Here is a 55,704-nt window from a genome sequence, read left to right as displayed (position 1 = left end):
CGAGCTGCAGGTGTCCGGGAGCGCGGGGGCCGGCGAGGGCTCCGGTTTCGTGCTCAGCGCCGACGGCTACGTGCTCACCAACAACCACGTCGTCGAGGTCGCCGCCAACGGCGGGCAGATCCAGGCGGTGTTCCAGGACGGCAAGAAGGGCACGGCGACCGTCGTCGGCCGCGACCCCACGACGGATATCGCCGTGGTGAAGGTCAGCGGCGTCAGCGGCCTGACCCCGGTCGAACTGGGCCGCTCCGACGACCTGCGGGTCGGGCAGCCGGTGGTCGCCATCGGTTCGCCGTTCGAGCTGGCGGGCACCGTCACCTCGGGCATCGTCAGCTCGCTGAACCGGCCGGTGAGCGCCGGCGGCGGCAGCGGCGACCAGACCACGGTGATGTCGGCGGTGCAGACCGACGCGGCGATCAACCCGGGTAACTCCGGCGGCCCGCTCGCGAACATGGCGGGCCAGGTCATCGGCATCAACTCGGCGATCTACAGCCCGAAGTCCAGCCAGGGCGGCCAGGGAGAGAGCGGCGGCAACGTCGGCATCGGCTTCGCGATCCCGATCGACCAGGCGCGCCGCACGGCCGACGACATCATCAAGACCGGCCAGGCGACGCAGACCTTCATCGGCGCCCGCGTCGCGACCCCGCAGACCGGTGGGGCGCAGCTCGGCGAGATCACCGCGGGCAGCCCGGCTGAGAAGGCCGGCCTGAAGTCCGGTGACGTCGTGACGAAGCTGGACGACCGGCTGATCCCCAACGCCGACGCGCTCGTCGCGGAGATCCGCACCCGTGCGCCGAACGACAAGGTCAAGCTCACCCTCAGCGGTGACAAGGTGGTCGAGGTGACCCTCGGCGGCCAGCCGGTCACGCCGAACTAGAACCTGCTTTCTCGCAGGTCACAGATGCTCGGCCGCAGTGCGCGGCCGAGACCAAACCCCGGCTCGAACCCCCAGCGGGCCGGACCCAGAGGCCACGTGCGACCGGCTGCCAATCCCGGTCGCGCGTGGCCCCTTTTTGTGCGGGGTGGCGGATGTGCCCCGGAGTGTCATGAAAGGGTCTTTCAGGACGAAAAATGTCTTGAAAGACCCTTTCATGACACCTCTCGACCGACCTGCCCTCGGGCGTTGCGGCGGAGCACGCTGGTCAAGACACCGGCCCACACGACGGCGAGGCTCACGAGCAGGCCGGTGACGGTGTCGGCGTCGTGCAGGCCCGGGTTCGCGGCCCCGCCGAACGGCCGCCACAGCAACGGGACCGCGATCAGGGTCAGCACGCCGGTGAGCACCGCGCCCGTCTTGACCGGCGTCTTCCACCGTTCCGGGAGGAACCTGCTCAGCGCGAGCCCGGCGACGCCGACCAGCGGCGCGATCAGCAGGTCGTGCACCAGCGGTCCGCCCACGAGCCAGCCGAGCGTCCCGAAGACGTCCGGGCTCAGTGGGAAGGCGTACTCGGCGAACAGCACCGCGCCCCAGGCGATCGCGCCGAGGCCGGGCAGAATGAGCAGCAGCCGCAACGTTTTCACAGTGTCTCCAAGCGGGTGACCCATTTCGTCTGCAGGACACCGGGCCGGTTCGGCGCGATGATCCGGCACGGGAAACCGTGGTCGGCGTCGAGGATCTCGCCGTTGAGTTCCAGCGCCAGCAGGGTGAGTTCGTCCGAGGTGTGGGTGCCCGGGAGTTCGCTGATCCCATAAGGTCCGGCCTTCTCCAGCGAGAACACGCGGACGGGCGTGCCCGGCGCGCTTCCGGCGTCACGCAACAACTCCGGCAGCGAGACGCCGCTCCATCGCGCGGACTCGCTCCAGCCTTCGACGCAGGCGATCGGCAGTTCGGCCGACGTCCTTGGCAGCGCACGGAGTTCTTCGAGCGAGTACGTCTTCGTGCCGTTCGGTGTCACCACCGAGAGCCGCCAGTTCGGATCCCGCGCGGTCTCCAGGACGCCGGCGGCCGCTGCCGTCCGGTTCACCGGCAGTCCTTGCGGTCCTTTGCCGCTGCGCCAGGAGAGGCCGGAGACGTTGCGCAGTAACGGAACCGTCGCTCCCGCTGTCGCGACGACGGCGACTCCCGCGGCCAGCCAGGTGGTGCGGAGGAAGGCGCGACGTGAGGGTTCGGGCTCCTTGGTGAGCGCACGGCGCACGATCGGGAGTTTCACCGCGATATGCACCAGGATCGAGCCGATCGCCACCCAAGCGACGGCGTAGTGCACCTGCGGGAAGTAGAACGTCCACGGATAGTTCTGCGCGATGTTGAACAGGCCGGTGGCGAGTTCGAAGAACGCGGCCGCGGAAAGCACCAGGATCGACAGGCGTTCGAGCGCGTGCGGCAGCGACCGGATGGCGGGGCGCTCGAACAGCTTCGGGTAGACGCTCCAGAGTTTGGCCAGCAGCAACGGAATCGACGCGATCCCGGAGATCACGTGCGTGCCCTGCGTGACGCGGTACAGCGAGACCGGACGGCTCGGCCAGCCGAACCACGACGGCGGGTGCTGGATGAGATGGCTGAGCAATCCGGTGACGAAGCACAGGGTGAACGTGACGGCCAGGGCGAGGCCGATCCGGGACGTCACCTGTTCGCTGTGCGCGGCGGAGCGGAACCTCATGGTTTCTCCAGACAGGCGAACCAGCGGTGGCCGCGGCGGGTGGACCAGGCGACCCGGAACGCGCTCTGGGCGGCGAGTCCGGCGATGGCTTCGGCGCCGACCCATGCCCAGGTGAACCACGAACCGCCGTCGTCGGGCCGCAACCGCACGCGGTCACGGCGGATACCCCGGCCCGGCGGGTCGAGTTCGACGAGCGCGGTCCCGCCGCCGGTGAGCAGTTCGGACGCGCGCTTCAGCAGACGGAGCGGGTCGCCGCCGATGCCGATGTTCCCGTCGGCGAGCAGGAGGTGCCGCCAGCGTCCTTCGCCCGGCACGCTGTCGAAGACGTCACGCCGCAGCGCGACGGCGCCGCGTGCGTGGGTGAGCCGCACGGCCGTGGCCGAGATGTCGACGCCGAGCGAGGCGACGCCGCGTTCGGTCAGAGCGGCGGTCAGCCGTCCGGGGCCGCAGCCGATGTCGAGCGTCGGCCCGGCGCAGGCGTCGAGGAGGACGTCGTCGCCGTCGCAGGGAATGGCCGTCCAGCGTTCCACCGGCAGATGGACGCGTTCGCCGGTCGCGAGTTCCAGCCAGCAGCGGTGGCCGAGCAGGCCGGGATCGAAGGCGGTCACCGGACGGCCGCGACCGCTTGGGCGAACCGGCTTCGCGGTACTCCTGCCGCGACACGGCGCGCGTCGGCCATGGTGTCCACATCGGACAGTGTCGGTAGCGCGCCGGGTCGAAGCCCGACTTCCTTCAGTGCGCGCAGGGTTTCCTGTCCGGTGTTCGCGCACGACATCGGAACACCGGCGAGGGCCTTGGCGTGCAGGGGATCTGCGAGACCCAGAGCCCACCAGCCACCGTCTTCCGCCAGCCCGAGCACGGAATCCTCGCTGTACAGCGCTTTCGCCGCGGCGGCGAGTGATTCCGGGGTGACCTGCGGGGTGTCCATCCCGATCTGCAGCACCGGTGTATCCGGGTGGCGAGCGGCGGTGTCGGCGTGCACGTTCACCAGGCGGACGTCGAAACCGTTGCCGCGCTGAGGGATCACGTCCGTCTTTTCCAGTGCCGCGGCGATTTCCTCGGATCGGACGGCGGCGTCGAGGTCTCCGGTGAAGGCGACGACGACCTGCGCGTCCGGGGTCAGCAGGGCGGCGTCGAGCGTGTCGAGCAGTGAGGCGGCCGCGATCCCGGCGGCTTGGTCCGGGGTCGCGGGCGGGCAGAGCCGGGTCTTCGCGAAACCCGGCACGGGCGCCTTGGCGACGATCAGCAGGCAGAAGATCATCGGCTCAGCACCCGCCCGAAATCCCTTGCGGCACGGAGGGTTCCGCGCAACGAACCGGAGACCTTCGACTTCGTGCCCTTGGCGCGTTCGCCGTAGCGGACGTCGAACTCGGCGATCCGCCAGCCGGCGCGCCCTGCCTTGATCAGCAGTTCGAGCGGATACCCGAAGGCGCGATCGGCGACGCCGAGGTCGAGCAGCGCCTGCCGCCGGACCGCGCGCAGCGGCGCGATGTCGTGGACCGGCGAACCCTGCCGCCGCAAGAGCGCCGAGACCAGCATGTTGCCCGCGCGGGCGTGCCACGGCCAGACGCCGGGCCCGGTCGGCACCCGGCGGCCGACGGCCAGATCCGCCCCGGCGAGACCGCCGACCAGTATCGGCAGTTCGGCGAGGTCGAGGGAGCCGTCGGCGTCGGCGAAACAGACGACGTCCGCCGTCGCCGCCTCCAGCCCGGTGTGCACCGCGGCGCCGTAGCCGCGCCGGGGCTCGTGGACGACCTTCGCCCCGAGCGCGGCCGCCACCTCGGCGGAGCCGTCGCGGGAACCGTTGTCGACCACGATCGCGCGGTAGCGTTCGGGCAGGGCCGCCAGTACCTGTGGCAGGGCACCGGCCTCGTCGAGGCAGGGAAGCACGACGTCAACCTGGTCATCGTTCACGAACAGCACGTTAAGTCCGGGATGGACGGACGAGAACCCTTGCCGTGCTTACCGAATCATGACGTCGTCGAAGATCTTACGAGGTCGTGACGGACCTCGCTCCCGCTCCGCCGGGCGTCGTGAACCCGGTTATGGTGCCCGGCTTCACGGTTTCGCGATCCGCCTCGCCACGAACGCCCCGGCGATCGCGACCAGGGCGGCCCCGGCGATCCACGGCCACACCGGCATGGAGTCGCCCGCCGCCGGAGGGGCGGCCATCGTGTCGGTCCGCACCACCGGATCGGCGGCGGCCTTCCCGGCCCCGGCGATGGTCAGCGTGAACGGGACCGAACCCGACACGGGATGGCCGTCCGCGGACACCACGCGGTACTTCACCGTGTAGACGCCCGCTGCTCCCAATGCGCGCAGTGGCGCGGACAACTTCTCCCCGGCGACCACCGGCACACCGCCTTCCCACTGTGACGAGCCGTCCGGCCCGAGCACGGTCAATTCGCTGAAACTGTGATCGAGCGGCTCGTTGAACATCAAAGAGACAACGGAAGGCGCGGAGGCGATCGAGGAGTCTTTCGCCGGATCGCTCGAGACGAGCACGCTGTGCGCCATCGCGGGCTGGACGCCGGCGAGTGTCGTGAACAGCACGAGCGCGGCCACGAAGGCCCCCTGCAGAGATGGCCGGATAAGCGACATGGTTCGTCCTCACGATGTCTTTTGAATGGCCGGGAATGGGCCCCATGGTCGGTGACGGAATGACCGGACGCGTTGCGGTGGAGGGGGATCGCGCAACAACCGTGTTAACGAAAACTCACCGGCCCGCGCGACGAACCCCGCGAAACGGACACGCTGCCGCCGATCGTCACCCGAACGGCCGCGCCGGGCGGGCATTCGGACGCGGAATTCACCGCCGTCCGGAGACATGAGGCCGGGTTCCTTTACCTGGGCTTCATGTGGCGATCATGCCGGGTAACGCGGCACCTGGTTTTCTTCTGGCCCATCGAGCCCTTCCCCTTTCCGCTCAATTCCCTCGTTTCCTTATGGAAGGACGCATTCGTGGCCTTGCGAGGTATCGCCCCGCGCCGGGATCAGCTGATCGCGGCGAGCCTCACCGGCGCCGTCGTGATCGTGGTCGGGTACGCGTCGGGTCTCGGGCTGAAACCCGGGACGGCGGCGGAAAACCCGCCGGTGCTCGCCCAGCCCGCGCCGTCCGGAACCACGCCCTTGCCGGGCGGGGAGCCACCGGCGCCCGCCCCGATCCCTTCCCTGCCCGCGGTTCCGGTCACCGACATCCCCGCCCCGGTGGTTCCGCCCGTGCCTGGCGGCGGTATCGAGGTCCCACCTTCGGTGCCGCCGCCGGAACCCGTGCCGTCACCTCCGCACCCCGATCCGGATCCGCCGCCGACCACGCCGCCATTGCCGCCGCCCGACGCCGAGCTTCCGGCGTGTCAACCCGGTGTGGCGCAACAGGTTCTGGACGTCGTCGCCGGGCTCCCGCTGATCAGTGAGATCACCGACGGCCTCGGCGCGACTCTTCTCGGGTACTGCCGCGCGACCGATGGCACGGTAGTCCTCGAAACAGTCCCCCTTCCCGTGGCGGTCCGGTGAGCCATGGTCAAGACCTGGTATGTACTCGCGCGCTGTGTGGACTACTTCGGCATGACCCTGTTCGCGGGCGGCCTGTTCTTCTTCGCGTTCCTCTGGCCGTCCGGCGCCGAACAGAGCCGGGCACGCAAGGTCGTCGGCATCGGCTGGCTGCTCGGTCTCGTCGGCACGGTGGCGGGACTCGGTCTGCAGGGCGCCTGGGCGGCGCAACGTCCGGCCGCCGACCTCTTCGACTGGGATCTGCTCAGCCAGGTGCTCGACTCGCAGTTCGGCCGCGTCTGGTTCGCGAAGGCGTCGCTGTGGCTGCTGGCCGGGGTCGTCCTCGCGGATCTGTTGCAACGCGGGAGGATCGCAGCGAAATCGGCTGCTTGGCGGGTCGGCGCGGGCGTGGTGACTTTGGGTCTTCTGCGCACCACAGGCTTGACCGGGCACGCTGTCGAGAGCAGCAGGCCGTTGCTCACCCAGGTCGCGGATCTCGTGCATCTGGCCGGGATCTGCGCCTGGATCGGCGGACTCGCCGTCCTGCTGTTCGGTGTGCTGTCCCGGCGTGATCCGAGCGAACTCGCCGCCGTAGTGCCGCGCTATTCCCGCCTGGCGATGGTCTCCGTGCTCGCGGTGATCGCGGCGGGCGTCGTGCTGGCGTGGCAGACGGTCGGCGGCTGGGCTCGACTGTCCACAACGGACTACGGACAACTGCTGGTGATCAAGCTGCTCGTCCTCGCTGTCGTCCTCATCATCGCGCAGGGCAGTAAAAGCTGGGTGGCGCGACGGCTGGACTTCGCCGTCGTCCTGCGCGGCGACGCCGCCACCGTCCGCCCCTTCGTCTATTCCGTCGCCGCCGAGACCGCGCTCGTCATCGTGGTCCTCCTCGCGGCGAGCCTCCTCGTCACGGCCAGCCCCGGCCGGTGAACGTCCCGATGAAAGGAGTGTCCTTTATGGATAACCCAGAGCCCATGAAGCCCGTTGCCGAGGCACCGCCGGTGGTGCCCGCGCGGCGGAACTGGCCGGTGGCTGTGGCGATCCTCGCCCTGGGTATCGCGCTGTTCAGCCTCGCCACCCTGCGGGGCGGGCAGCAGGCGGACACCGGCCAGACCGCCGACGTCGACCTGGCCGCGCTGTCGAAGCAGGGGCCGCTGGCGGTTCCGTTGTACCAAGGGCTTTCCCAGGAACAGGCGGCGGCGCCGGCGGCCGCCAAGACCGTCGAAATCATGGGCTACAAGTACAGTCCCGCGACCCTTTCCGTCGCCGTCGGCGACACGGTGACGTGGACCAACCACGACACCGCGCCGCATAACGTCGTCATCACCGACGGCCCGGAGAAGTTCACGTCGCCGACGTTGCAGCAGGGGCAGACCTTCAGCCACACCTTCACCAAGGCGGGGGATTACTCCTACTACTGCTCGGTGCACCCGGACATGAAGGCTTCGGTCAAGGTGGACGGCACTTCGCCGACGACTCCGACCACACCGACGAGCGCTCCGCCGACCTCGACCAGCAGCACACCGCCGCCGTCGCACACGATGCCGCCGACCACTCCCGGCGGGGGATCGTGTGTGCCCAAGGGAATGCTGCAGCCGATCGTCGACCACGTGAAGGCGGCGCACCTGCAGACCTCGCCGGGGCAGCAGGTGCAGGACATCCTCAACCTCGACCAGTACATCAAGACGCATACCGTGTGGCTGGAAACCGTTCTCGCGCCGGTGCTGGACGGGTCGGCCGACAAGGTCGTCGCCGACACGCTCGCGCCGATCATCGCGCACGTCAAGGCCGCGCATCTGGAGACCTCACTCGGCCAGCAGGTGACCGATCTGCTGAGCCTCGACCAGTACATCAAGACGCATACGGTGTGGCTCGAAACCGTGCTCACGCCGTTGCTGAACCAAGCGAGCTGCTAGGTCGTGGGGCCCGGCAGGCCGGGCCCCACGCCAGTATCCCCGTTCCCCAGCACGGAGACGAGCGATGTCCGACACCGAACTCCTGCCCGCGCCGGTCCAGGCCGGCTACACGCTGCGCCCGGACCGCTGTGTCCTCGAACCGTCGATCAGGTTCCTGCGTTTTCCCTTGGTACGCGGCAGGTTCGCCGCGACCGCGGGCTATCTGGACGTCTCGGAGGAGCCGGGGCTCATCGTCGAGGTGGATGTCCCCTCGCTGCGCACCTATCCGTGGCCGGTGAAGTACTCGATCCTGAAGCGCAGCGAAACGCGCGCGCTCACGTTCACCGCCGACGAAATCATCCTCGACGAAAGGCGGATACAGATCGAAGGACGGATCGGGAGCCGCGGACTCATGCTCGCCGGAGACCTGCGTCATGCCGACGAAGAACGGATCGTCCTCTGGGCCAAGGGAATCCTGCCCCGGCCACGGCGCGCGCGGTGGTTCGTCCGCCGCGTCCACGTCGAGATCGCCATCGAGTTCGCCCGATGAAACGAGTCACGGGTCTCGCCCTGGCGGCGATTTTCCTGATCCTGCAAGCCATCTATCTGACACCGCCGGCGAAGGCAGCCACACAGCAGGTGATGATGCAGAACTACGCCTACGGTCCCGCCACGGTGACCGTGCGGGTCGGGGACACCGTCACCTGGATGCAGCACGATCAGGCGCCCCACGACGTCGTCACGACGAGTGCTCCTGCCGCGTTCCGCAGTCCGAAGCTTTCGGCCGGGCAGAGCTGGAGCCACACGTTCACCAAGCCGGGCACGTATTCCTACTACTGCACGGTGCATCCGGACATGCGCGCGTCGGTCACCGTGCTTCCTGCGGAAACGCCCGCGAAACAGTCGGCGCCCGCACCGCCGAAACAGACCACGGCGCGCCCTGCGACATCAGCGGTCGCGAGTCCGACGGCAAGTTCGCAGCCGGCGAGCAGTGCGCCCCCGGCCACAACGGCCTCCACCCCGGCTCCTGCGAGCGAGACCGCGGCGCCTCCTCCTGTCACCCAGCAGGCGGCGGCTTCCGAACCGTCGCTCGACCCGATGCTGCTGGTCGCCGGGCTCGTCACGGCGGTGGCGGTGTTGTGCCTGCTGCTGGTGGGCTCGCGACGACCCGGGTGATCGCAAGTCTTACCGAGTTCTGACGGACCGCTTTCCGGCGCCGGTGGACAGCGGAAACGTGGTTATGGTGCCGGTGATGACCACTGCCCGGCTCACCGAGCCTCCGAAAACCGCGCCCGCGCCGACGGGTCGCCGCGCCGACCTGATCGCCGTCGCGCTGGCGATGGCCCTGGTCGCCGCGGCGATCGCCGTCGGGCTCTACTACAACCGGCCCGGTTCCGGCGTGGTGATCTACGCCTTCGCGCCGCCTCTGTTCGGGCTGTGGCTGGCGCACGTCGGACCCGGCTCGATCGCCGCTGTCGTGGTGGCGATCCTCGTCGTGACCAGGGGACCGGTGCTCGCGGCGCGGCTGCGCTGGCGCCCGCTGCTCGCGCTCGGCTACGTGACCGCGCTGGCGTGGACGTTCTCACTGGCGATGATCGACGGCTGGGCCCGCGGTTTCACCGGCAGGCTCGCCACGGAGCACGAATACCTGCATGAAGTACCGGGGATCACCGACATCCCCAGGATGCTGAGCGAGTTCTCCTCGCGCATCCTGGACTTCCAGCCGAACTCGTGGACGACGCACGTCTCCGGGCATCCGCCGGGCGCCACGCTGCTGTTCGTCTGGCTCGATCGCCTCGGGCTGGGCGGCGGTGCCTGGGCGTCGACGTTCGTCGTCCTGGCCGGCTGCCTGGTCGTCGTCGCCGTCCCGGTGACACTTTCCGCGCTGGGCAGGCAGGACGCCGCCCGGACGGTCCTGCCGTTCGCCGTCCTGACGCCGGGCGCGATCTGGATCGGGGTCTCGGCGGACGGCCTGTTCGCCGGGGTGACGGCGACCGGGATCGCGCTCCTGGCGCTCGCCACGCGGCGGCGGATCCTCGCGCTCCCGGCCGGACTGCTGCTCGGCTTCGGGCTCTTCCTCTCTTACGGACTCGTGCTGCTGGGGCTGATCGCGCTGGCCGTCGTCGTGCTGACGCGGCAGTGGCGGATCCTGCTTTTCGCGCTTCTCGGGGTGGCGGCGGTCGTCGCGGCGTTCGCGGTGACCGGGTTCTGGTGGCTCGACGGGTATCACCTGGTGGTCGAGCGCTACTACCAGGGGATCGCCACGCTGCGCCCGTACTCCTATTGGGTATGGGCGGATATCGCGGCGGTGCTGATCGCGATCGGCCCGGCCGTGGTCGCCGGAACGCGACGGACGGGGTCGGCGTTCCTCGCCGAACCGAAACGGTCGTTCCGCGACCCGGTCACCCTGATCGTGCTCGCCGCGGTGCTGACGATCGCGTTCGCCGACCTGTCCGGCCTGTCGAAGGCGGAGGTCGAGCGCATCTGGCTACCGTTCGCGGTCTGGACGCTGCCCGCCATGGCGCTGCTGCCGTCGCCGGGACGGCGCTGGTGGCTCGCCGCGCAGGCGGCCACGGCGCTGGTGGTGAACCATCTGGTGCTGACGAGCTGGTGAGAGCGTGAGGTGTGGCATGACCGAGCAGGGCCGGGTCCTCGTGGTCGACGACGACGAGACCGTCCGTGACGTCGTCCGGCGGTATCTGGAGGTGGCGGGGTTCGACGTCGACGTCGCCGGGGACGGCACCGAAGGGCTGCGGCTGTTCTCGACGACCGCGCCGGACCTCGTGGTGCTCGACGTGATGATGCCGGGGCTCAACGGGCTCGAGGTCTGCCGCCGGCTGCGGCAGGTCAGCCAGGTCCCGGTCGTCATGCTGACCGCGCTCGGCGAGGAGGAGAACCGGATCGCCGGACTCCAGCTCGGCGCCGACGACTACGTCACGAAACCCTTCAGCCCCAAGGAACTCGCCCTGCGCGTGGCGTCGGTGCTGCGCCGGGCGAGGATGCCGCGGCCGGAACCGGCCGCGCTCGAACTCTCCGACGGGGGACTCCGGCTGCAGATGAACGCCCGGCAGGGCACTCTCGACGGCGTCGAACTTCCCTTGACCAGCAGGGAATTCGACCTGCTCGCGTTCTTCCTCGCCCATCCGGGCACGGCGTTCTCGCGCAACGACCTGCTGGAGAAGGTCTGGGGCTGGGACTTCGGTGACCAGTCCACCGTGACCGTCCACGTGAGACGGTTGCGGGAGAAGATCGAGAGGGAACCGGCCAAACCCGTCCGCGTCGCCACCGTCTGGGGCGTCGGCTACCGGTACGACCCGGTGCGGCCGTGATCGGCTCCGGTGAGTCGCTCGGCGAGATGCTGGCGCACGCCTGGCACATCCTGCCGTTCGCGCTGATGTTCGCCCTGCCGGTCGTGCTGCTCGGCGGCCTGGCGTTGTACGTGCTCAGGCGCGGTTCGCTGGCCAGCACGATGACGATCCTGGTGCTGATCCCGGCGCTCGCGACGCTGATCGCGGTGCTCGGGATCAGCGGGTTCATGTTCACCCCCGCGCTGACCACGATGACGCTCGTCTGTCTGCTGGTCGCGCTGGTGACCGTGCCGGCGGCGCTCGTTCTCGGCCGCGCGATCGCGCGTCGCAGCGTGTGGGAGCGGGAAGCACGGGAGCGGGAGCGCGCGGCGGAGGCGTCGCGGCGCGAACTGGTCGCGTGGATCAGCCACGACCTGCGCAGCCCGCTGGCCGGGATCCAGGCGATGGCCGAGGCGGTCGCGGACGGCGTCGTCGCCGATTCCGGCGAGGTCGCGGACTACGCCCGGCGGATCAGCGGTGAGACCACGCGGCTGTCCGGCATGGTCGGCGACCTCTTCGAGCTGTCGCGGATCACCGCGGGCGCGCTGGAACTGACCATGGCGTCCGTTCCGCTGCGCGACGTCGTGAGCGACGCCGTCGCCGCGCAAGCCCCGCTCGCCGAGCAGAAACGTGTGCGGATGGTCGAGAACGCCGACTCGCTCCCGGTCGTCTCCGGGAGCGACCCCGAGCTGGCGCGGATCGTGCGCAACCTGGTGTCCAACGCCGTCCGGCATACGCCGCCGGACGGGACGGTCGCGGTCCAGATCGGCATCGAAGGCGGCGAAGCGCTCCTGGCCGTCTCCGACGGCTGTGGCGGGATCCCCGACGAAGAGATCGGGCGGGTCTTCGACGTCGCGTTCCGCGGGACGCAGGCGCGGACACCCGAACGCGGCGGACTGGCGAGCGGCGGCGGACTCGGGCTGGCGATCGCGAAGGGGCTCGTCGAGGCCCATCGCGGCCGGATCGGTGTCCGCAACCACGGTCCCGGCTGCCGGTTCGAAGTCCGCCTGCCACTCGCCATGCCCTGACCCTGCTCCTGTACTTGGCGCGTTTCGTCCTCTAGTTGCGGTCCTTGCACGTGCAACTACCGCAACTAGAGGACGAAACGCGGGGGGATCAGAGGCGCAGGAAGCCCAGATCGGGGAAATGCGCGGGGGCGATGACGGCGCCGGTCTCCTCGGCTTCGGCGAGGAAACGCCGCCGGGTCGCCAGCGCGAGGTCCGGGTCGATATCGCCGAGGAAGCTGATCGCGGAGTCCGTCAGCTGGGCGGGCGTATGCAGGACGTCGCCGAGCAGGAGCAGACGCTCGTCGTCGGCGATGATGTCGAGGACGTAGTGGCCCGGCGTGTGCCCGGGTGCGTGCCGCGCCACGATCCCGGGCGCGATCGGGACGTCGTCGCCGCTGATGGCCTCGGTCAGGCCAGCGCCGCGGGCGGTCTCCATGCCGACGCGGCCCCATTCGCCCGTCCCGGCCGGCTCGATCAGCGCCTCCCAGTCGAGCTGCCCGAAGACGACCTGCGCGCCCGGGAAGGTCAGCTCGCCTTCGGGGGCGATCCAGCCGATGTGGTCGTTGTGGAGGTGGGTGAGGAAGACCGTGTCGATCTCGCCGACCGGGCAGCCGGCCTTGTCCAGCGCGGCCGCGAGGTCCCCGCCCGTGCCCATCGGCGGCGTGGGGTCGCCCTTGGCCGGCGTCATCCCCTTGGGGAACGCGAACTCGCGCGGGCCGAGCCCGGTGTCGACGAGGATCGTGCGGCCGTTGCCGCGGATCAGGTACGCGCCGGTCGGGACGTGCACCGTGCCGTCTTCGTCGAGGACGTCCGGGTGGGCTTCGGGGTCGAGACCGGGGAAGAACGCGAGCGGCAGCCTGATCAGGCCGTCGCCGAGCGCTTCGATCTCGATGTCTCCGACGGTGATGCCCACAAAACCCCCAAGTTCGCTCCGCTGATTCCGCGAACCACAACCACCTTGGGGCACCGTCTGTTCCCGGTTTCAGAGACCGACCGGTTCCCGCAGTTCAGCGGTGGCGAACCCGGCGATGCCTTCGGCGAAACCGGTCTTCGCGGTGAACCCGAGCAGCCGTTCGGCGCGGGCGGGATCGGCGACGACGTGCCGGACGTCCGCGGGCCTCGCGCCGCCGACGATGCGCGGCGCCGGTCCGTCGCAGGCCTTGGCGAGTTCCTCCGCGAGGTCGCCGACGGTGTGCGGGTGCCCGGAGCAGATGTTGAGTGGCACGAGGTCGGCTTCGGGACCTTCGGTGCGAAGCGCCAGGACGTTCGCCCTCGCGACGTCGTGCACGTGGACGAAGTCGCGCTGCTGCCCGCCGTCCTCCAGCACCGTCGGCGCCTCACCGCGCAACAGGGACGAGCGGAACAGCGACGCGACCCCGGCGTACGGGGTGTTCTGCGGCATCCGGGGGCCGTAGACGTTGTGATAGCGCAGGGCCCAGACCGTGCCGCCGGTCTGGCGGGCCCACGCGGCCGCCAGATGCTCCTGAGCGAGCTTGGTGGCGGCGTAGGTGCTTCGAGGCTGAAGTGGTGCGTCTTCGGGGACGAGCCGCCAGCCGAGCCCGGCGCCGCAGACCGCGCACGCGGGTTCGAACCGGCCGGCGTCCACATCGGACCGCTTCCGTGGCGACGGCGCGACGATCCCGTGTTCAGGGCACTCGTAGCGACCTTCGCCGTAGACGACCATCGACGAGGCGAGCACCAGCTTCCGCACCTCGGCCCGGTGCATCGCGGCAAGCAGGACGGCGGTGCCGTAGTCGTTGTTCAGCGCGTACGACGGCGCGTCCGACGGGTCGATCCCGTGTCCGACGACGGCCGCCTGGTGGCAGACCGCGTCGACGCCGTCCAGCAGCTCGGCGACCAGCTCCGTATCGGTGACGTCGCCCCGCAGGAACCGGTGGCGGCCGGTGTAGCCGGGCGGGTGCGGCGAACCGTGGGCGGTGCGCAGCAGGTTGTCGAGGACGACGACCTCGTCGGCCTCGTCGGACAGCAGATCGGCGATGTGGGAGCCGATGAACCCGGCCCCGCCGGTTACCAGTGTTCGCACGTTTCCGACGCTAAAGGCGATCTTCGCCGCCGGCCCCGGATCGGCCGCTCACGTCAGGGAATCGTCACAACTCGTGCCGCGCGACACCGTGCGGCGAAGATCGGCCGAAACCGGATACGGTGTGCGTATGGAACGGAGCGCACAACGGCTGGGCCGCGCACTGGTGGTCATCGTGGACGACCGTGTCGCCCACGGCGAACACGACGACAACACGGGACCGCTGGTCACGGAGCTGCTCGAAGAAGCGGGATTCATCGTCGACGGTGTCGTGGTGGTCGAGGCCGAGACGGCCGCGATCCGCAACGCGCTCAACACCGCCGTGATCGGTGGCGCCGACCTCGTGATCACCACCGGCGGCACCGGGGTGTCCCCGCGCGATCGCACACCCGACGCGACGGCCGGCGTGCTCGACCGCCCGATCCCGGGCATCGGCGAAGCCCTGCGCGCGTCCGGTCTGGCCGCCGGCGCGGTGGACGCGGGGATCTCCCGCGGGCTCGTCGGCGTCTCCGGCAGCACTCTGGTCGTCAACCTCGCGGGTTCGCGCGCGGCCGTCCGCGACGGCATGGCGACCCTGTCGTCGCTCGTGCCGTACGTGATAGACCAACTCTCCGGGCTCGAAGAGTCCTGAGACCGACTTCATGTCAGCTGAAGAGCAGGACAAGCGCCCGTCGGCGGCGGCGAAACGCCGGGTCGACGAGATCTTCGGCGACGTTCTCCCGGACACGACTTCAGACGAGCGGGAGCCGGGGCAGCGCACCCCGGAACCCGACTCGTGGTACCTGGAGAACCGGCCGCCTCACCACGACCGGTGAGCTGATCAGCCCTGACGGTTCTGCTGCGCGCGCAGCAGGTCGCGGATCTCGGTGAGCAGTTCGACGTCGGTCGGCTCGGTCGGGCCGGCCTCTTCGCCGCGCTTGCGCCGCTCCTGGATGTGCTTGACCGGCAGCACGATCGCGAAGTAGACGACGCCCGCGACGATCACGAAGTTGATCGCCGCGTTGATCACGCCACCGAAGTCGAGGAACGTGGCGTCGTTCGCGCTGAGGACGTTGAACCCCAGCCCCTTGGCGGCGTCCGAGCCGCCGATCGCGCTGATCAGCGGCTTGATCAGGCCGTTCGTGAAGGCCGTGACGATCGTCGTGAACGCCGCACCGATGACGACCGCGACCGCGAGGTCGACGACGTTCCCGCGCATCAGGAAGTCTTTGAAACCTTTGAGCACGTTGCTCTCCTCTTTGGGGACGGTTCGCCGACCGTCCCAGTGTCGCTGTACCGGGGGACGCAGGCGCCCGCCGCCGCAGGGGCAGGCGCGAGCTAGCGGAGGGTAACCGTTACCGGACGTTCCAGCGAAGTGGCCGCCACCCGTGTCGCGACTTCGGACGGCAGGGAAAGCAGCACCAAAGGTCCCTTGCTCCCGGTTCGGCCGCCCCTCGGCCCGGTGTCCTGCTCGGTGCCCTGTCCGCCGACCGCCGCCACGACGGCCATGCTGGCCAGCACGGACGCCTCCCGCCCGGCTTCGGCCGCCGCGACGACGTCGACCCGATGCCCGGGCCGCAGCAGCTCGGCGACCCCGGCGTCGGCGAGCCTCACCGGCACAGTTGAACTTTCTGGATCACCCGATCCGGGGATGGCCGCTCCCACCAGCCGGACATCGGTCAGTGCCTCACCCGCCCGGGCGGCCCCGACGAGCAACCGTCCCTCGACCGAGCCGGTCTGGGAGGTGGCGCCGTGCGGCCGGACGTCGTCCGGGACGTCGACGAGCTTGAGGTCTCCGGCGCGGAGCAGCGTCCCGGCCGGGAGATCACGGGCGGAGACGACGGTGGCGGTGCCGGGCGCTCCGCGGGCGGAGGCGGGCAGGAAGAGCGCGATACAGCCGCTGAGCAGGAGGGCCAGGGCGAGCCAGCGGCGGAGCAGCCGCGCCGGCCTGCCGTGGAGTCTTCGCAGGACGGGCAGATCGTGGAGCACGGGATTCCCCCTCGTCGATCGGGTCGGTTCCCTCGACGCTAGGGGCGGGCGCGGAGCCCATGGAAGAACAAAATCCCCCGGCTGTGGATAACCGGGGGGTTGTGGACAACTCGGACGGTCAGGAAGCGGTCGCGGCCGTTTTCGTCGTACCCGTGGAGGAGGATGTCGAGCTCGATTCGCTCTTCTTCTCGCTCTTCGCTTCGGGCTTCGACTCCGTCTTGGCCGAGGTCGCGGTGGTGCTGGTGGTCTTCGCGTCACGCGAATCGTTGCGGTAGAAACCGCTGCCCTTGAAGACCACGCCGACCGAGCTGAAGACCTTGCGAAGCGGCCCTGAGCACTGCGGGCAGACGGTCAAGCTCGCGTCGGAGAACGACTGCACGGCCTCGAAACCGTGTTCGCATTCCTTGCAGGCGTATTGGTAGGTGGGCACTGCAGCTCCTTCGTGCATTGGCACTCAGCCGACATGAGTGCTAACGCCACACGGTACCGGCGCATTCCGGAGCAGGTCAAACAAGGTTTCCCAAGCTCACACGACGCGCTGGTCACACGTGCCACGATGGCGTTGCGTACCTGCGGCGGAAGGTGGGTCACCATGCCGGAGCGAAACGAAGATCCGTTCGACGGCCGTGAGCCAACCAGTCACGAGCGTATGACGGGCCTGCCCTGGGACGCGTCGTACCACGAAGGCCCTGCACCGTGGGACTTCGGCGGCCCCCAGCCGGCGGTCGTCAGGGCGGCGGGGAAGTTTCTCGGACGGGTGCTCGACGCGGGCTGCGGCTCCGGCGAGAACGCGCTTCATCTCGCTTCGCTGGGTCTCGACGTCCTGGGTGTCGACGTCGCCGAGACCGCGCTGAAGAGCGCAAGGCAGAAGGCCCTCGAACGCGGGCTCGGGGCCGAGTTCGCCACGGCCGACGCGCTCCACCTGGAGCGCCTGGGGGCGAAGTTCGAGACGGTGCTCGACTGCGGCCTCTTCCACAGTTTCGACACCGCAGAGCGCCTGAAGTACGTCGAGAGTCTGAAGGCGGTCACCGGCGGAACGCTCTATCTCCTCTGCTTCGGCGACGAAGGCGAGAACCCTGGGCCACACCCCGTCAGCCGCGAAGCGCTCCAGAGCGCCTTCGCTGGAGGCTGGCGCATCAAAGCCATCGACAACGAGCGCGTCCGGACGCGGTTCCACGACGAGAACGGCGCTCCGGCCTGGTTCGCGACGATCGAAAGAGAGCCGACTGGTGAGTGATTTCCGAGATCTGGTGGCGGACGCGGCGGCCCGCGTGGCCGACTACCGCGAGCGGGTGGACTCGCTGCCGGTCTTCCCCCAGGACACCGACATCCGCGGAGCGCTCGGCGACCTGCCCGAGAAGCCCACCCCGGCGGCCGACGTGATCCGGCGGCTGGCCGGCGCCGTCGAGCCCGCGCTGGTGGCCACCACCGGGCCGAGGTATTTCGGGTTCGTCACCGGCGGCGCGCTCGACGCGGCGACGGCCGCCGACATCCTGACGACCGGCTGGGACCAGAGCGCCTTCAACCACACCACCGCGCCCGCCGCGGCCGTGGTGGAGGACGTGGCAGGGGAGTGGCTGAAGGACGTCCTCGGCCTGCCGTCCACGGCTTCCTTCGGGTTCGTGACCGGCGGACAGGGCGCGAACACGGTCGGGCTCGCCGCGGCCCGCCACCACATGCTGGCGAAGGCCGGATGGGACGTCGAGCGCCGCGGCCTGAACGGGGCGCCCGCGCTCAGAGTGGTCGCGAGCGAAGAGCGCCACGCCACCATCGACCGGTCCCTGCGCTTGCTCGGCTTGGGCACCGACGCCGTCGAACCCGTGCGTGCCGACGCGCAAGGTGCCATCGACGTCGCCGACCTCGAACGGGTTCTCGACGGCCCCGCAATCGTTTGCCTCCAGGCCGGGAACGTGAACAGTGGTGCCTTCGACAACTTCGCGGCCGCGATCGCCCTCGCCCACGAGCACGGCGCGTGGGTGCACGTCGATGGCGCGTTCGGGCTCTGGGCGGCCGCCAACCCCGCAAGTAGTCCTCTGGTCGCGGGGGTGGAGACGGCCGATTCGTGGGCGGCCGACGGGCACAAGTGGCTCAACGTCCCGTACGACAGCGGTTACGCCTTCTGCGCCCACCCCGAGTCCCACGCCGCCGCGATGTCCTTCACCGCCGCCTATCTGACCGGCCATGGCGACGGCGACCTGCGGGCGCCGAGCGACTTCGTGCCGGAGTCCTCCCGGCGAGCGCGGGGTTTCGCGACGTGGGCGGCGCTCAGCCAGCTGGGGCGCACCGGAATCGCCGAGCTGATCGAACGATGCTGTGCGCTGGCCCGGAGGTTCGCCGATCAGCTCGGCGAAGTCGAGGGCATCACCGTCGTGAACGACGTCGTGCTGAATCAGGTCCTCGTCGGCTTCGGTGATGAAACGGACCGCGTCGTCGAGGCCGTGCAGCGTTCCGGTGAGTGCTGGATGGGCGCGACCACCTGGCACGGCCAACGGCTCATGCGTATCTCGGTGTCCGGCTGGAACACGACCGAGGCGGACGTCGACCGCAGTGTCGCCGCCATTTCGGCATCATGGAAGGCGGTCCGGGAGCGCCGCCGCGGTTAAGGTCCGGATCATGCCCGAGAAGACAGCGCAGGAGATCGACGTGACCTTCACGGCCGAGGTCATTCCCGATGCCAACAGTGGCTGGCCCTGCGTGAACATGCCGGACTCGGCCGAATTCTTCGGCACCGGCAAGGCGGTCAAGGTCGCCGGCACCGTGGACGGTCTCGACTACGAGGCGAGCATGCTCCCGATCGGCGGCGGGGTGCACATGCTGCCGCTGCGCAAGCCGTTCCGGAAGATCATCCGGAAGGAGATCGGTGACGAGGTCACCGTGCACCTGACGAAACGGATCTCCTGACCGCGCCCTGCTTCCTGCGCCCTCAATGCCGCCGCAAACAAAGAGACGCCACCGCTTCGCCGGGCTGGGATCGTGGGAACAGGTTCATGCGAGGACCGGTGTCCCTCCCGCTGCCGGCCACCTCTGCGACCGTCCACGAAGGGAAAGCCATGACGACCACTGAAGCCGCCAAGGTCACCGACGAGGACAAGGGGGCCATCGCGGCGCTCACCCAAAAGGTCATCGCCGCCTGGGCCGACCACGACGCCGACGCCTTCGCCGACCTCTTCACCGAGGACGCCACGATGATCCTCGCCGGCAGCTTCGCCGAAAGCCGTGAGGCGATCCGAAGCTTCCTCAAGGAGGCTTACGCCACCAGCTACAAGGGCACTCGGGTGACCGGGACGCCGATCAACCTGCGTTTCCTGTCCGCCGACTCGGCGGTGCTGCTGACCCAGGGTGGTGTGCTGTTCAAGGGCGAATCCGAGGTCGCCGACCACAACGCGATCCGCGCCTCGTGGACCGTGGTCCGGCAGGCCGACGGGTGGCGGCTCGCCGCCTACCAGAACACCCCCCGCGACAAGTAAGTCCCACGAATCAGTCCGTGAAGGCCTCCTTGAGGGACTCAGAGTCCCTCAAGGAGGCCTTCACGGACTTCAGTTCGCTGCCTGGGTGAGACGATCGAGGGTTCGGGCGTCGCTGAGCAACGGGGCGTCGAACTCCCTCGATCCCGCGTTCACCGCGTCGACGACACGGGACAGGAATACCCGCATGCTGTCGGCAGGGCGCAGGGTTCGGGTGCCGCGCTCGCCGCGGGAATCGGTCCGGAGTTCGGCCGCCATTTCCGGCGGGGCCGAGAAGGGGCGCTCGAATTCGATGGCGACCTCTCGCCCCAACAGCAGCAGAGAGTTGCGATAGTTCGTCGTGAACCCGAATTGCCCGACGATCGTCATCCCGCCCGGATAGCCCGCCAGCACACTGTAGGACGTTTCCAGGCCGTCGGCGGTGCGATCGCCCACGAGTACGTCGACCCGCTCAGGCTCCGTACCCCACAGGACTCTGCCCAGTGACGCCATATACGGGCCGGTGTCGAGAAGGGCGCCTCCACCCTTCCGGCGGTCGTGCCGGAAATCGTCCGCCGGCACGGGCGGGGTGAACACCGCCACGACCTTGGTGATCTCCGTGCCGAGCTCCGCGACCAGCGCCCTGGCTTCCGAAAACATCGGGTGGAACGAATAGCACGTGGCTTCCGCGATCACCCGAGAGGAGGACTGAGCCAGGGACACCATTTCTTCGGCCGCGGCGAGGGTCGGGAAGGCCGGCTTGTCCACGATCACGTGATGCCCTCGCTCGAGGGCATACCGAACGGCGCTCTCATGCTCGCTGTTCGCCAGCGAAACATAAACCAGGCAAGGGTTCTCGGTTCGCAGGGCGGTACGCCAGTCGGTATATCCCCGGCCCGGTTTCGTGAGTTCTCCGACAGCCTCGACGCCGGCATGCGCGCTCGCGATGCTTATCGCCTTGATCTCGTCCATGGCCGACGCGGCGGGCAGCACCCGGCGTTCGGCGAAGCGCGACAGGCCGATCAGGAGCAGTTCCATGGCTCTCCGGGACTGGGCGGAGGAACGGGATCAGAGGAGACAGGCCATGAGGCTTCGCGCCTCGACATTGACGTAATAGCCGGAATGCGTGAGCCGGTTGAGCATGCCGAGTGTCATCCACCGATAGTTTTCCGGCGCGTCGACGGGATGGCCTTCGGGAAGTTCGATCACCAGATGTTTCGTATCCGCGCGGTGGAACCTGCCGCCGTCCTCCGATTGCACGGAATCCAGCCGGATCTGGGAAACGGGCGAGGTGAGATACTCCGCGAGCGGCGGAAGGTCTTGTGGTCCTCGCTGGTAGCCCGGCGCTAGCTGGATCGTCGCGGCGAGTTCGAGGCGGTCCGTCAGACCGGGCTGAACCATCGCCTGGACCAGAAAACGCAGCACGCCCTCGCGTCGCTGGCAGAGGAACGCCACCAGGTTGCCGGGGACCGGTTCGAGCATCGGCTGCGACCAGGTGCCGACCTCCCGGCTCGTCGCTTCCACGGAAAGCCCGATTATCCGGAAATAGCGGCCGTCGCGATGCCTGATGCTCTGCCCGTCGGAGATCCATTCGTCCATTTCCGGCAGGTCGATCCGCCGGGCGTCCAGCGTGAAGATCTCCTTCTGGTCGATGAGCCAGGTCATCTCCGTGGAGAGGTCGGTGTCCGAGCATCCCGCGCTGTGCGACGCGATGACCTGAGCGTGGAATTCCTCGCCCAGGTCGGCGTTGATCCGCGGGGCACCGGCCGCCGCATAGGAGACGCAGGCCAGCACGGTGCGGGCGTTCATGTTCACGTTCCCGTGCGCGAGCTGAGGCCGCAGCTGTCCCAGGGTGAGCCAGGCGAAGTCGTCCCCTGTCGGGACTTCCTCGTCCGGCGGGACCTCCACGATCATGTTCCGGTTCCGTTTGTGGAGATACCAGGACGCGTGCTCGGAAAGCAGCCGGTCCACGAGGATGCGGCCTCGGCCGGGTTTCAGGAAGTACTCGAGGTACGGCGTGGACCGTCCCCCGTGGACCCGCTGGTAGTTGCTCTGGGTGGCCTGCACGGTCGCCGCGTACTGGACCAGGCTGGTATTGCCCGGCTCCATTTTCACCTGCATCAGGAAATGGAGCACCCCGTTGATCCGTTTGACCAGAATCCCCAATATCCCGATATCGGGTTGCACGATGATCGGCTGGCACCAGTGTTCAGATGGCCCGAAGTTGGTCCGGACGGAAAGTCCCTCGATGGTGAAGAAGCGCCCTGAAGAATGGATCAGCCGGTCGCCGCCCCGCCAGTCGGTCAAACTCTCCAGCGGGACCTCCTCCACGCGGTAGAAAGAGGATTCGTACCGCTCTTTGAGGAAGATGTCGGGATCGGGCGTCTCCGGGCTGATCCTCACCAGGGCCGATGCCAGGAAGTCGTCGTCGCGGCTTGCCGAAGTGGACATTCAGTTCCCTCCTCCGGTCGGGCAGGGCGAACGAAACCGGGTCAGCCCACGGACGGCAGCGGGAAGACGAGCTTTCCGCCACCCGCGAGGAATTCCTGCTCCCGCTCGAAGAAACCGCCGCGGTGGACCCACGGCAGGATCAGCAGCTGGTCGGGGCGGAGTGCCTTGGCGTCCTCCTCGGAGACGATCGGGATGCCGGACCCGGGCGTGACGGCCCCGTGCTTCTCCGCGCTGACCTCGCCGATGCAGGGCAGGTCTTCGGTGGTGATCCCGCAGTACTGAAGGAGCACGTTGCCCTTGGTCGACGCGCCGTATCCGACGGTCAGCTTGCCGGCCGCCCGCGACTCGTCGAGGAATGCGCGCACCTGGTCGCGGTGGTCACTGACCCGGCGGGCGAACGTCTCGTACGGGGCGTCGGTGTCCAGCTGGAGCTCGGCTTCACGCCCGCGGATGACCTTGATCGCGGCGGTGTCGACCTTGTGCTTGGACGGGTCCTTCACCAGCGTGACGCACAGGCTGCCGCCGTTGACGTCGGTGATCTCGGCCGTCGTCACGGTGAGCCCGACGCGTTCGGCCATCCACTCGATCTGGGCCAGGCGGTAGTACTCGAGGTGCTCGTGGCAAATGGCGTCGTAGGCGGGGATCTCGAGCAGCGGGAGCGCGTAGCTCATCTCGATCATCCAGACACCGTCGTCGGCGAGGATGTCGCGGACGTCGGCCATGAACCCGACCGGATCCGGCAGGTCGTAGAACATCGCGATCGACGTGACGATCTTGGCCTTGCGGTCGCCGTACTGTTCGGTGAAGGCCGCTTTCGTGAAGAAGTCGGAGATCAAGGAAATGTCGTCGGGGTAGTACTCGCGCCACTTCTCACCGGTGGGGTCGATGCCCACCCGGGTGGGGCCGCCGGCGGGATATCCCCGCAGCAGGGTCGCGTCGTTGCTGCCGATGTCGAGGACCAGGTCCGAACTCTTCAGGTCGACGAGGCCGGTGAGCACGTCGACCTTCCGGCGCAGATGGTTGACCATGAACGGGCGGACACTCGAGCGGTAGCCGTAGTGTTCCCCGTACATGAGCGAGAGGTCGCCGGTGTGCTTCATCTGCAGAAGGCCGCAACCGCTCGGGTCGCACCGCACGAGTTCCAAGGGCGCGACAGGAACGACTTCACCGGGCCGGGGGAAGATGCCGGTCAGTGCCTGGTTTCCCAGATCGAGCACCGGCAACAGAGTGCGGTTACCGCAGATCCGGCACTCCGTGCACTCGATGATGGCCATGTCGTCGGTGATGGTCACAGTGTCTCCCACATGGTTGCCGGATCCTGAACTAAGTATGGGCTCTTCGCGGTCGCGTACATCTCTTCGATTGCGTGACAGGCGTCAGAGCCACAACGCCGCTTCCGCTTCTTTGCACTTCTCGTATCGCGGGAGCAATCCCCGCCGTTCGGCCTCGTCGAGAGTCATCGCCGCCTGGTCCCGCTCGGACAATATCGGCTCGATGTCCTGGGGCAGCGGAAGATCGAGGGCGGGGTCCAGCACGGAAATCGCCAGCTCGTTCTCCGGCACGTACTCTCCGGAGATCATGTAGGACATCACGGTGTCGTCCCGATAAGAAACGAAAGCATGTCCGACGCCCACCGGGAAATAGACCGAACGGAAATGCCGAGAGTCGACCTCGACGGCATCCCATGCGCCGAACGTCGGCGAGCCGACGCGAATGTCCACCACGATGTCGAGGGCCGCACCCTGTGCGCAGTACACGTACTTGGCGCACCCCGGTGGGGTCACGGTGAAATGGACACCCCTGACCACGCCACGGCGAGACCTGCTGTGATTGGTCTGCGCCACGGTGAACAGCCGGCGACCGGTCGCCCGCACGAAGGACGTCTCCTGAAAAGGGGAAACGAAGAGCCCTCGATCGTCTTGAGAGACCTTCGGCGTGAATTCAAGAGCACCTTCGACGGAAAGCTCGCGCACCTGCACCGTATCTCCAGATCTGTCACAAAGGCGGCTGACCGACTTCTTCGAGCGTGCTTTCGCGTAAAGCCGAGGCGAGCCGGGTCAGCGCGGTGACGACGTCCGCCGGGCGGCGCTGCGCGAAGATCTCGTCCGCCACCCGGGTGGCGGCCTCGGCGTGGCGAGGCGTCGCGAGCAACCGTCCACAATGGTCACCGACCGCCGTCGGGGTCAGCGCCGCCAGTGGCAGGCAGATCCCGGCCCCGGCCCGGACCACCGCCGCCCCGTTGTCGAACTGGTCGTCGAACGCCGGCAGCACGACCTGGGGCAGACCGGCCCCCAGCGCGGACAGCGTCGTGCCCTGCCCGCCGTGGTGGACCGCCAAGTCGCACGCCCGCAGCACCTCCGACAGGGGCAGCCTGCCCACGTGGCGGACCGCGTCGGGTAACCGGGGCCAGCCCGCCGCGACCTTCTCGTCCACGGCGACCACGATCTCCACGTCGAGCCGGGCCAGGGATTCCAGCACGGGCCCGACGAGTTCGAAAGCGTCGTCCACGAAAAGCTGGGGCAACACGGTGCCGAAGGTGACGCAGACCCTCGGCCGCGCCGCCGCGCGCAACGCCCAGGCCGGTACTCGCGCATCGCCGTTGTAATCGACGTTGCGCATGCTCCAGTGGCCCGCTGAATAAGGCGTGCGCAGGCTCGGTGGCCACGGGTTGAGCACACCCGAGGCCACCGGCAACGTACCCAGCGCGTCGACCGCGGCGGCCCGGTATTCGGCGAGTTCGGCGACCGCCCAATGCAGTTCCACGAACGGGATTCCGCGCTCGGCGGCGGCGAAAGGGCCGGCGAGTTCGGCCCGCTCGCTCACCACCAGGTCCGGCCGCCACGAATCCACCACCGCCGCCATCCCGGGCATGGCCTGGGAAGCGACACTGGCGAACCCCTGACCGTGGGCGTACCGCCGCTCGGCCAGTTCGTGTCCCCTGGCCTGAGCGAACACCGCGTCCAGCCCGTCGGCCGCGGCGCCACACGCCACGACCGGCAGACCCGACCGCGCCGCTGTCGGGACGAAGCTCTCGGCCGTGGCGACCAGCACCTCGTGACCGGCGAGCCGGCACGCCCACGCCAGGGGAACCAACGGGAAAAAGTGCCCCGACAACGGAATGGTCGTGAACAGGACCCGCATTACCTTCGCACCCCGACGCCGCACGACTCCACGGAAACCTCCCGAACTGAAACCAACCGGGTCAATTCGAGTCTATGGTCCGCGAAAGGCGTCCCATACTCCTCGATTGCCCGCAGGAGTGCATTTCAGAAGGCGCCGTGGAATCGTGAAATCGGCCGGCTTCGATCAGATGTAATGGGTGTTGGGCTCAAGGCCGCACAGGATCCGGCCGTAGAGCTCGAGGTTGGTGTTCGGGTGCATGATCGCGTGCAGGTTCACCGTCTGGATGTCCCGCTCGATCCGCTGGATCGGCACGCTGTTGTAGACCGACGAACCACCGCTCGCCGTGTTGAGGATGTCCACGGCTTCCTTGGCGCGCAGGCAGACCGCACCCATGTCGAGGCGGACACGCGCCCGCTCTTCGAGCGTCCACTCCGCACCGGACGCGCCCTTGGTGTCGACCAGATCCGCCGCCCGGTAGGCGTGGAACTCGGCTTCGTCGATCTTCGTGGTCGCCTCGGCGACCTGCAGATGCGTGATCGGCGCTTCCTTCTGCGACTCGTAGGAGGTGTAGGTGATCTTGCGGTCGGGCAGACGCTCGAAGAACGCGTCCTTCGCGGCCTTCGCCAGCCCCAGCGCCACGGCGGTGACCGTCGTGCACGCGGTCGGCATGAACAAGGACCGGTACAGCTGGGAATCCGCGTTCAGCACCGAGCGGTGCTGACCCTGCAGCACCGGGCCCATGGGCAGAATCCGGGACTCCGGAACGAAAACGTCCTGGGCGATCGTGGTGACACTGCCCGTTCCGCGCAGGCCCGACGTGTGCCAGTCGTCGACGATCTGCAGTTCCGACAAGGGAATCGCCACCATGATCGGCTCGAAACCGCCGTCCGGCGTCGCCCGCACGGCGGCGTTGGTGTTCCACTGGCTCTGCTGCGAACCGGTGTTGAACGACCACTTGCCGTTGAGGACGATGCCGCCGTCGACGGGCACCCCGACCGCGGTGGGGCTGAGGATGCCGCTGACCCGGACATCCGGGTCGGCGAAGACCTCGTCCTGGACCTCGTCCGGGAACAGCCCGACCATCCACGAGCTGATCGACCACACCGCGACGGTCCACGCGGCGGACCCGTCACCCCGGGCGAGCTCCGAGATCACGTCGACGACGGTGTTCATGTCCGACTCGTACCCGCCGTAACGGTGCGGCACGCGCATCTTGAGAATGCCGTTGTCCAGCAGTGCACTGACCGTGTCTTCGGGCAGGCGGCGGTTTTCTTCGGCCGTCAGCGCGTTCTTCTTGAGCAATGGGACAAGCTCGGAAGCGCGGGCGGCGAGCGCTGCCCTCGACGGTGCTGACATCGTGTCCTCCTCGGCAGATAATGCGACTGTTACGACATTCGCAGCACCCACCTGGCGCGGCATCTTCCCTCTTGCCGGATGGCGCGACCCGGCACGAGGGGAGATCAGCCGGCCCGGAGATGCCGCCGTGGCCTGCCCGCGGGCCGCCTGCCCATCAACACCGCCAGACCGTCCAGTGCCCGCGAAAGCTCCTGGAGATCGTCGGCCATCAAGGCCTGCGGCCCGTCACACAACGCCTGTTCGGGATGCGGGTGCACGTCCACGAGCACGCCGTCCGCCCCCACCGCGATGGCGGCCCTGCTCAGCGGCAGTACCAGGTCGCGGCGGCCGCCGGAATGCGAGGGATCGATCATCACCGGCAGATGCGAAAGGTGCTGGACCACGGGCACCGCGGAAACGTCGAGTGTGTTGCGAGTGGCGGTTTCGAAAGTCCGGATACCGCGTTCGCACAACACGATGTCGAGGCATCCGCGCTGCGCGATGTATTCCGCCGCCATCAGCCATTCCTCGATGGTGGCGTTCATTCCGCGCTTGAGCAGCACCGGTTTCCCGGCCCGGCCCACCGCCTGCAGAAGTCCGAAGTTCTGCATGTTCCGGGTCCCGATCTGCAACATGTCGGCGTACTCGGCGACCATTTCGACGTCATGGGGCGCCACCACCTCGGTCACCACCGGCAGCCCGGTCTCGGCGCGGACGTCCGCCAGAATCTTCAGCCCTCGCTCACCGAGCCCCTGGAACGCGTAAGGCGAACTCCTGGGCTTGAACGCGCCACCACGGAGCAGTGTCGCTCCGGCGGCCTTCGCCATCCACGCGGATTCCAGGGTCTGCTCCGGTGTCTCCACCGCACACGGCCCCGCGACCAGGGTCGTCGTGTCCGGCCCGATCGAAACCCCGCCGACCTCGACCGTGGAACGGCCTTCCGGCCGGTGCTCGCGGCTGACCAGCTTGTACTTCGCGGAAATCCTGGTCACCTGGACGATTCCGGGGCGCCCGCTGAGGTTCAGCAGCTCGAACCGTTCGACGTCGCCGATCAGCCCGATGATCGTCCTGCTCACCCCGCGGCTGACGAAAGCGCTGCCACCGACGGATTCCACCTCTTCAACGATCGCCTCGATCTCCTCGGCTGTGACGTCCGGGGTCAGCACGATCACCATCGTCGGGGTCTCCTCATGGTCGCCGGGTACGGGCGGCTGAACTCCCGCCTGGCCAATCGTGACGTGGCACCCGGCCCCCGACGTCCTCAAAGCTGCCGCACGCGCCGCGACAGCTTTGAGGACTTCCCTTCGCCTGCCCGGAATTCAGACAGGCTCGGTGGTCTTGGCCGTGACGGGCGGATCCTTGGCGAGGAGCCGATCCGGAAGACGACGCAAGAGCGCGGCACCCAACCCGGCCGCGGCGGCGACGACCGCCATGACGAGAAAGGCGGAAGTGCCGAGCTGAGAGTAGGCAAGGGCCCCCAACAACGGCCCGATGATGAAACCGATGTCGGAAACCAGCCCGAAGGCACCGAACGCCCGTCCGAGCTGATGCCGCGGCACGAGGTTCACTCCCTGCCGTGCCACCAGGTACAGCACCGGCTGAGCCGACATGAACAACAGCAGCCCGGCACTCATCGCCACCACACCGTCGAACAAGCCGACCGCGGTGAGACCGACCGCCTGGGTTCCGAAGGCGAAAGCGGAGATCACCAGCAACGGCCGGGACTCCACGAACCGGGCGCAGGTCATGGCTACGATCATGAACACGGCCAGCCCTGCCGTGTAGATCACCGACGTGTAGGCGACCCCATTGCCGGTGACCTTGTCGAGGTGCAGGGGAACCACCGGTTCCAGTGCCCCGAACAGCGCGTTGTTGACCAGATCGACCACGGCGAAAACGGCGACGAGGAGAACCAGCAGGCGAACGGCGCCAGGCCGCTTCCCCTCGACGGCTTCGGCCGGCGGCGCGGCGGCGACGGGGTCGATACGCAAGCCGAGCAGCAGCACCCCGCCGAGAGCGGTCACCGCGGCGCCGGCCAGGAACACCCCGGTGAAGCCGAGCAACGGGTGCAGCAGACCGACCACGGCGGGACCGAGCACCATGCCCGCCGTGCAGAAGCCGCCGAGCCAGCCCATCACCCGGGCCGTGCCGTAACGGGAACTGTCTCCCAGCGAGCTGGCCAGGTGGTAGAGCACCGGCATCGTGAGGCCCTCGGCCACACCCCAGGCGAGCCGCCAGGCCAGCACCTGCCAGCCCGCGGTGGCGAAGCCCAGGCCGAACACGGTCACCGCGGTCATCATCATGCCGATGAAACCGATCAGCTGAGGGCGCACCGTGCGGTCGACCAGGATCCCGCCGATCGGCTGCGTCAGCGCCTTCGCCAGGGCGAAACCGCTGAACGCCGCAGCCACCTCGAGCGCGGACATCTGGAACCGGCCGGTCAGCTCGGGCACCAGCGGAACCAGCATCGTGTACGCGACGTTCATCATCGCCGCGGACAGCAGCAGGGCCGCGATCCCGGTCCGTTTGCTGGAAGTCACGGCCGTTGCTCCAGCCCTTCGTAGCCGGCCTCGATGAGCAGGCCGTCGTGCACGGCGGTCAGCCTCGGACGGTAGATCTCGACGTCGCCCGGTTCGGCCGCGTACCACAGGCCCCACAGGTGGACGCCGTCGAAACCGTGCTGCTTCTTGAACCTGTCGTTGCCCCGGCCGAACTCGATGATGTCCCAGCCGCGTTCCACGCCCTGGGCGAGGATTTCGTACAGCATGAACGGGTACGGGCTGACCTCGCTGTACACGGCGGGGTCGGTGCCGGCCGCCCACACGTAATGACGGCGGTCGTGCTCGAGCGCGATGTACGCCCCGATCGTCCAGCCGTCCCATTCGGCCCGGATCACGCTCGCGAACGGCGTGGCGAGAACCGCCTCCATGGTGGCGCGGTCGTACAGCGCCGGCCAGCCGTGCTTGACGGCCGAGCCGTTGGCCAGTTCGAGCACCCGGTCGAGCTGCGCCATGGCGGCAGGGCCGGTCTCCTCGATGAGCTTGACGCCCTTCTCAGTGGCGCGGCGCCAGCGCCGGCGCCAGTCGGTCCGCTTCCTCGTCTGCACCCTGCCCATGACCGGATCCGGTCCGCTGCCCGGAATCTTGTAGTAGGCGGTGTCCAGCCGGGTGAAGACGTCGGGCGGACGGACCGCGGCCCACTGGCGGGCCGGCTCGGGGGGCAGGTTGTACACCATCACCCCGGCCGCACCCAGCTCCCGCGCCTGCTCCCGGGCCTCGTCGATCAGGGTGGCCACGGCGGGCCCATCGTCGGCCAGGTATGCCGGGCCGAAGACGGAGTAGACGGAGCCGATCGTGAGTACCGGCCGGTCGAACACCACTCCGCTGCCGGTGTCGGCCTCGAGGCCCTGCCAGAACGGCGAGTGCTCCAGCAGGTAGCGCGGTGCCCGGCCGGGGTCGATGACGCGTCGTCGCTCGATGGTCGTCCGCGTCCACGCGTCCAGCCACTCGTCGGTGTCGAACACCGTCGAGGGGTAGGACTGTGCCTCAAAAAACGGGGTGGCCGTCATCGAAACTCCTCCGTACCGCGAACATTCCTTCTTGCGACGGTAGGCCCGGATCGCGCTGACGGGCGAGGGTTGGCCATGAGGACCGCATTCTCGGAGAAGTCGTGCCTGCTCGCACGATTGAGGAAGCCGGGCACCTGGAGGATTGCGACGATGGAGCCCATGACGCGCTCTATCGCCTGGCTGGACGGCGCCATCGAAGCTGTCGACCAGTGTGCGCTGCCGCACGAGTATCGGCTCCTGCGACTGTACACAGTGGACGAAGTGATCGAAGCCATTCAGCGCCTGGCCATTCGCGGCGCGCCGGCCATCGGTGTCGCCGGCGCACTCGCGGTGGCACTTTCGGCGAGGGCGCACACCCGCGACGGCGTCTGTGACGAGGTCGCCGTGCGCGCCGACGCGCGGCGGATCGCCGACGCCCGGCCGACCGCGGTGAACCTGAGCTGGGCGGTGCGCCGGGTGGTCGACAAGCTCGGCGGCGGCGCGGACGCCGTGCTCGCCGAGGCAAGCGAAATCCTCACCGAGGACGAGCAGCGCAACCGCGCCGCCGCCGATGAGGCCGCCGCCCTCGTGCGGCGGCTGTGCGGTCCGAAACCGTTGCGACTGCTGACCCACTGCAACACCGGCCGGCTGGCCACGGTCGCCTGGGGCACCGCGCTGGGCGCCATCCGGGTGCTGGCCGAGACCGGGCACGTGGCCGAGGTGCTGTTCGGCGAAACCCGGCCGCTGCTGCAGGGCGCGCGGCTCACCGCGTGGGAACTGGCCGAGGCCGGCATTCCGCACCGGATGCTGGTCGACTCGGCCGGGCCGGCCGCACTGGCCGCGGGCATGGTGGACTGCGTCCTGGTCGGCGCCGACCGGGTGTGCGCCAACGGAGACGTGGCCAACAAGATCGGCACGTACTCGCTCGCGGTGGCCGCGGCCCGGGCGGGCGTGCCGTTCATCGTCGTCGCGCCGGAGTCCACTTTGGACACCACGCTGGCGAGCGGCGCGGACATCGTCATCGAGGAACGGGCCGCCGGCGAGGTCACCGCGTTCGGCGGCATCGAGGTCGCCCCGGCGGGCACCAAGGTGTTCAACCCCGCGTTCGACGTCACCCCGGCCGAGCTGGTGACCGCCGTGGTCACCGAGTCCGGGTTGTTCCGTCCTCTTAGGACATCCAGGGAGAGGGCCTCATGACCGAGTCCATCGACGCCGCGGGCGCCGCGCTGGCCGAGACCGCCGCCGCGCTCTACGCCCGCGGTTGGCTGGAGGGCACGGCGGGCAACCTTTCGGTCCGGCTGCCCGGCGGCGACACCGCGTTGATCACCGCGAGCGGGCTCGGCAAGGGTTCGCTCACCGCCGCCGACGTGGTCGAGGTCCGCATCGAGGACGCGCGCCCCGTCCACGACGGCGCACCCCGTCCGTCAGCCGAGACCAGCATCCACACGGCGCTGTACCGGTCGTCGGCCGGCTCCCACGCCGTCGTGCACGCACATCCGCCCTACGCCACCGCGACCGCGATCCTGGCGGCGCGGCGCGGCGCGGGCACCGTGACGTTCACCGACCTGGAGATCATCAAGGGGCTCGGCCTGGCCGATCCGTCCAAAGTGGTCGTTCCGGTGTTCGACAACCACGCGCACGTGCCCCGTATCGCCGACGACGTCGCCGGACGGATCGCCTCGGACGCGCCGCCCGTCATGTTGATCGGCAACCACGGGGCGACCACGTGGGGGCCGACCCTGGACATCGCACGCAATCGCATGGAGTGCCTCGAGGCGCTGTGCCAGCTGACGTTGCTGGTCGACAGGCTCTGACACGCCGCCCCGAGGAGAGGAGAACACGATGACGTTGCTCCAGGTCATGCCGGCCGACGACGGCGCGAACGTGCTGTTGCGCACCGAGGACATCACCGAGATCGCCGCCGAACTCGCCCCGTACGGCATCCGGCTCGAGCGGTGGGCGACCGTCCCGCTGGACGGTGACGCCGGGCAGGACGAGGTGCTCGCCGCCTACGCCTCCGAAGTCGAGCGCCTCAAGGCGGAAGGCCCGTACCCGCTCGTCGACGTCGCCCGGATGGTGCCGAACGACACCGATCCGGAGTGGCCGGCCAAGGCCGAGGCCGCGAGGGCGAAGTTCCTCGACGAGCACACCCACGACGAGGACGAGATCCGGTTCTTCGTGGAGGGCGGCGGCTGCTTCTATCTGCGCTTCGGCGACAAGGTCTACGCCGTGGTCTGCACGGCGGGCGACCTGATGTCCGTGCCTGCCGGAACGACGCACTGGTTCGACATGGGCACCCGGCCGTATTTCTGCGCCATCCGGTTCTTCCAGGAGGAGGACGGCTGGGTGGCCGGTTTCACCGGTTCCGAGATCGCGTCCCGGATTCCGACGCTCGACGAACTGCTCGCCCCGGTAGCCGGCTGATGAGCGGTTCGGTCGTCCTCGACATCGAGGGCACGGTCAGTCCGCTGTCGGCCGTGCACGATGTGCTGTTCCCCTATGCCCGCGAACGGATCGAGGGTTGGGTGCGGCAGGGCCGCCCCGGCACGCAGGCCGTGGTCGACGGCGTTCGCGGCCTGCTCGGCGGACGGCCCGGCCTCGACGAGGTGGTGCGTGCCCTGATCGCTTGGCACGACGAAAACGCGAAGCACAGCCCGCTCAAGACCTTGCACGGGCTGATCTGGGAGCAGGGCTTCCTGGCCGGTGAGCTGTCCGGTGTGGTGTACCCGGACGTGCCACCGGCGCTGGACGGCTGGCGTCGGCTCGGGGCGCGGTGCTGGATTTATTCGTCCGGTTCCGTGCTCGCACAAAGACTCTGGTTCTCCCGCACCGATCAGGGGGGTCTGCTCGGCCACCTGGCGGGTCACTTCGACACGGTGACCGGCGGCCCCAAACGGGAGCCCGCCTCCTATCACCGGATCGCGCGCGAGATCGGCACGCCCGCCGCCGACATCCTGTTCCTGTCCGACAGCCCGGCCGAGCTGGACGCCGCCCGGACGGCGGGCTGGCGGGCCGTGGGAGTACGCCGGCCGGGCTGCGAGAACGAATTCGGCACGCACCCGGTGGTCACCGACTTCACCGACTTCAGTGGGATAAGGGAGGTGGCCTGAGTGAGTGACGACGTGCTCGTCCCCAGGTTCGCGGCGTTCCGCAGCACGATCTTCGCCGAGATGACCGCGCTGGCGAACCGTACCGGCGCGATCAACCTCGGTCAGGGCTTTCCGGACAGCGAGGGGCCGGCCGAACTGCTGTCCGCCGCCGCCGTCGCGGTGCTCTCCGGACGCAACCAGTACCCGCCGCTGCCGGGGGTGCCGGAGCTGCGGACCGCCATCGCCGAGCAGCGGTGGTCCGACTACGGCACACCGTACGATCCCGACACCGAGATCCTCGTGACCGCGGGCGCGACCGAGGCGATCGCCGCCGCGATCGCCGCGCTGGTCCCGGCCGGAGACGAAGTCCTGGTGTTCGAGCCGTATTACGACTCCTACGGCGCCGCGATCACCCTGGCCGGCGCCCGGCGGCGAACCGTCCGGCTACGCCCGGAGAACGACCGGTTCACCTTCGACCCCGAAGAACTGGCCGCGGCGGTGACGCCGCGCACGCGCGCGGTGCTGGTGAACACCCCGCACAACCCGACCGGCACCGTGCTGACGCCTGCCGAGCTCGCCCACATCGCCGAGCTCTGCCGGCGGCACGACCTGATCGCCATCACCGACGAGGTCTACGAACACCTGACCTACGACGGGATCCGGCACGTTCCGCTGGCCTCGCTGCCGGGGATGGCCGAACGGACCCTCACGATCTCCTCCGCCGGCAAGACGTTCAACGTCACCGGCTGGAAGGTCGGGTGGGTGTGCGGGCCCCAGCGGATGGTCGCCGCGGTGCGGACGGTCAAGCAGTACCTGACCTTCGCCGGTGGCACCCCGTTCCAGTACGCGGTCGCCGCGGTGTTGCCCGACCGACGGCGGTGGCTGGACGACCTGCGCGCACGCCTGTCCGCCGCGCGCGACACGCTGCGGGACACGCTCACCTCGGCCGGCTGGCGGTGTTTCTCCTGTGAGGGCACGTACTTCCTGCAGGCGGACGCCAGGTCGGTCGGCTACCGCGACGGCATCGCGCTGTGTCAGGACCTGGCCATCGAGGCCGGGGTGGTCGCCATTCCCAGCTCGGCGTTCCACGCCGACCCGGCGGCCGGACAGGAACTGATTCGCTTCGCGTTCTGCAAGAGTCCCGCGGTGATCGCCACCGCGGCCAAGAGGTTGGCCGGGTTCGCCGACACTCAGCATGAGGAAGGAATGGCCCCATGGTGGCTAGCGCGCCGGTCGGCGTGATCGGGGGCAGCGGACTGTATTCGCTGCTGGAAGAAGCCGAGCAGGTCAGTGTCGAGACTCCCTACGGGGAGCCGTCCGACCTGCTGGTGCGCGGCACTGTCGGTGGCCGCGAGGTGATCTTCCTGCCTCGGCACGGCCAGGGCCACCGGCATCCGGCCCACGTCATCAACTATCGCGCCAACCTGTGGGCCTTGCGGTCGCTCGGCGTGCGCCAGGTACTCGCCCCGTGCGCGGTCGGCTCGCTCCGCGCGGATTACGGGCCTGGCACGTTCGTCGTGCCGGATCAGGTGGTCGACCGCACCAGCGGGCGGATCGCCACCTTCTTCGACACCGGCGCCGTGCACGTCGGCTTCGCGGACCCGTACTGCCCGGACGGGCGCGCGGCCGTGCTGAAGACCGCGGCCGATCTCGATCAGTCCATTGTGGATGGTGGGACGATGGTCGTGATCAACGGCCCCCGGTTCTCCACCCGCGCCGAATCCCAGTACTACGCCCGGCAGGACTGGTCGCTGATCAACATGACCGGCCTTCCGGAGGCGGCACTGGCTCGTGAACTGGCCATGTGCTACACCTCGGTCGCTCTCGTCACGGACCTCGACGCCGGCCTCGACGAGGACAGCGCGGTGGCGCAGGACGAGGTCTTCCGCGTGTTCTCCTCGAACATCGAGCGGCTGCGTGAGCTTGTTCTGCGCACGGTCGCCGGGCTCGGTGACCAACGGGATTGCCGTTGTGTCCACGCGCACGACGGGCTCACGATTCCTATTTCTTTGCCGGGAGCCTGAAAAGGAGCGGCGACTGCAGAAGGGGTCGAGGACGACGTGTCCTCGGCCCCTTCTGAATTTCACGGCGCGGCAGGCCGGTACCGCACGTTGACCTCCGACGTGGGCTCGCAATCGCCGACCCGGTCGAGGCGGATCGGTGCGCCGCCGGGGTTGTCGTACAGCCGGATGCCCTCGCCGAGCAGGATCGGCGTGATGTGCAGGTCGATTTCGTCGATCAGCCCGAGTTCGAGAAGCTGACGGCCGACGGTGGGTGACATGACTTCGAGGTTCTTGCCCCCGGCGCCCTCCAGCCCGATCCGGACCGCCTCGGCCAGATCGCAGTTCAGGAACGTGACTCCGTCGGCGGGCGTGGCGTCCTCGGGATGGTGTGTGAGTACGAAGATCGGTCCTTCCCAGGCATCGCTGTACGGGCGGCCGCCACCGGACGCGTCCCAGCCGTCCCTGCCGCCCAGCACGGCGCCTGTCGTTCTTTCGTACTCTTCCTCCAGGCCCGGACGGCCGGTGAACCCCGACATCCAGTCCATTCGATGGTTCGGCCCCGCCACGAAGCCGTCCAGCGACATCGTGAAATGAAAGAGCACTTTCCCGCCGGCGGTTTGCGGCTCAGTGTCGAACATGCGTTGCGTCGCCTCCTGGATTTGCTTGCGAGTCGCGGTCACCATACCCGTACGGTCAGTTACCGGCCATGCTCAATGATGCGATGATTCCGGCTCTGGGCAGGACACGCGTGATTGGATGGCGATCACGCGTGATTGGACGCGGAACACACGTCGGATCCGTCAATCACGCGAGATCGCTGCCCAATCACGCGAGATCGTTCTTTCGCGGTCGCATGAATGGGACGGCGACCTGTTTCCTGCTCTTAGTCGCATAGTCGACTGCCCCGGTATCCGGTGAATTCTTGACATCGTGAACGGGTGGAGAATCAATCTCGGATACGCCCTGGAACCGGGCGGCTACCGGGAGTCGGCGCTGCCCGCGCGTTCGCCGTACCGCCAAGAGACTGATCCGCCGACGCCCGCACGGATCGATGCGGATCTCGGTGTCCGCGCCCGCCGGTCCAGGAGCCTCTCAGCGCCGCGTGACGTCCCGGTTTCCGTGCTACCGGCCGGGATGCGGCGGGTCGTGACAGTCCCGAAAGGACCGCCGATAAGCGCAAGCGACAATAAGCCCCACCGCGGCCGAACGTTTAACGTGAGTGCTGTGAGGTGCGGCAATTCGGCGGCGCCGATACCCAATGGGAATCTACCTTGGGGGTCACTTTGGAGACCAGCGTGTCGTATTCGCGTTCGTTGCTCGGCTGTCTCGCCGACTTCGCCCGTACCCGGCCGGAGTCGCCGGCTCTGGTGATGGGAACGGAGCGGATGACCTATGCCGAACTCTGTTCCATGGCCATGTCCGCCTACCGCGGCATCGAGGCCCTGCACCTGCCCGAGACGAGCCGGGTCGCGTTGCACGCGACCAAGTCGCCGCGCACGGTGGCGCTGATCGTCGCCTGCCTGCTCGCCCGAAGGCCGTTCATGCTGCCCTCCACCGAGTTGGGCGCTTCCGCGTTGGACACCTTGCTCGAGCGGGCCGGTTGTACCCACGTGCTGGCCGCCGACACCGCTGAGGGCGTCGGCGGGCGCGAGGTGCACAAGATCGACATGACCGCCGGTCCGTTCGGGATGGAGGACCTGCGGGCCAAGGAGCTGGCCCCGAACGCGGTCTCCTTTATTTTCACCACATCCGGTTCGACCGGGCTGCCCAAGGTGGTGCCGCTGACCTTCGAAGCGGTGGATCGCTTCACCGACTGGGCGATCTCCCAGTTCGGCATCAAGCCGGGCACGGTCGTGCTGAACTACGCGCCGTTCAACTTCGACCTGTGCCTGCTCGACATCCGGTCCACGCTCAAGGCGGGTGGCACCGCGGTCCTGGTGGAGCCGGATCGTGCCACCAACGGTCGGCACCTGGCCGACCTGTTGCGTACGCACTCGGTGGAAGTCGTGCAGGCCGTGCCGATGCTGTTCCGGCTTCTGTCGGACACCCACGACGGTGAGCCGTTCACCTCCGTCAAACACGTGATCACGACCGGGGACAAGGTTCCCGTCAGGTTGCTGCCGGAGCTTGCCCGGCTGTTCCCGAACGCCCGCTTCTACAACGTCTACGGCTCGACCGAGACCAACGACAGCTTCATCCACGAGTTCACCGAGATGCTGGACGGCGACCGCGAGCTGCCGATCGGCCGGCCCCTGCCCGGTACCGACGCACTGGTGCTCGGCCCGGACGGCGCCGTGCTGGACGGCCCGGCCACCGGGGAGCTGCTGGTTTCGACACCGTTCCAGACACACGGGTATGCCGTGGCGGACGGCAGCGGTACCGACAAGTTCGTTCAGCTCGGCCCGGACGGCCGGCAGTACTTCCGTTCCGGCGACATGGTCCGGCGAGACGATGACGGCGTGTTCACCTTGGTGGGCCGCAACGACTCGCAGGTGAAGGTGCGCGGGACACGGGTGAACCTCGAGGAGATCGAGCAGGTTCTGCTGGCGCACGAACAGATCATCGGGGCGGCCGTCGTCACCGTGCCCGACGACGTGGCCGGGCTGGTCATCCACGCGGTGGTGCGAAGGGACAGTCCGGAGCGGAAGCTCGGTGTGCTCACCCTTCGCGCGTACTGCCGCGATCACCTGCCCCGGGCCGCCCTGCCGACCACGATCCAGGTCGTGGACGAACCGCTGCCGACGACGTCGACCGGCAAGACCGACCGGAAAGCCGTCATCCGAAACCTGCTGAAGGGGAATTGACATGACCGATCTGGACACGATCAAGCAGTACATCCTGGACGAGTTCCTGCCGGGGGTCAGCCCGGACGAACTCGACGCCGACTACCACCTGGTGGCCAACGGCGTGATCGACAGCCTCGGCCTGCTGCGGGTGGTCAGCTGGATCGGGACGACCTTCGGCATTCCGATGGAGGACGTCGAGATCGTCGAGCAGGACTTCACCACCATCGCATCGATCGACAACTTCGTCGGACGGCACACCATCGCCATCGCAGACGCGGCTTAAAGGAGAAGGAACATGATTGTTCGCAAGCTGTCCGATGTCGAAGACGTCGAATGGGGCAACGGGCTGAGCCGGCGGTTCCTGACGCTGCGGGACGGAATGGGTTACACCATCACCGACACCATCGTCCGCGCCGGCACCACTTCCGCGCTGGAGTACCGCGAGCATCTCGAGGCTTGCTACTGCATCGCCGGCAGCGGAACGGTCATCGACTCCGCGGGCGATGAGCACCCCATCGTGACCGGCACGCTGTACGCGCTGGACAAGCACGACCCGCATCAGCTGATCGCCTCGCCGCACGAGGACCTCCGGCTCGTCTGCGTCTTCACCCCCGCCCTCATCGGCGACGAGGTGCACGACCTGACTTCCGAGTACTCCCAATACTGAGCCGGAGCGCGTGACATGCATCAGTGGACGGACAAGCAACGGGAGTTGCGCGAGGGCTACACCGAAGCGTTCCAGGCATGGGGTGCCGAACACCTGGAGCGCGATCGGACCGGCGAGTTCCCGGGCGAGCTGTGGCCCGAGATCGGCGCGTCGGGCCTGTTCGGTCTCCCGTTCGATCCGGAGCACGGCGGTGGCGGGTATGACCTGTCCACCACCATGTACGTGCTCGAAGGACTGGGATACCACTGCCGCGATGGTGGGCTGAACTTCTCCACTACGACGCAGATCGTCAGCTCGGGTGTGCCGATCCAGCGGTTCGGCAGCCCCGAGGTACGCGCGCGCTTCCTGCCGAGGATCTGCGACGGCTCGGTGATCGCCGCCCACGCGATCACCGAGCCCGCCGGCGGCTCCGATGCGGCGGCGATGCAGACGACGGCCACCCGGCGTGGTGACGACTTCGTGCTGAACGGCAGGAAGTTCTTCATCACCAACGGCCCGGTGGCCGATCTGGTCATGGTGTACGCCAGGACGTCGCCGGGCACCGGCCCTCTCGGCATCAGTGTTTTCGCGGTCGAGCGCGGCACGCCCGGGTTCGAGTCCGGCCCCTCGGTCGACAAGATGGGCCTGCGCACCTCGCCGCTGGGCAACCTCACCTTCACCGACTGCGTCGTCCCCGCGGCGAACATGGTCGGCCGGGAGGGTAAAGGCTTCCTCCTGCTCGACTACGTGATGAAGTGGGAAGTCCTGTGCTGGTTCGCGGTCACCCTCGGTGCCATGCGGCACCGGATGGAGCGGTGTATCGACTACGCGAAGAAGCGCAACCAGTTCGGTGCGCCCATCGCGTCCTGCCAGCTGATCGCGGCCAAGATCGTGGAAATGAAGATCGGGCTGGAAACCACCCGCAACTGGTTCTACGACACCGCGGCACGGTTGGCCGCCGGTGAGGACGTGATGGTCGACGTGGCGATGGCCAAGGTGATCGCCAGTGAGGCCAACGTCCAGTCGGCCACCAACGCGGTGCAGATCCACGGCGGCCGCGGTTACCTCGCCGAGTTCGGGATCGAGAAGGAACTCCGGGACGCCACCGGCGGAACGATCTTCTCGGGCACGTCAGAGGTTCAGCGGGACAAGGTCGCCAGAATGCTGGGAGTCCGCTAATTCCCGGCCATATCGGAAAAGGTGGAGAAATGGCGAACGAGCCGGATTTACTAGCGGTGACCGAGTTCCTCGACCACGACCAACCGGCCGTGTGGGAATTCGCTCAGCGTGCGCTCATCGGGGTGGGGGACGATCCGACCGATCGGGCGATCGCGCTGTACTACGCGGTCCGCGACCGGATCCACTACGAGGTCTACGACGCGGACCTGAGCCGGACCGGGCTGCGGGCGAGCGCGATCATCGGCAGGGGCCGGGGTTTCTGCGTGCACAAGTCCATTGTGTACGCCGCGGTGTGCCGGGCGGCCGGGGTGCCCAGCCGGATCGTGCTCACCGACGTGCGGAACCATCTGGCGTCGGAGCGGTTGCGTGAGCTCGTCGGGGGCGACGTCTTCCGGTTCCACGCGCTGAACTCGGTGTACCTGGAGGGATCCTGGGTCCGGGCGACCCCGGTGTTCAACAAGATGCTGTGCCGGCTGTACGGCATCACCCCGCTGGAGTTCGACGGGCGCAGCGACAGCATGTCGCACCCGTACGACACCAACGGCCGCCGGTACATGGAATTCCTGCACGAGTACGGCGAGTTCGACGACTTCCCGTACGAACTCGTGGTCGAGGGAATCCGGGCGGCGCACCCGCTGCTGTTCCAGGGCAAGTACCAGACGTCGGCCGGCTCGCTGGTCGACGAGGCCACCGCCACGGCGTACCCCCAGGCGGGGTGAGGCGCGGCATGGTGGACTGGGATGTCGGCGCGAGCGAACCGACGGGCTCCGTGGCGGCACCGCGTTTCGGCGACGGCGTGTCGCTCGACCAGGTGCTGCCCGAACAGGTCTCCGACCTGAGTGAGCAGTTCGACGGATGCCTTCGGGAGCTCAGTGCCGCGCGGCACCAGCTCGAGGAGTACGCGACCTACTGCGAGCGCAACGATCTGCCGGTGGACGACCCGGTGCTCGCGCAGCTGGTGGCCGCGACGCACCAGGTCGGCATGCGGATGGTCCGGCAGCAGCGGACCCTCCTCGCCGCGTCCACCCCGGAAGCGGCGGACCTGCTGGGCGCGAGCGAGGGGATCCTGCGCTTCGGCCTGGCCACCCTTTCCTACGTGCGCAACTGTCTGGAGTGGACGGCCAAGTCCTACGGGCAGTCGAAGCAGGTGCAGTTCTTCGGCACCCAGTCCGAGTCATGGCCGACGATGCACTACGACCGCAATGGTTCGCACGCGTCGGTGACCAGGGTCGAGCACCAGTTGCTGGGGGTGCTCGGCCTGCCTCCGGAGGAGTACGGGATCGGGGTCACGGCGTCGGGTATGGCGGCGTTCACCTGGATCGAGGCGTTCTTGCTGCGGGACCGGTTGCGTTCGGGTGACACGATCTTGCTAGCGCCGTACATCTACTTCGAGACGTCGCAGCAGTTGAACGCCTTGCCCGAGATACAGGCCGTGCGGGCGAGCGGCTATCTGGTGGAGGAGATCGTCGCGGATGTCGTGCGGCTTCGCCCGAAGGTCGTTTTCGTCGACCCGCTGGCGAACAATGTGCGGCAGCGGATGCTCGATCTGCCGGAGCTGTTCCGGCGGCTGCGTGAGGTGGTGACCGAACGCTGCACGGTGGTCGTGGACGGCACGATGATCGGCGCCTCACTGCAAACGGAACTCTTCGCCTCCGACGACCAGCTGGAGATCCTCTACTACGAGAGCTGCACCAAGTATCTCCAGCTGGGCTTGGACTTCGCGCTCGCCGGCATGGTGGTCTACCCGGCCGAGCTGACCGAGCGGATGGACATGTTGCGCCGCAACACCGGTGTGGTGCTGGCCCGGCACAACGCCGAACTGTTCCCCCGGTACGAGGTTTCGTTGCACGAACGCAGAATGCGGCGGATCTGGGCCAACGCCGAACAGCTGGCCACGTTGCTGCACAACGATCCGCGGATCGCGGCCGTCGGCGAGGTGCACCATCCCGCGCTGCCACACCACCCGGACGTGGGGCTCGCGCGCACAATGCCCTACGGCAGCGGCATCGTGACGTTCCTGTACCACGACCGCCCCCGCAACGACTGGGACAACCTCGACGCCGTGGTCGACCAGATCCTGGTGCGGGCAAAGACAAGCGGCACCCAGGTCACCAAGGGCGTCAGCTTCGGCTATTCGGTCCCGAGGGTGTGGGCCCAGACCGTCAGCACCACCGTGGCGGAACGCAAATACGTACCGATCACCGACGACGAGCCGCTGTTCCTGCGCCTCTATGTGGGGGACCGGATGCATCAGTTGGACGGGCTCGCCGATGCGATCGCCGAAGCCATCGCAGGATGACGGGAGTGGGCATGAGCGACCCCATTGACGGGTTGGACGGCGGGGTGCTCCGGCCGGGCGACCCCGGCTACGACGACGCGCGCGCCGCCTGGAACGGGATGGTCGACCACCGGCCACGCATGATCATCGGCTGCGCGAGCGTCGGTGACGTGGCGGCCGCGGTGCGGATCGCGCGGGATGCCGGACTGGAGATCGGCGTGCGGTGCGGCGGACATGCCGCGTTCGGGCCCGCCGTGCCGGAAAACGGTCTGCTGATCGATCTCCGGCCGCTCCACGGTGTCCTGGTCGACCCGGCGCGTCGTACCGCCAAGGTCAAGGGCGGCACACTGCTCGGCGCGCTGGACCGCGCGTCGCTGCCGCACGGCCTGGCCACCACGGGCGGGAGCGTCTCGCACACCGGCGTCGGCGGGTTCACGCTCGGGGGCGGCATGGGCTGGCTGGGCCGACAGTTCGGGCTGGCCTGCGACAACGTGCTGTCGTTCGAGGTGGTGACCGCGACGGGGCAGGTGGTACGGGCTAGCCGGACCGAGCACCCGGACCTGTACTGGGCGCTGCGCGGCGGTGGCGGGAACTTCGGCGTGGTCACCGAGTTCGAGTTCCGGCTGCGCGAGATCGATCCGCGGGCGCTGGTGGCGGAGCTGACCTTCCCCCTCGACGACGGCCTGCAGGTGCTGCGCGGCTGGCGGGACCTGAACGTCATGGCGCCGCGCCAGGCCACCTTCACCGCGGGGGTCTCCGACACGGAGGTCACCGTCGGATACGTCTGGGTCGGCGAGCCCGACCAGGGCAAGGGCCTGCTGCCGGAGCTACGAGGGCTCGGCCGGCCGGCGCGCGAGCGGGTGTTCGAAGCGACTTATCACGAGCTGCAGACCATGGACGACGAAGCGGATCGGCACGGACTCCGCCAGTATTCCAAGGACCACCTCCTGTCGGCGCTCCCGGACGCGGCGATCGAAGCGTTCCTGTCCAAAGGGGCGGCGAACGGGAGCGGGGCGGGACTGCCGGGTGGCTGGCTGGAGGCCTACGGCGGGGCGATCGCCGAGGTGCCGGACGAGGAGACCGCGTTCGGCCACCGGCAGACGCTCTTCGAGTTCGGTGTTCGTTCCTCGTGGACGGATCCTGCCGAGGACGCCGACCGGATCGCGGTGACCAAGCAGGTGGCCGCGGCGATCGAACCGTTCGCCGACGGCGTGTACGTCAACATGCTCAGCGATGACGGGGCGGACGGCGTTCGCCGCGCCTACCCGCCGGCGAAACTGGCCCGGCTGGCCGAGGTGAAGCGGGCCTACGACCCGGACAACGTGTTCCACCTGAACCAGAACATCGAACCGGCGCCCTGAGTACCGCCGTTCCGATGAGCGGTCGTTCTCGAATACGGCACTCCGGAAGGTGCCACCGGTGAGGCCGGTGCCAGACGATGGCAGGACACCGGGAGGGGACAGTCATGCGAAGTGTGGACTTGGCGCCCAAGTTCGCCAGGGACCGGTGGCGGCGCTCGGTCGTCGGCCGTTTTCCCGGCCTGGGCAAGCTCACCCTGGGCAGCCTGTTCTCCGAGACGGCTGACGAGTTCGCGTCGATCGCGATCATCTGGATCGTGTTGACCACCACGGGTTCCCCGGCCGAAGCCGGGCTCGCGGTGCTGTTCCGGCGCGCCCCGGAGATCGTCACCGGCCCGATCCTCGGGGCCTGGTTCGATCGCTGGTCACCGGTGCGGCTGACCGTGATCGGTTACCTGATCCGGGGTGGCTCCATCGGCGGGATCGCGTTGATGGCACTGTCCGGTTCGTTCAACATCTGGGTCGTGTTCGCGCTCTGCGCGATCATGGGAATCACCAATCCGCTGGCCAAGGTCGGCACCCGGGTGATCACGCCGATGCTCATCCCGAAGCGCGAGCTGCAAGTCGCCAACGGCGTGCTGACCGTCGGGGACCAGTTCCCGTATCTGGTCGGCCCGGTGCTCGGCGGGATGATGGCCGGCTTCCTGGGAATATGGTCGCTGTTCATTCCCGCGGCCCTGTGCCTGATCGCGACGGTGCTGGTGGCCGGGGTCAAGGTGCGTCCGGAGCTCAGGCCGGCGTCCGCGGCGGATCGCCCACGCAAGGCCAAGAACGGCTTCGTCGCCGGGTTCGGTCCGCTGATCACCATCCCGGTGGTACGGGCGATGATGATCTTGACGATCGTCTATTTCATCTTCTACGGCCCGCTTTTGCTGGCTGTCCCGGTCTTCGCCCAGGAGAACCTGCAAGGCGGCGGAGCCACGTACGGGCTGATGTGGTCGGCGATGGGCGTCGGCGCGCTGGCGGGACTGGCGATCATCCCGCGGCTGGCCCGGTTCCGTCCGGCCGTGGTCAACTCGATCGGCAGCATCCTGTGGGGACTCATCCTGCTGCCGCTGGTGCTCGTGCACGACCTGCCGATCGCTCTGGTGATCATGTTCATCGGCGGCTTCGTCTGGGCACCGTATGCCTCGACCGAGATCAGCGTCATCCAGGACGCGGTCCGGTCGGAGCAGCACGGGGCGGTGTTCGGCGCCCGCCGCTCGGTCATCGTCGCCTCCTCGCCGACCGGCGCGGCGCTCGGCGGCCTGATGCTCGAGCATTTCAGCGCGTCGACGGTGATCGGGTTGTCCGCGCTGGCCTGCGTCGTCGGCGGTGCGATCTGCCTTGCCCTGCCGGCGGTACGCAAGACCCAGCCCGTGCACGAATCCGAACCGGAACCGGAGCTGGTTCCGGCGCCGAAGTCGGCGTCGGCGTCGGAAGCGGCGTAGCGGCCGGATTTCCTTGACTTTCAGCGACTTTCAGCGACTTTGACCGGGGGACGGAGAGACCAGCCATGGCGGAATCCAGGCGAATCTTGCTCATAGGTGGTAACTCGAGGCACTTTCACGCCGCGAAGGCGCTGGATCTGGAAGTGGTGTACTGCCAGTTTCCCGCCGATTTCAACCCTGAGTACGGCTCCCTCATCGAGGGCGCCCTGCTCGCGGACTACACCGACTGGGACACCTTCCGGCCGCTCGTCAAGGCGGCGTACGAGGCGTGGGGATTCTCCACGGTCGTCTCGCTGACCGAGCCCGGGCTCGACCCGGCAGGCCGGGTGAACGACCTGTTGGGCCTCGGCGGCACCTCCTACGAGGTGAGCCACCGGTTCACGAACAAGTACACGATGCGACGCTGGCTCGCCGAGGTCGCGGCCCCGGACGTGCCGATCGTCGCATCGGCGGTGGTGGCCGGCCGGGAAAGCATGGCGGAGTTCGGCGCCGAGCACGGCTACCCGTTCATCGTCAAACCCTCCGCCGGCACCGCGAGTTTCGGGGTGTACCAGGTCACCGACGAGTCGACGATCGACACCGTCCTGGCGGAGATCGGGGAGCGGCGCGCGGACACCAGTCATCCGCTGACCCAGGTCTACGACCTCGATCAGTACCTCATGGAGGAGTACCTCGACGGTCCGGTCTACAGCGCGGAGGCGTTCTCCTTCGAGGGGCGGCACATCGTGCTCGCGAACACCGAGGCGGTCACTCTGGAAGGGACAGTGGTGCACGCCGGGCACGCCGTCCCCGCGCGGCTCGCCCCGGAGCACGAAGACGCCGTCTCGACCGCGATTCCCGCCTTTCTCGACGCGATGGGATACCGCGACGGCCCGAGCCACACCGAGTTCAAGCTGACCGAGCGCGGGCCGGTCGTCATCGAGTCCCAGAACCGCATCGGCGGCGCCCTGATCAACGAGATGGTCCATGCGGTGTACGGCATCGACATGCACGAACTGACCATGGGCCGGCCCCATCGCCTCGTCGAGGAAATCACCGTCCGCCCGGCCGCGAAGGGCGCCGCGGCGAGCTGGCTCGTGGTCGCCGAACCGGGCGAGATCGTCGAGATCGGCGGAGTCGACGGCGCGCTCGCCGACCCGGACACGCTGGGGATCGACCTCGGCGGGGCCAAACCGGGGGACGTCGTCCGGTCGCTGGACGGCTCGTGGGACGGGCTCGGTCACGTCGCCGTCCGCGACGCCGACACCGGCAGCGCGATCGACGCCAGCCTCGCCAAGGTCGCCGACATCAAGGTCCACACCAGACCTGCCGCCGACCCGCGCGACTGAACACAGAACGAAAACCGGCCGGGCCCGCGATCGCGGGCCCGGCCGGTTTTCGTTGTACGAGTCGGATCAGGGAACGCCGACGATGCCTGTGCAGTAGTCCTCGATGTAGGCGCGCTTGGCGGCTTCGTCACGGGGCGAGCGGAGGAAGCGAGCCCAGGCGCGGCGCTCGTGCGAGGTCGCGTCCAGTTCGACGACGCTCTGCGTGGCACGGAACGCGCCCGGCTTGACCGGGTAGCGCTTGAAACCGTCGGTGTCGCGGAAGAAGATGCCCGTCCACAGCTCGTCCTTGCGCCACAGACCCACGATCAGGTAGTAGCCGCCGTCGACGTGCAACATCGCGTAACCCAGGTCTTGCTTGAACTCCAGCTCTCCAGAGGCGGCCCCGGCCCGCAGGTACTCCCGGGCCTCCTCGCTGATCTCGGGGGTGGCCGCTTCGTCCGCCGCGCGGACGTCGTACCACTTCAGATGCGCGCCCGGCAGCCGCAGATCCTCGCCCGGATGGATCTCCTTCTCCTGGTGCACCCAGTCCGCCGGGATGTCCGCCAGCTCGTTCAGTTCGGTTATCGCCTTGGTCATGGGTTTACCCACCTCACCTGTCTTGTTCTCCTAGATAAAGTCCGTCGAATTCGAGCTCGCGCAGCCGCTTGTAGTCCGTTTCGACCTGCTCCGGGTCGCCGGATTCGAGGTAGACGTAGCCGACCGACGTGGCGAGATCCACGGTCCGGGTCACCGGCCGGCCGGGTGGGGTGGTGAACACCAGGTCCAGGAACGACGCCAGCTCCCGCACCGGGTCGAACTCGGCAGGGCCGGGCATGACGCCCTCGCCCGGGCTGATGAGGGTCACGTAGCGCAGCGCGGATCGCGGACGGTAGCTGGGCAGCCGGCCCTCGACGACATCCCGGGGCCGCGCGATCGCCGCCGCCAGGCACTCGACCTGGTTGGTGCCGATGCACCGGGACACCACGTCCGGCTTGTGGGAGCCGCCCATCCGGGCCCCGCTCTCGACCAGCACCGGGCCGGCCGCGGTGAGCATCACCTCGGTATGCGCGGCGCCGTTGCGGATCTCGAGCGCGTCCAGCACGGCCAGGGTGTAGCCGACCAGGTCGGTCACGTGCGGGTCGGTCAACGGCACCGGTTGCTCGTAGTCGTACATCCAGCGGCCGCCGTCGATCGTCCGCTTGTGGTAGCGCCACACCTCGACCACGGCATGCACGCCGTCCCGGCTGACGGTGTTGACGAAGAACTCGTCCCCGTCCAGGTACTCCTGGACGAGCACGGTCTCGTTCCGCTCGCCATAGCGGGTCGTGCTCGCCATGACCGCGGCGTGGCCCTCGCGCACCTCGTCCACCGAGTGGCAGATCCGGACGTTGTCGGTGCCGGCGCTGGTCAACGGTTTGAGCACGACGGGCCACCGGCCATGCCGCTCCACCCATTCGACGACCTGCTCGGCATGGGGCGCGGCGAACGACGCCGCACTCGCCAGGCCGGCCGCCCGCACCGCCCGCACCATCTCGTACTTGTCCCGGCGGGCCGCCGGAAGGCTCATCCCGTTGCCGGGCGTGCCCAACGCCGCGGAGAGCTGATCGGCGAGCAGCACCCCGGACTCGACCCCGGCGACCACGAACTCGACGCCCAGCTCGCGCAGGGCCGCCGCGGTCGCGGCCAGGTCACCGCGATACTCGACGTCCGCCGCGCCCGTGTCGGACAGGTAGACGTCGGGGCTGTCCGAGCGGACGTGCACGGTCTCCGCTCCGAGCCGGGCGAGCGCGGCCGGCAGATATTGCGCTATGCCGTCCGCGTCGACGATCGCGACCTTCACGAAGCGGCACCCGGCTGGCGTGGGATCGACGCCGCGGCGCGGTCGAGCTGCTCCTCACTGACCGCCTCGTCCTCGAGGTTGCCGGCGAAGTACTTCTCGTAGGCGACGAGGTCGAAGTGCCCGTGGCCGGACAGTCCGAAGAGGATGGTGCGGGAGCGGCCTTCGGCGCGGCAGCGGAGCGCCTCGTCGATCGCGCCGCGGATCGCGTGGGTCGACTCGGGCGCCGGAAGGATGCCCTCCGTGCGGTTGAACTGCACGCCCGCCTCGAAGCAGCTGGTCTGCCCGACGGCGATGGGTTCGATCAGCTTGTCCTCGACCGCCCGGCTGACCATCGGCCCCATGCCGTGGGCGCGCAGACCGCCGGCGTGCACGGGCGGCGGCATGAATTCGTGGCCCAGGGTGTGCATCCGGAACAACGGTCCGAGCCGTCCGGTGTCGGCGTAGTCGTAAGCGATGCTGCCGCGGGTCAAGGTCGGGCAGGCGGCCGGTTCCACCGCGAGCACCCGGACCTTGGGCCCGCCGCGCAACTGCGCTCCGAGGAACGGGAAGGTCAACCCGGCGAGGTTGCTGCCCCCACCCGCACAGCCGACGATGACGTCCGGATAGTCGTCGGCGAGCGCCATCTGCAGCAGCGCTTCTTGGCCGATGACCGTCTGGTGCAACAGAACGTGGTTCGCGGAGCTGCCGAGCACGTAGCCCAGCGACGGGTCGGCGGCGGCCGTCTCCAGCGCCTCCGACGTCGCGATGCCGAGACTGCCGGGGGAGTCGGGGTCGGCCGCCAGGATCGCCCGGCCCACCGCGGTCTCCGGGCTGGGGCTGGGCACGCACACCGTGCCATAGGACTCCATCAGCGCACGCCGGTACGGCTTCTGCTGGAAGCTCACCTTGACCATGAAGACCTTCGCGGTCAGGCCGAAAAGCGCGGCCGACAGCGCGGTCGCGCTACCCCACTGGCCCGCGCCGGTCTCGGTGATCAGCCCGGTCTTGCCGGCTTCCTTGTTGTAGAACGCCTGCGGAATTCCGGTGTTCGGCTTGTGGCTCCCGCTGGGAGCGACACCCTCGTACTTGTAGTAAATGCGCGCCGGAGTGTCCAGGGCGCGTTCGAGCCGGCGAGCCCGATACAGCGGGCTCGGTCGCCACTGCGCGTAGAGCTGGCGCACCGGCTCCGGGATCTCGATGTCGCGCTCGGTGCTGAGTTCCTGATCGGCGATCGGCTCCGGCATGGTCGCGGCCATCTCGTCCCGGGTCAGCGGTTTACCGGTGACCGAGCTGAGGGTGGGCGCGAGCGGCAGACCCGGCAGGTCGGCGGCAAGGTTGTACCAGCTGCGCGGAATCTGGGACTCGTCGAGCAGGAACTTGGTTTTCTCCATCGCGAAACCTCTCGTTTTGGCGATGTCCAGCCCCCACCCGGCCGATCGGACAGCCGGTCGCGCGAGCGGCACCGCATCCCCCAGTACGCAGCCGAATCCGGTGGCTTCCGTCTGTTCAACAGGGTCATCCCCAGCGGGGCTATCGTCGCAATCACCCCTGAGCCGACTCCACTCTCAGCGTGCTGACTCATCAGGCCGCCGGTGCGGCGTACCGATCAGAAATCGAGAAGCGCCGGGCGCCGTCCTCACCTAGCGTGACTCTCATGGACATCAGCATTCACGCGAGCTTCCTTCCCCAGGACGACCCCGAGGCCGCGCTGGCCTTCTACCGCGACACCCTGGGCTTCGAACTGCGCAACGACGTCGGCTATCAGGGCCTGCGCTGGCTCACCGTCGGCCCGCCCGGACAACCCTCGGTGTCGATCGTGCTGCACCCGCCCGCCGTCGACCCCGGGATCACCGAGGACGAACGCCGCGTCATCGGCGAGATGATGGCCAAGGGCACCTACGCGGGCATCCTCTTGTCCTCCGATGACCTCGACGGCCTCTTCAAGCAGCTCGCGGACGCCGGCGCGGACGTCATCCAGGAGCCGACCGACCAGCCGTACGGCCTTCGCGACGGCGCCGTCCGTGACCCCGCCGGCAACCTGATCCGTATCCAGCAGCGGGTCTGACGGCTACCGGGTGCGGGCGCGGACGTGGATGCGTTCGCCTTGTCTGCCGAAGAGGCTGAGCACTTCGACCCGCTCGCGGCCGGTGGCGCCGAACCAGTGCGGCGTCCGGCACTCGAACTCGGCGGCCTCACCGGGACCCAGCACGACGTCCTGGTCTCCGAGCACGAGCCGGAGCCTGCCCCGGAGGACGTAGAGCCATTCGTAGCCGGCGTGCGTCCGTAGCCGGGGTTCGTCGTCTCCGGCCGGAATGGTCATCTTGTAGGCACGCGGCTCGGTCTGCTGCTGGGTGAGCGGGATCAGGACCCGGCCGTCCACCCGGGCCGAGGTCTGTGGCACGCGGGGGTCCAGCACTCTCGGCGCGGACACGATCTCGTCCACGCGCAGGCCCAGCGCGGCGATGACCGGCAACAGCAGTTCGAGGCTCGGCTTGCGCTGCCCGGATTCCAGCCGGGACAGGGTGCTGGTGGAGATCCCGGTGGTGCGGCTCAGTTCCGCCAGCGTGGTGCCCTTCTTCTCCCGGGCGCGGCGCAGCCGGGGCGCGATCAGCTCGATCGCCGCGGCGACGGCGGGTTGGTCCTCCATGTCGGCCAGCCGACCACCTCGTCCCGATTCCGGCAACATTCTTTGCCGAAACCGCCAGAGGCGGCCGAAGCTGGCTCGATGATCGAGACAACCGGACGACGGCTTCCCACTGGGGTTTACCTGCTCGCTTTCTGCCTCTTCGCGATGGGGAGTGCCGAGTTCTTGATGGCCGGGGTCCTGCCCTCGGTCGCCACCGACCTCGGGGTCTCCCTGTCGTCCGCGGGCGCGCTCATCACCGCGTTCGCGCTCGGCGTCGTCCTCGGCGGGCCGCCGTTCGCCGTCCTCAGCCTGCACTGGCCACGGCGCACCGCCCTGATGGTCACTCAGCTGACCTTCGCCGCCGCCATCGCGTTCGGCCTCCTCGCCGACGACTACTGGGTCCTGCTGATCACGAGGTTCGTCGCCGGGATCGCCTACGCCGGGTTCTTCGCGGTCGCCTCGGTGACCGCGATCGGCTTGGTCACCCCGGATCGCACCGCCCGCGCCTCGGGTGTCGTGGTCGCCGGGCTCAGCGTGGCCATGGTGGCCGGAGGCCCGGCGGGCACCCTGCTCAGCACCTACCTGGGCTGGACGGGCGGATTCTGGGGCGTCGTGGCGCTGACCATCGCCGGCACCCTCGCCTGCGCGCTCGGCATGCCCGCCACCGCGTCCGACGTCGAACCCAGCCTGGCCCGGGAACTTCGCACGATGCGGACCCCGCGCCTCTGGGGTGTCTACGCGGTCACGATCCTGAGCACCGCCGCGTACATGGTGTCCTTCAACTACCTGGCGGCCATCCTCGCCGACGTCACCCGTCTCCCCGAAGTGTGGATTCCCGCGGTACTAGCCCTTTTCGGTGTCGGCGCGTTCGCCGGTCTGTCCGTCGGCGGAAGGATCTCCGACCGGCTGCCGCACCACGCGCTGCTCGGCGGAGTGCTCGGCATCGCGGGCCTTTCCGTGCTTTTGGCCGCCTTCGCCGAACACCGGTGGGTGGTCGTGCCGTTGGTCTTCCTGCTGGGAATCGCGGCCTTCGTGCTCAACCCGGCCCTCTATGGACGGGTGTTCACCATCGCCGCCGACGCCCCGACCTTGGCGGGCGCCACCACGGTCTCGGCCTTCCAGCTGGGTATCAGCCTGACACCCGCCTTCGCCGCCGGTGCCCTGGGTTTCGGCGCCCCGGTCGCCGCCGTCTCGTGGATCGGCGCCGCCTTGGCGTTGCTCGCGATCCCCCTGATCCTCCGGGACCGCGCTTCGAAGAAGGTGTTCAGCGGCGGGCAAACCCGGTAGTGGCACTATCGGCGGTATGCAGATCGGGTTGTTGGGGCCATTCGAGGTTCGCACGGGCGAGGGCGTCTTCGCCGACGTGCCGGGCGCCCGGTTGCGCGGGTTGCTGGCAGCCCTCGCGCTCGACCCGGGTCAGGTGGTTTCGAAGGCAGCGCTCGTCGACTGGATCTGGGGCGAGCGACCGCCTGCCGACGCGGCGAATGCCTTGCAGCGCTTGGTTTCCCGGCTGCGGAAGGTGCTGCCGGAGGGAACGGTCGAGGGGACCGCGAACGGCTACCGGCTGAAGGTGGACCCGGACGCCGTCGACGCCGTCCGGTTCGAACGCCTCCTCGGCCGGGCCCGCACCGACGAGGATTCACAGCGGATCCGGGTGCTGCGCGAGGCTCTCGCCCTGTGGCGGGGCACGGCCATGCAGGACGTCGGACAGCAGGACGGGGAAGCGTTCGACGCGGCGATCACCCGGCTCGAAGGGCTGCGCCTTTCGGCCATGGAGGACCGGTTCGACGCGGAGATCGGCCTGGGCCACGGTGCGGACGTGGTCACGGAACTGACCGATCTGGTGGCCGCGAACCCGGTGCGGGAACGGCTTGTCGCCGCGCTGATGCGGGCCCTCGTCGCGACCGGTCGCGACACCGAAGCGGTGCTCGTGTTCCAGCGCACGAGGGAATTCCTGGCCGACGAGCTGGGCGTCGACCCCTCTCCGGAGCTGTCCGCCCTGCACGTTTCGCTGCTGCGGGGCGAACTGGGGCGGCGGGAGGAGGTCCGCAAGACCAACCTGCGTGCCGAGATGAGCAGCTACGTCGGCAAGGACGCCGATATCGCCGCGGTCCGCGGGCTCGTCGCCGAGCACCGGCTCACCACGCTGATCGGGCCGGGCGGTTCGGGAAAGACCAGGCTGGCCAAGGAAACCGCGCGCACCTTGCTCGGAGACCAGCCGGACGGGGCCTGGTTGGTGGAGCTCGCGCCCATCGGCACTGGAAGCGATGAGGGGGGTGGGCCCGGAGGGCAGGGGAGTGGGAGAAACATTGCTCAAGCGACTATCAGCGGGCTCGGCCTCCGGGACGCGCTGCTCGGCGAGGGGACGAACGCGGAGCCGGTGGACCGGCTCATTTCCGCGATCCGCGAACGGGACACGCTGCTGATCCTGGACAACTGCGAGCACGTGATCGAGGCGGCCGCGGCGTTCGCCGACCGGGTGCTCGGGGAGTGCCGCCGGCTGCGGATCCTGGCGACGAGCAGGGAACCGCTCGGCCTCACCGGCGAGGCACTGTGGCCGGTCGTGCCGCTGGCCTTGCCCGGCGGCGACGCCACATCCGGCGAAATCGAGTCCTCGCCCGCCGTCCGGTTGCTGCTGGAGCGGGCGAGCGCCGTGCGCAAGGACCTCACTGTCGACGCCGGCACGCTGTCGACGATGGCGCGTGTCTGCCGGGCGCTGGACGGGATGCCGCTGGCGATCGAACTCGCCGCGGCCCGGTTGCGCACCATGTCCCTCGACCAGCTCGCCCACCGGCTCGACGACCGGTTCCGCCTGCTGACCGGCGGCAGCCGTACCGCGCTGCCCCATCACCGGACGCTGCGGGCGGTGGTCGACTGGAGCTGGGAACTGCTCACCGACGCCGAACGGGTGGTCCTGCGCAGGCTCTCGGTGTTCGCGGGCGGGGCGAGCCTGGAAGCGGCCGAAGGGGTCTGTGCCGACAACGCCTTCGAGCGGGATCAGATGCTCGAACTGCTCACCGCGTTGACCGAGAAATCGTTGCTGGTCGCGGAAGGCGACAGCGCGCCGCGCTACCGGATGCTCGGCACGATCAAGGAGTACGCCGCCCAACGGCTCGAGGAGGCGGGGGAAGCGAACCTCGCGAGGCGCGCGCATCTGGCGTATTTCACCGAAATCGCCGAGATCGCTGAGCCGCGCCTTCGCCGCGCCGACCAAGTGGAATGGCTCGCCGCACTCGAGGTCGAGCACGACAACATCAGTGCCGCGATGCGAGGTGCGCTCGCGGCCGGCGAAGCGCCCGAGGCGATGCGGCTCGCGGCGGGCGCCGCCTGGTACTGGTGGCTCGGCGGGCACCGCGCCGAAGGGATGGAGCTGCTCACCGCGGCCACCGAAACGCCCGGCGAGGTGAGCGACGGGATCCGGGCCACGGTCTACGCCCTGGTCTCGATGTTCGTGTCCGCCGGGCTGGCCGACGAACACGCCGCGGCGGAGTGGATCCACGAGGCCTATCGGCTCAGCCGGGACAGCGCGCCCCAGCATCCGGCGGCGGGCCTGGTCGTCCCGCTGGAGCGCATGTTGCGGACACCGGGCGACTTCCTGCCCGCGTGGGAACCCCTGCTGGACGACAAGGACCCCTGGGTCCGCGCGCTGACCCGGCTGCATCTCGGCAAGATGCGGATCGTGCTCGGCCACGGCGGGCGGGAGGTGGACGTCTATCTGGCGACGGCGCTGGCCGAGTTCCGGGCGCTCGGTGAGCGGTTCGGGATTTCGTTCGCTCTGAGCGAGCTGGCGGACCGGATCGCCATGCGCGGCGAGTTCGCCCAAGCCTGCGAACACTATGAAGAGGCGGCCGCGGTCGTCGCCGAAGTCGGCGCTGTCGACGACGTCATCCGGATGCGGTCGCGACAGGCCCAGCTGTACTGGCTGATGGGCGACCAGGACGCCAGCGCCGCGGCCGTGACCGAGGCCGAACGACGCGCGGAACGGGTCACCTGGCCGAGTACGTTGGCTCTGCTGGCCCTCTCGAACGCGGAACTCGCTCGTTGGCGCGGTGACCTCGAGGAGACGACCCGGCAACTGGGCGTCGCGATGACCTTGCTGGGCGAGGAAACGGAGCAGCCGAACGTCCGTGCCCTGACACATACTCTGCTCGGCTACTGCGCCGACGATCTCGGCGATGCCCGTAAGTACCGCGAAATGGCCTGTCAGGCGGCGTCCGAGGCGGGACACGCGTCCTTGATCGCGCAGGTGCTCGTCGGCGTCGCGGATCAGGCGTTACGTCAGGAGCAGTACGAGCAGGCCGCGCGGCTGCTCGCGGCGAGCACGAGCGTGCGAGGCCTGCAGGACCGTTCCCACCCGGACGTCGCCCGGATCGAGCAGGCGGCACGAAGCCGCCTCGGCGAACAGGGGTTCGCCGAGGCGGCTCGGGAGGGTACTGAGAAGAGCTGGAGCGAGCTGGTCGCGGTCACGCTCGCTTCTTGAACGTGGACCGCGCCCACAGGCAGCCGACCAGGGCGATCCCGGCGCACCAGGCGACTGCGGCGATCGCGGTACCCGCCGACGGCGCGCCGTTGAGCAGACCGCGCATGGTCTCGATGATCGGGGTGAAGGGCTGGTACTCCGCGAACTGCCGGAGGCCCGGCCCCATCTTCTCGGCCGGCACGATCGCGCTGCTGAAGAACGGCAGCATGATCAGCGGCACCGCGGCCAGACCCGCCGTCTCCGCGGACTTCGCCGCCAAACCCAAGGCGATCGTGAGCCAGCCCGCCGCGAATCCGAGCAGGACGACCATGCCTGCCACACCGAGCCAGTCGAGGAAACTCGCCGACGGGCTGAAGCCGAGCAGGAACGCGACGCCGATCAGCGCCACGATGGAGATCACGTTGGTCAGCAGGCTGGCGACGACGTGCCCGGTCAGCACCGCGCCACGGGAGATGTCCATGAC

Annotated in this window: 59 protein-coding genes (2 of these 59 cut by a window edge); 33 read left to right on the top strand and 26 right to left on the bottom strand. The window is 68.8% G+C overall.

Going from position 1 to position 55,704, the window contains the following annotated elements; genetic code table 11:
- Positions 1–874, top strand: the 3' portion of a protein-coding gene (locus ACLJRL_RS07855; protein ID WP_410655400.1) for a S1C family serine protease. Its footprint begins 614 nt before the window's first position; 874 of the gene's 1,488 nt are visible here — the last part of the coding sequence; its start codon lies beyond the left edge, outside the window; it ends in the stop codon at positions 872–874.
- 212 nt (positions 875–1,086) lie between these two features.
- Here ACLJRL_RS07855 and ACLJRL_RS07850 read toward each other — a convergent pair whose 3' ends face one another.
- The 6 genes from ACLJRL_RS07850 to ACLJRL_RS07825 form a co-directional block, all read right to left on the bottom strand.
- Positions 1,087–1,518: a hypothetical protein gene (locus tag ACLJRL_RS07850; RefSeq protein ID WP_410655399.1), complete on the bottom strand. Its 432-nt coding sequence runs from the start codon at positions 1,516–1,518 to the stop codon at positions 1,087–1,089.
- The gene (locus ACLJRL_RS07845) at positions 1,515–2,594 is read right to left on the bottom strand and encodes a molybdopterin-dependent oxidoreductase (protein ID WP_410655398.1); all 1,080 of its coding nucleotides are present in this window, start codon (positions 2,592–2,594) and stop codon (positions 1,515–1,517) included. The genes ACLJRL_RS07850 and ACLJRL_RS07845 overlap by 4 nt, the downstream gene beginning before the upstream one ends.
- Positions 2,591–3,202: a methyltransferase domain-containing protein gene (locus tag ACLJRL_RS07840; protein ID WP_410655397.1), complete on the bottom strand. Its 612-nt coding sequence runs from the start codon at positions 3,200–3,202 to the stop codon at positions 2,591–2,593. Before ACLJRL_RS07840 ends, ACLJRL_RS07845 begins: the two co-directional genes overlap by 4 nt.
- A complete protein-coding gene (locus tag ACLJRL_RS07835; RefSeq protein ID WP_410655396.1) occupies positions 3,199–3,855 on the bottom strand; it encodes a DUF2064 domain-containing protein in 657 nt (218 codons plus the stop codon). Before ACLJRL_RS07835 ends, ACLJRL_RS07840 begins: the two co-directional genes overlap by 4 nt.
- Complete coding sequence (locus tag ACLJRL_RS07830; protein WP_410655395.1) at positions 3,852–4,508, bottom strand: glycosyltransferase family 2 protein; 657 nt, start codon at positions 4,506–4,508, stop codon at positions 3,852–3,854. The genes ACLJRL_RS07835 and ACLJRL_RS07830 overlap by 4 nt, the downstream gene beginning before the upstream one ends.
- Before the next feature lie 144 nt (positions 4,509–4,652).
- On the bottom strand, positions 4,653–5,159 hold the full coding sequence (locus ACLJRL_RS07825) for a copper resistance protein CopC (protein ID WP_410655394.1): 507 nt from the start codon (positions 5,157–5,159) through the stop codon (positions 4,653–4,655).
- Between the two features lie 396 nt (positions 5,160–5,555).
- Here ACLJRL_RS07825 and ACLJRL_RS07820 point away from each other — a divergent pair, with 396 nt between their 5' ends.
- The 8 genes from ACLJRL_RS07820 (at position 5,556) to ACLJRL_RS07785 (ending at position 12,353) form a co-directional block, all read left to right on the top strand.
- Positions 5,556–6,107 carry a hypothetical protein gene (locus tag ACLJRL_RS07820; protein WP_410655393.1) on the top strand — a complete coding sequence of 184 codons (552 nt, stop codon included), beginning with the start codon at positions 5,556–5,558 and terminating at the stop codon, positions 6,105–6,107.
- 3 nt (positions 6,108–6,110) lie between these two features.
- Positions 6,111–7,013, top strand: coding sequence for a copper resistance D family protein (locus ACLJRL_RS07815; RefSeq protein WP_410655392.1), 903 nt, complete (start codon positions 6,111–6,113; stop codon positions 7,011–7,013).
- A 26-nt stretch (positions 7,014–7,039) separates the two neighbouring features.
- Positions 7,040–7,999 carry a plastocyanin/azurin family copper-binding protein gene (locus ACLJRL_RS07810; protein WP_410655391.1) on the top strand — a complete coding sequence of 320 codons (960 nt, stop codon included), beginning with the start codon at positions 7,040–7,042 and terminating at the stop codon, positions 7,997–7,999.
- Between the two features lie 64 nt (positions 8,000–8,063).
- Positions 8,064–8,528 carry a hypothetical protein gene (locus ACLJRL_RS07805; RefSeq protein ID WP_410655390.1) on the top strand — a complete coding sequence of 155 codons (465 nt, stop codon included), beginning with the start codon at positions 8,064–8,066 and terminating at the stop codon, positions 8,526–8,528.
- Positions 8,525–9,154 carry a plastocyanin/azurin family copper-binding protein gene (locus ACLJRL_RS07800; protein ID WP_410655389.1) on the top strand — a complete coding sequence of 210 codons (630 nt, stop codon included), beginning with the start codon at positions 8,525–8,527 and terminating at the stop codon, positions 9,152–9,154. Before ACLJRL_RS07805 ends, ACLJRL_RS07800 begins: the two co-directional genes overlap by 4 nt.
- A 64-nt stretch (positions 9,155–9,218) precedes the next feature.
- Positions 9,219–10,592, top strand: coding sequence for a hypothetical protein (locus ACLJRL_RS07795; protein ID WP_410655388.1), 1,374 nt, complete (start codon positions 9,219–9,221; stop codon positions 10,590–10,592).
- Between the two features lie 16 nt (positions 10,593–10,608).
- Positions 10,609–11,307, top strand: coding sequence for a response regulator transcription factor (locus ACLJRL_RS07790; RefSeq protein ID WP_410655387.1), 699 nt, complete (start codon positions 10,609–10,611; stop codon positions 11,305–11,307).
- Positions 11,304–12,353 (top strand): sensor histidine kinase, encoded by a 1,050-nt coding sequence (locus ACLJRL_RS07785; protein WP_410655386.1) that lies wholly within the window; start codon positions 11,304–11,306, stop codon positions 12,351–12,353. Before ACLJRL_RS07790 ends, ACLJRL_RS07785 begins: the two co-directional genes overlap by 4 nt.
- A gap of 88 nt (positions 12,354–12,441) precedes the next feature.
- Here ACLJRL_RS07785 and ACLJRL_RS07780 read toward each other — a convergent pair whose 3' ends face one another.
- On the bottom strand, positions 12,442–13,245 hold the full coding sequence (locus tag ACLJRL_RS07780; RefSeq protein WP_410655385.1) for an MBL fold metallo-hydrolase: 804 nt from the start codon (positions 13,243–13,245) through the stop codon (positions 12,442–12,444).
- Positions 13,246–13,314: 69 nt separating this feature from the next.
- Complete coding sequence (locus ACLJRL_RS07775; RefSeq protein ID WP_410655384.1) at positions 13,315–14,376, bottom strand: NAD-dependent epimerase/dehydratase family protein; 1,062 nt, start codon at positions 14,374–14,376, stop codon at positions 13,315–13,317.
- 127 nt (positions 14,377–14,503) lie between these two features.
- Between ACLJRL_RS07775 and ACLJRL_RS07770 the strand changes: the two genes are divergently transcribed.
- Together ACLJRL_RS07770 and ACLJRL_RS07765 are read left to right on the top strand one after the other, a co-directional pair.
- The gene (locus ACLJRL_RS07770) at positions 14,504–15,004 is read left to right on the top strand and encodes a molybdenum cofactor biosynthesis protein B (RefSeq protein ID WP_410655383.1); all 501 of its coding nucleotides are present in this window, start codon (positions 14,504–14,506) and stop codon (positions 15,002–15,004) included.
- 10 nt (positions 15,005–15,014) lie between these two features.
- Positions 15,015–15,188 carry a hypothetical protein gene (locus tag ACLJRL_RS07765; RefSeq protein ID WP_410655382.1) on the top strand — a complete coding sequence of 58 codons (174 nt, stop codon included), beginning with the start codon at positions 15,015–15,017 and terminating at the stop codon, positions 15,186–15,188.
- 5 nt (positions 15,189–15,193) lie between these two features.
- On the opposite strand, the gene mscL is transcribed toward ACLJRL_RS07765, so the two are convergent.
- The 3 genes from mscL to ACLJRL_RS07750 form a co-directional block, all read right to left on the bottom strand.
- Positions 15,194–15,598, bottom strand: coding sequence for a large-conductance mechanosensitive channel protein MscL (mscL, locus tag ACLJRL_RS07760; protein WP_410655381.1), 405 nt, complete (start codon positions 15,596–15,598; stop codon positions 15,194–15,196).
- 92 nt (positions 15,599–15,690) lie between these two features.
- Positions 15,691–16,341, bottom strand: coding sequence for an SAF domain-containing protein (locus ACLJRL_RS07755; protein WP_410655380.1), 651 nt, complete (start codon positions 16,339–16,341; stop codon positions 15,691–15,693).
- Positions 16,342–16,459: 118 nt separating this feature from the next.
- The gene (locus ACLJRL_RS07750; protein WP_410655379.1) at positions 16,460–16,771 is read right to left on the bottom strand and encodes an FmdB family zinc ribbon protein; all 312 of its coding nucleotides are present in this window, start codon (positions 16,769–16,771) and stop codon (positions 16,460–16,462) included.
- A 126-nt stretch (positions 16,772–16,897) separates the two neighbouring features.
- Between ACLJRL_RS07750 and ACLJRL_RS07745 the strand changes: the two genes are divergently transcribed.
- The 4 genes from ACLJRL_RS07745 to ACLJRL_RS07730 all read left to right on the top strand — a co-directional run bounded on the left by ACLJRL_RS07745 (position 16,898) and on the right by ACLJRL_RS07730 (position 19,808).
- Positions 16,898–17,578 (top strand): class I SAM-dependent methyltransferase, encoded by a 681-nt coding sequence (locus ACLJRL_RS07745; protein WP_410655378.1) that lies wholly within the window; start codon positions 16,898–16,900, stop codon positions 17,576–17,578.
- The gene (locus ACLJRL_RS07740; protein WP_410655377.1) at positions 17,571–18,944 is read left to right on the top strand and encodes a pyridoxal phosphate-dependent decarboxylase family protein; all 1,374 of its coding nucleotides are present in this window, start codon (positions 17,571–17,573) and stop codon (positions 18,942–18,944) included. The genes ACLJRL_RS07745 and ACLJRL_RS07740 overlap by 8 nt, the downstream gene beginning before the upstream one ends.
- A 10-nt stretch (positions 18,945–18,954) precedes the next feature.
- A complete protein-coding gene (locus ACLJRL_RS07735; protein WP_410655376.1) occupies positions 18,955–19,242 on the top strand; it encodes a DUF1905 domain-containing protein in 288 nt (95 codons plus the stop codon).
- A 149-nt stretch (positions 19,243–19,391) separates the two neighbouring features.
- Positions 19,392–19,808, top strand: coding sequence for an SgcJ/EcaC family oxidoreductase (locus ACLJRL_RS07730; protein WP_410655375.1), 417 nt, complete (start codon positions 19,392–19,394; stop codon positions 19,806–19,808).
- 69 nt (positions 19,809–19,877) lie between these two features.
- Here ACLJRL_RS07730 and ACLJRL_RS07725 read toward each other — a convergent pair whose 3' ends face one another.
- From ACLJRL_RS07725 to ACLJRL_RS07685, 9 genes are all read right to left on the bottom strand, one after another.
- Positions 19,878–20,822, bottom strand: a complete 945-nt coding sequence (locus tag ACLJRL_RS07725; RefSeq protein WP_410655374.1) for a Gfo/Idh/MocA family protein — start codon at positions 20,820–20,822, stop codon at positions 19,878–19,880.
- Between the two features lie 30 nt (positions 20,823–20,852).
- Entirely contained in the window at positions 20,853–22,235 is a 1,383-nt protein-coding gene (locus ACLJRL_RS07720; protein WP_410655373.1) for an NDP-hexose 2,3-dehydratase family protein, read from the bottom strand.
- 41 nt (positions 22,236–22,276) lie between these two features.
- Positions 22,277–23,527 (bottom strand): class I SAM-dependent methyltransferase, encoded by a 1,251-nt coding sequence (locus ACLJRL_RS07715; RefSeq protein ID WP_410655372.1) that lies wholly within the window; start codon positions 23,525–23,527, stop codon positions 22,277–22,279.
- A gap of 84 nt (positions 23,528–23,611) precedes the next feature.
- Positions 23,612–24,214 carry a dTDP-4-dehydrorhamnose 3,5-epimerase family protein gene (locus ACLJRL_RS07710; protein WP_410655371.1) on the bottom strand — a complete coding sequence of 201 codons (603 nt, stop codon included), beginning with the start codon at positions 24,212–24,214 and terminating at the stop codon, positions 23,612–23,614.
- A gap of 16 nt (positions 24,215–24,230) precedes the next feature.
- A complete protein-coding gene (locus ACLJRL_RS07705) occupies positions 24,231–25,376 on the bottom strand; it encodes a nucleotide disphospho-sugar-binding domain-containing protein (RefSeq protein ID WP_410655370.1) in 1,146 nt (381 codons plus the stop codon).
- A 165-nt stretch (positions 25,377–25,541) separates the two neighbouring features.
- Positions 25,542–26,714 carry an acyl-CoA dehydrogenase family protein gene (locus ACLJRL_RS07700; protein WP_410655369.1) on the bottom strand — a complete coding sequence of 391 codons (1,173 nt, stop codon included), beginning with the start codon at positions 26,712–26,714 and terminating at the stop codon, positions 25,542–25,544.
- Positions 26,715–26,818: 104 nt separating this feature from the next.
- A complete protein-coding gene (gene aroF / locus ACLJRL_RS07695) occupies positions 26,819–27,868 on the bottom strand; it encodes a 3-deoxy-7-phosphoheptulonate synthase (RefSeq protein ID WP_410655368.1) in 1,050 nt (349 codons plus the stop codon).
- Between the two features lie 144 nt (positions 27,869–28,012).
- Entirely contained in the window at positions 28,013–29,233 is a 1,221-nt protein-coding gene (locus ACLJRL_RS07690) for an MFS transporter (protein WP_410655367.1), read from the bottom strand.
- Complete coding sequence (locus ACLJRL_RS07685) at positions 29,230–30,261, bottom strand: GNAT family N-acetyltransferase (protein ID WP_410655366.1); 1,032 nt, start codon at positions 30,259–30,261, stop codon at positions 29,230–29,232. The genes ACLJRL_RS07690 and ACLJRL_RS07685 overlap by 4 nt, the downstream gene beginning before the upstream one ends.
- A 159-nt stretch (positions 30,262–30,420) precedes the next feature.
- On the opposite strand from ACLJRL_RS07685, the gene mtnA reads away from it, so the two are divergent.
- Genes mtnA through ACLJRL_RS07655 form a run of 6 tightly spaced genes read left to right on the top strand, consistent with a single transcriptional unit; the run spans position 30,421 to position 35,353 of the window.
- Positions 30,421–31,437, top strand: a complete 1,017-nt coding sequence (gene mtnA / locus ACLJRL_RS07680; RefSeq protein WP_410655365.1) for an S-methyl-5-thioribose-1-phosphate isomerase — start codon at positions 30,421–30,423, stop codon at positions 31,435–31,437.
- Positions 31,434–32,054: a methylthioribulose 1-phosphate dehydratase gene (mtnB, locus tag ACLJRL_RS07675; protein ID WP_410655364.1), complete on the top strand. Its 621-nt coding sequence runs from the start codon at positions 31,434–31,436 to the stop codon at positions 32,052–32,054. The genes mtnA and mtnB overlap by 4 nt, the downstream gene beginning before the upstream one ends.
- Before the next feature lie 28 nt (positions 32,055–32,082).
- A complete protein-coding gene (locus tag ACLJRL_RS07670) occupies positions 32,083–32,664 on the top strand; it encodes a 1,2-dihydroxy-3-keto-5-methylthiopentene dioxygenase (protein ID WP_410655363.1) in 582 nt (193 codons plus the stop codon).
- On the top strand, positions 32,664–33,350 hold the full coding sequence (mtnC, locus tag ACLJRL_RS07665) for an acireductone synthase (protein WP_410655362.1): 687 nt from the start codon (positions 32,664–32,666) through the stop codon (positions 33,348–33,350). The genes ACLJRL_RS07670 and mtnC overlap by 1 nt, the downstream gene beginning before the upstream one ends.
- Positions 33,351–34,571: a pyridoxal phosphate-dependent aminotransferase gene (locus tag ACLJRL_RS07660; protein ID WP_410655361.1), complete on the top strand. Its 1,221-nt coding sequence runs from the start codon at positions 33,351–33,353 to the stop codon at positions 34,569–34,571.
- Positions 34,544–35,353, top strand: a complete 810-nt coding sequence (locus ACLJRL_RS07655; protein ID WP_410655360.1) for an S-methyl-5'-thioadenosine phosphorylase — start codon at positions 34,544–34,546, stop codon at positions 35,351–35,353. The genes ACLJRL_RS07660 and ACLJRL_RS07655 overlap by 28 nt, the downstream gene beginning before the upstream one ends.
- A 59-nt stretch (positions 35,354–35,412) precedes the next feature.
- Here the strand turns inward: ACLJRL_RS07655 and ACLJRL_RS07650 are convergent, their stop codons facing one another.
- Positions 35,413–35,970 (bottom strand): dihydrofolate reductase family protein, encoded by a 558-nt coding sequence (locus ACLJRL_RS07650; RefSeq protein WP_410655359.1) that lies wholly within the window; start codon positions 35,968–35,970, stop codon positions 35,413–35,415.
- Positions 35,971–36,627: 657 nt separating this feature from the next.
- Between ACLJRL_RS07650 and ACLJRL_RS07645 the strand changes: the two genes are divergently transcribed.
- From ACLJRL_RS07645 to ACLJRL_RS07605, 9 genes are all read left to right on the top strand, one after another.
- Positions 36,628–38,136 carry an AMP-binding protein gene (locus ACLJRL_RS07645; protein ID WP_410655358.1) on the top strand — a complete coding sequence of 503 codons (1,509 nt, stop codon included), beginning with the start codon at positions 36,628–36,630 and terminating at the stop codon, positions 38,134–38,136.
- 1 nt (position 38,137) lies between these two features.
- Positions 38,138–38,401, top strand: coding sequence for a phosphopantetheine-binding protein (locus ACLJRL_RS07640; RefSeq protein WP_410655357.1), 264 nt, complete (start codon positions 38,138–38,140; stop codon positions 38,399–38,401).
- A 12-nt stretch (positions 38,402–38,413) separates the two neighbouring features.
- Positions 38,414–38,785 carry an ectoine synthase gene (locus tag ACLJRL_RS07635; RefSeq protein WP_410655356.1) on the top strand — a complete coding sequence of 124 codons (372 nt, stop codon included), beginning with the start codon at positions 38,414–38,416 and terminating at the stop codon, positions 38,783–38,785.
- A gap of 15 nt (positions 38,786–38,800) precedes the next feature.
- Positions 38,801–39,943, top strand: coding sequence for an acyl-CoA dehydrogenase family protein (locus ACLJRL_RS07630; RefSeq protein WP_410655355.1), 1,143 nt, complete (start codon positions 38,801–38,803; stop codon positions 39,941–39,943).
- A 29-nt stretch (positions 39,944–39,972) separates the two neighbouring features.
- Positions 39,973–40,662 (top strand): transglutaminase-like domain-containing protein, encoded by a 690-nt coding sequence (locus ACLJRL_RS07625; protein WP_410655354.1) that lies wholly within the window; start codon positions 39,973–39,975, stop codon positions 40,660–40,662.
- A gap of 8 nt (positions 40,663–40,670) precedes the next feature.
- Entirely contained in the window at positions 40,671–42,242 is a 1,572-nt protein-coding gene (locus ACLJRL_RS07620; RefSeq protein ID WP_410655353.1) for a PLP-dependent transferase, read from the top strand.
- An 11-nt stretch (positions 42,243–42,253) separates the two neighbouring features.
- Positions 42,254–43,582, top strand: coding sequence for an FAD-binding oxidoreductase (locus ACLJRL_RS07615; RefSeq protein ID WP_410655352.1), 1,329 nt, complete (start codon positions 42,254–42,256; stop codon positions 43,580–43,582).
- A 104-nt stretch (positions 43,583–43,686) separates the two neighbouring features.
- Positions 43,687–45,009: an MFS transporter gene (locus tag ACLJRL_RS07610; RefSeq protein ID WP_410655351.1), complete on the top strand. Its 1,323-nt coding sequence runs from the start codon at positions 43,687–43,689 to the stop codon at positions 45,007–45,009.
- A 65-nt stretch (positions 45,010–45,074) separates the two neighbouring features.
- Entirely contained in the window at positions 45,075–46,337 is a 1,263-nt protein-coding gene (locus ACLJRL_RS07605) for an ATP-grasp domain-containing protein (RefSeq protein WP_410655350.1), read from the top strand.
- 66 nt (positions 46,338–46,403) lie between these two features.
- Here the strand turns inward: ACLJRL_RS07605 and ACLJRL_RS07600 are convergent, their stop codons facing one another.
- Genes ACLJRL_RS07600 through ACLJRL_RS07590 form a run of 3 tightly spaced genes read right to left on the bottom strand, consistent with a single transcriptional unit; the run spans position 46,404 to position 49,526 of the window.
- Complete coding sequence (locus tag ACLJRL_RS07600) at positions 46,404–46,913, bottom strand: hypothetical protein (protein WP_410655349.1); 510 nt, start codon at positions 46,911–46,913, stop codon at positions 46,404–46,406.
- A 13-nt stretch (positions 46,914–46,926) separates the two neighbouring features.
- Positions 46,927–48,156 carry an ATP-grasp domain-containing protein gene (locus ACLJRL_RS07595; RefSeq protein ID WP_410655348.1) on the bottom strand — a complete coding sequence of 410 codons (1,230 nt, stop codon included), beginning with the start codon at positions 48,154–48,156 and terminating at the stop codon, positions 46,927–46,929.
- Positions 48,153–49,526: a TrpB-like pyridoxal phosphate-dependent enzyme gene (locus ACLJRL_RS07590; RefSeq protein ID WP_410655347.1), complete on the bottom strand. Its 1,374-nt coding sequence runs from the start codon at positions 49,524–49,526 to the stop codon at positions 48,153–48,155. The genes ACLJRL_RS07595 and ACLJRL_RS07590 overlap by 4 nt, the downstream gene beginning before the upstream one ends.
- Positions 49,527–49,789: 263 nt before the next feature.
- On the opposite strand from ACLJRL_RS07590, the gene ACLJRL_RS07585 reads away from it, so the two are divergent.
- A complete protein-coding gene (locus ACLJRL_RS07585; protein WP_410655346.1) occupies positions 49,790–50,200 on the top strand; it encodes a VOC family protein in 411 nt (136 codons plus the stop codon).
- 3 nt (positions 50,201–50,203) lie between these two features.
- Here the strand turns inward: ACLJRL_RS07585 and ACLJRL_RS07580 are convergent, their stop codons facing one another.
- The gene (locus tag ACLJRL_RS07580; protein ID WP_410655345.1) at positions 50,204–50,782 is read right to left on the bottom strand and encodes a helix-turn-helix domain-containing protein; all 579 of its coding nucleotides are present in this window, start codon (positions 50,780–50,782) and stop codon (positions 50,204–50,206) included.
- Between the two features lie 78 nt (positions 50,783–50,860).
- Here ACLJRL_RS07580 and ACLJRL_RS07575 point away from each other — a divergent pair, with 78 nt between their 5' ends.
- Positions 50,861–52,048 carry an MFS transporter gene (locus tag ACLJRL_RS07575; protein ID WP_410655344.1) on the top strand — a complete coding sequence of 396 codons (1,188 nt, stop codon included), beginning with the start codon at positions 50,861–50,863 and terminating at the stop codon, positions 52,046–52,048.
- A 16-nt stretch (positions 52,049–52,064) separates the two neighbouring features.
- A complete protein-coding gene (locus ACLJRL_RS07570; RefSeq protein WP_410655343.1) occupies positions 52,065–55,241 on the top strand; it encodes a BTAD domain-containing putative transcriptional regulator in 3,177 nt (1,058 codons plus the stop codon).
- On the opposite strand, the gene ACLJRL_RS07565 is transcribed toward ACLJRL_RS07570, so the two are convergent.
- A protein-coding gene (locus ACLJRL_RS07565; RefSeq protein ID WP_410656148.1) for an ABC transporter permease crosses the window boundary here: on the bottom strand, positions 55,225–55,704 show its 3' portion. The gene runs 243 nt beyond the window's last position; only the last 480 of its 723 coding nucleotides appear in the window; its start codon lies beyond the right edge, outside the window; its stop codon occupies positions 55,225–55,227. The two genes, ACLJRL_RS07570 and ACLJRL_RS07565, sit on opposite strands and share 17 nt — an antisense overlap.

Source organism: Amycolatopsis sp. lyj-112 (assembly GCF_046549055.1).
Lineage (GTDB): Bacteria > Actinomycetota > Actinomycetes > Mycobacteriales > Pseudonocardiaceae > Amycolatopsis.
Note: the sequence above shows the minus strand (reverse complement) of the source record. Positions and strands in the feature narration are given on the sequence as shown.

Coding starts and splice junctions, on each gene's coding strand:
- ACLJRL_RS07845 (WP_410655398.1), bottom strand. CDS start 2,594: ATGAGGTTCCGCTCCGCCGCGCACAGCGAACAGGTGACGTCCCGGATC.
- ACLJRL_RS07835 (WP_410655396.1), bottom strand. CDS start 3,855: ATGATCTTCTGCCTGCTGATCGTCGCCAAGGCGCCCGTGCCGGGTTTC.
- ACLJRL_RS07815 (WP_410655392.1), top strand. CDS start 6,111: ATGGTCAAGACCTGGTATGTACTCGCGCGCTGTGTGGACTACTTCGGC.
- ACLJRL_RS07810 (WP_410655391.1), top strand. CDS start 7,040: ATGGATAACCCAGAGCCCATGAAGCCCGTTGCCGAGGCACCGCCGGTG.
- ACLJRL_RS07805 (WP_410655390.1), top strand. CDS start 8,064: ATGTCCGACACCGAACTCCTGCCCGCGCCGGTCCAGGCCGGCTACACG.
- ACLJRL_RS07800 (WP_410655389.1), top strand. CDS start 8,525: ATGAAACGAGTCACGGGTCTCGCCCTGGCGGCGATTTTCCTGATCCTG.
- ACLJRL_RS07795 (WP_410655388.1), top strand. CDS start 9,219: ATGGTGCCGGTGATGACCACTGCCCGGCTCACCGAGCCTCCGAAAACC.
- ACLJRL_RS07790 (WP_410655387.1), top strand. CDS start 10,609: ATGACCGAGCAGGGCCGGGTCCTCGTGGTCGACGACGACGAGACCGTC.
- ACLJRL_RS07770 (WP_410655383.1), top strand. CDS start 14,504: ATGGAACGGAGCGCACAACGGCTGGGCCGCGCACTGGTGGTCATCGTG.
- ACLJRL_RS07765 (WP_410655382.1), top strand. CDS start 15,015: ATGTCAGCTGAAGAGCAGGACAAGCGCCCGTCGGCGGCGGCGAAACGC.
- ACLJRL_RS07745 (WP_410655378.1), top strand. CDS start 16,898: ATGGCGTTGCGTACCTGCGGCGGAAGGTGGGTCACCATGCCGGAGCGA.
- ACLJRL_RS07735 (WP_410655376.1), top strand. CDS start 18,955: ATGCCCGAGAAGACAGCGCAGGAGATCGACGTGACCTTCACGGCCGAG.
- ACLJRL_RS07730 (WP_410655375.1), top strand. CDS start 19,392: ATGACGACCACTGAAGCCGCCAAGGTCACCGACGAGGACAAGGGGGCC.
- ACLJRL_RS07725 (WP_410655374.1), bottom strand. CDS start 20,822: ATGGAACTGCTCCTGATCGGCCTGTCGCGCTTCGCCGAACGCCGGGTG.
- ACLJRL_RS07720 (WP_410655373.1), bottom strand. CDS start 22,235: ATGTCCACTTCGGCAAGCCGCGACGACGACTTCCTGGCATCGGCCCTG.
- ACLJRL_RS07705 (WP_410655370.1), bottom strand. CDS start 25,376: ATGCGGGTCCTGTTCACGACCATTCCGTTGTCGGGGCACTTTTTCCCG.
- ACLJRL_RS07700 (WP_410655369.1), bottom strand. CDS start 26,714: ATGTCAGCACCGTCGAGGGCAGCGCTCGCCGCCCGCGCTTCCGAGCTT.
- aroF (WP_410655368.1), bottom strand. CDS start 27,868: ATGGTGATCGTGCTGACCCCGGACGTCACAGCCGAGGAGATCGAGGCG.
- ACLJRL_RS07685 (WP_410655366.1), bottom strand. CDS start 30,261: ATGACGGCCACCCCGTTTTTTGAGGCACAGTCCTACCCCTCGACGGTG.
- mtnA (WP_410655365.1), top strand. CDS start 30,421: ATGACGCGCTCTATCGCCTGGCTGGACGGCGCCATCGAAGCTGTCGAC.
- mtnB (WP_410655364.1), top strand. CDS start 31,434: ATGACCGAGTCCATCGACGCCGCGGGCGCCGCGCTGGCCGAGACCGCC.
- ACLJRL_RS07670 (WP_410655363.1), top strand. CDS start 32,083: ATGACGTTGCTCCAGGTCATGCCGGCCGACGACGGCGCGAACGTGCTG.
- mtnC (WP_410655362.1), top strand. CDS start 32,664: ATGAGCGGTTCGGTCGTCCTCGACATCGAGGGCACGGTCAGTCCGCTG.
- ACLJRL_RS07655 (WP_410655360.1), top strand. CDS start 34,544: ATGGTGGCTAGCGCGCCGGTCGGCGTGATCGGGGGCAGCGGACTGTAT.
- ACLJRL_RS07650 (WP_410655359.1), bottom strand. CDS start 35,970: ATGTTCGACACTGAGCCGCAAACCGCCGGCGGGAAAGTGCTCTTTCAT.
- ACLJRL_RS07640 (WP_410655357.1), top strand. CDS start 38,138: ATGACCGATCTGGACACGATCAAGCAGTACATCCTGGACGAGTTCCTG.
- ACLJRL_RS07635 (WP_410655356.1), top strand. CDS start 38,414: ATGATTGTTCGCAAGCTGTCCGATGTCGAAGACGTCGAATGGGGCAAC.
- ACLJRL_RS07630 (WP_410655355.1), top strand. CDS start 38,801: ATGCATCAGTGGACGGACAAGCAACGGGAGTTGCGCGAGGGCTACACC.
- ACLJRL_RS07625 (WP_410655354.1), top strand. CDS start 39,973: ATGGCGAACGAGCCGGATTTACTAGCGGTGACCGAGTTCCTCGACCAC.
- ACLJRL_RS07620 (WP_410655353.1), top strand. CDS start 40,671: ATGGTGGACTGGGATGTCGGCGCGAGCGAACCGACGGGCTCCGTGGCG.
- ACLJRL_RS07615 (WP_410655352.1), top strand. CDS start 42,254: ATGAGCGACCCCATTGACGGGTTGGACGGCGGGGTGCTCCGGCCGGGC.
- ACLJRL_RS07610 (WP_410655351.1), top strand. CDS start 43,687: ATGCGAAGTGTGGACTTGGCGCCCAAGTTCGCCAGGGACCGGTGGCGG.
- ACLJRL_RS07605 (WP_410655350.1), top strand. CDS start 45,075: ATGGCGGAATCCAGGCGAATCTTGCTCATAGGTGGTAACTCGAGGCAC.
- ACLJRL_RS07600 (WP_410655349.1), bottom strand. CDS start 46,913: ATGACCAAGGCGATAACCGAACTGAACGAGCTGGCGGACATCCCGGCG.
- ACLJRL_RS07590 (WP_410655347.1), bottom strand. CDS start 49,526: ATGGAGAAAACCAAGTTCCTGCTCGACGAGTCCCAGATTCCGCGCAGC.
- ACLJRL_RS07585 (WP_410655346.1), top strand. CDS start 49,790: ATGGACATCAGCATTCACGCGAGCTTCCTTCCCCAGGACGACCCCGAG.
- ACLJRL_RS07580 (WP_410655345.1), bottom strand. CDS start 50,782: ATGGAGGACCAACCCGCCGTCGCCGCGGCGATCGAGCTGATCGCGCCC.
- ACLJRL_RS07575 (WP_410655344.1), top strand. CDS start 50,861: ATGATCGAGACAACCGGACGACGGCTTCCCACTGGGGTTTACCTGCTC.
- ACLJRL_RS07570 (WP_410655343.1), top strand. CDS start 52,065: ATGCAGATCGGGTTGTTGGGGCCATTCGAGGTTCGCACGGGCGAGGGC.